Origin of the sequence: Micromonospora sp. DT44 (assembly GCF_049841635.1) — a bacterium.
Taxonomy (GTDB): Bacteria; Actinomycetota; Actinomycetes; order Mycobacteriales; family Micromonosporaceae; genus Micromonospora.
In genome coordinates, this window is record NZ_JBNCKS010000055.1 from 1 (window position 1) to 43,744 (window position 43,744).

Consider the following 43,744-nt stretch of genomic DNA (forward strand, 5'->3'; position numbering starts at 1 on the left):
CACCACAACCCATCCCACGCCGCTTCGCGACGCGGGATGCTGCCGCGTGTCTACGCACGGTTCGATTTTCGAGTTAGTTAGGCGGTGGCGGGGGCGGGTTGGGCTTCTGGCGCTGCAGTGGTCTGGGGTGCCGGGAGGGCCGGGTGGCGTTCGCGGGTGGACCACTGGACGGACAGGGCGGCCAGGAGCACCAGGCACGAGCCGAGCATGTGCGCGCCGACCAGGACCGCCGGCACGTGGGTGAAGTACTGCACGAAGCCGATAAGTCCCTGACCCAGCTCCACCGCCACGAGGACGATGGCGGCCCGGGTGGCCCGCCGCGCGTCCACCGCGCGGAACGCGAAGATGAGCGCCACCGACAGGCCGATCAACAGGAAGACCCCGTCGGCGTGGACCTGGGAGATCGCCTCCGGGTCCAGGCCGTTGCGGGCCGCGCCGTGGTCGCCGGCGTGTGGGCCGCTGCCGGTGACCCAGGTGCCGATCACCAGTACCGCGACGGTGACGCCGGTGGTGATCCGGGCGAGCGCGCGCAGGGGAGTGGGCACCGCGGCGACCGTCGGGCCGTCCGGGTCGCCGATCCGCTGCCAGAGGGCGTACGCGGCGGCGATCACCGCCATCGAGGCGAGGAAGTGCAGTCCGACCACCCAGGGGTTGAGGTTGGTGAGCACCGTGATGCCACCGATCACCGCCTGGGCGGGGATGCCCAGGAACACGGCGACGGCCAGCGCGAGGAGGCCGGGCCGGCGGGGTCGGTGGGTCAGCACGGCCAGCACGGTGGCCAGCGCGATGAGGCCCACCACGAAGGCCAGCATCCGGTTGCCGAACTCGATCACCCCGTACACGCCCATCTCGGGGGTGGTGACGTACGAGTCGTCGGTGCACCGGGGCCAGGTGGGGCAGCCGAGGCCGGACGCGGTCAACCGGACCGCCCCGCCGGTGACGACGACGCCCACGTTCGCGATGATCGAGGCGAGCGCGAGGCGGCGCAGCAGGACGCCGGATACCGGACGGACGATTCGGTTCACGGCGCAAATCCTACGCACCGTAGTGATCGAGGTCCGTCCGACTCCGCCGGCTCGGTGGTTCGGATCACCGGGGCCCGGGTTTGCCACCCTCCGGGCAATTACGTAACGTTGGCGTTGTGAAAAACGCGGCGGCGCTCTCCGGGCACCAGCCGGCGGCTGTCCCGGCCGTCGGCGCGTCCGCGTCCGCCCTCGTCGGGGCCTCGTCGTCCGTGCTGGGCGGCTCCCCGACGGAGACCTCCACCCGGGACCGCGTCACCCAGTTGCTGCTGGAGCGGGGCGCCACCACCGCCGCACAGCTCGGTCTGGCGCTCGGTCTGAGCCCTGCCGCGATCCGCCGGCACCTGGACGCGATGCTGGCCGACGGTGACGTCGTCGCCCGCGAGCAGGCGGTGCAGGGCAGCCGGGGTCGGGGACGTCCGGCCAAGGTGTTCGTGCTGACCGAGGCGGCCCGGGTTCGCTGTGGCACACACCACTACGACAACATGGCCACCGCCGCGCTGCGCTGGATCGCCCACAACGGTGGCCCGGACGCGGTCGACGCGTTCGCCGCCGAGCAGGTGTCGGCGCTGGAGTCGCGCTGCCGCGCCGCCATGGAGGACGCCGGCGACGACCCTCTCGCGCGGGCCGAGGCGCTCGCCGGAGCGCTGACCGCCGAGGGTTACGCTGCCAACGCGACCACGATCGCCTCCGGTGGCCAGCTCTGTCAGCACCACTGCCCGGTGGCGCACGTGGCCGCCGAGTTTCCTCAGCTGTGCGAGGCCGAGACCGCGGTGATCTCCCGTCTGGTCGGCACCCACGTGCAGCGCCTGGCCACCATCGCGCACGGCGACGGGGTGTGCACCACGCACATCCCGACCCAGCCGGGCCGTGCTTCATCCGGTAATCCCGTCACCACTGTGAGGACAGATAGATGACCGAGCAGATCGTCCAGCCCCTGACCCAGGAAGAGCAGCTCGCCGCCCTGGGTCGCTACGAGTACGGCTGGTCCGACCCGGACGCCGCCGGGGCAACTGCCCAGCGCGGCATCAACGAGGCGGTGGTGCGGGACATCTCGGCCAAGAAGAACGAGCCGGCCTGGATGCTCGACCTGCGCCTGAAGGGCCTGCGGCTGTTCGGCCGCAAGCCGATGCCCGCCTGGGGCGCGGACCTCACCGGCATCGACTTCGACAACATCAAGTACTTCGTGCGGTCCACCGAGAAGCAGGCCACCAGCTGGGAGGACCTGCCCGAGGACATCAAGAACACGTACGACCGGCTGGGCATCCCGGAGGCGGAGAAGCAGCGGCTGGTCGCGGGTGTCGCGGCGCAGTACGAGTCGGAGGTCGTCTACCACAAGATCCGTGAGGACCTTGAGGAGCAGGGCGTGCTCTTCCTGGACACCGACACCGCGCTGCGGGAGCACGAGGACGTCTTCAAGGAGTACTTCGGCACGGTGATCCCGGTCGGCGACAACAAGTTCGCCGCGCTGAACACCTCCGTGTGGTCCGGTGGCTCGTTCATCTACGTGCCGAAGGGCGTGCACGTGGAGATCCCGCTGCAGGCCTACTTCCGGATCAACACGGAGAACATGGGCCAGTTCGAGCGGACGCTGATCATCGTCGACGAGGGCGCGTACGTGCACTACGTCGAGGGCTGCACCGCGCCGCTCTACTCCTCCGACTCGCTGCACAGCGCCGTCGTGGAGATCATCGTGAAGAAGAACGCGCGCTGCCGCTACACGACCATCCAGAACTGGTCGAACAACGTCTACAACCTGGTGACCAAGCGCGCCGTCTGCCACGAGGGCGCGACCATGGAGTGGGTCGACGGCAACATCGGCTCCAAGGTGACCATGAAGTACCCGGCGGTCTACATGACCGGCGAGCACGCCAAGGGCGAGGTGCTCTCGGTGGCGATGGCCGGCGAGGGTCAGCACCAGGACGCCGGCGCCAAGATGGTGCACGCGGCTCCGCACACGAGCAGCACCATCGTGTCGAAGTCGATCGCCCGTGGTGGCGGCCGGACCTCGTACCGGGGTCTGGTGCAGGTGCTGGAGGGCTCGCACCACAGCCGCAGCACGGTCAAGTGCGACGCGCTGCTGGTCGACACCATCTCCCGCTCCGACACGTACCCGTACGTCGACATCCGTGAGGACGACGTGTCGATGGGGCACGAGGCGACCGTCTCCAAGATCAGCGACGACCAGCTCTTCTACCTGATGAGCCGGGGTCTGAGCGAGGACGAGGCGATGGCCATGATCGTCCGCGGCTTCATCGAGCCGATCGCCAAGGAGCTCCCGATGGAGTACGCCCTGGAGCTGAACCGGCTCATCGAACTCCAGATGGAGGGCGCGGTCGGCTGACGCCGCCTCCGCCCGGCCACGGCCGGACCCGGACCCGGTACGCCGGGTCCGGTCCAGCCCGCTTCGACCCTCCGATCCATGACAGACCAAGGAAGACATGACTACCCAGGCTTCCGCGCCGCCGCCCAGCACCAAGTCGCAGGCGCTGCGCTCGTACGACGTCGCCGACTTCCCGGCCCTCACCGGCCTGGAGGAGGACTGGCGCTTCACCCCGCTCAAGCGCCTCCGCGGCCTCTCCGGCGACGTGCCGGCCGAGGCCGGCACGGTTCGGCACGAGTACGGCGACCTGCCCGAGGGCGTGGCCATCAGCCGGATCGGCCGCGACGACGAGCGGGTCGGCAGCGTGCTCACCCCGGTGGACCGGGTCAGCGCGCTGGCGTACGGCGCTGCCGCCGATGCCCTGTTGGTGCGGGTGGCCCCGGACGTGGTGCTCGGCCAGTCGGTGGGCCTGCGGGTGGTCGGCACGGGCGCGGCGCAGCCGGCGTTCGGGCACACGTTCGTCGAGATCGGCCGCTTCGCCGAGGCGACCCTGGTGCTGGAGCACGTCGGATCGGCCACCCTGGCCGACAACATCGAGGTCGTCGTGGCCGACGGCGCGAAGCTGACCCTGGTCACCGTCGCCGACTGGGCCGACGACGCGGTCCAGGCCCAGCACCTGAAGGCCAAGCTGGGCCGGGATGCCAAGGTCATCCACATCCAGGTGTCCCTGGGTGGCGACCTGGTCCGGCAGTTCACCTCGGTGGAGTACACCGGCCGGGGCGGCGAGGCCGAGCTGTACGGCGTCTACTTCGCCGATGGCGGCCAGCACCTGGAGCACCGGCAGCTGGTCGACCACAGCGTTCCGGACTGCCGCAGCTACGTCGGCTACCGGGGTGCCCTGCAGGGCGAGGACGCGCACACCGTCTGGGTCGGCGACGTGCTGATCCAGGCCGAGGCGACCGGCACCGACACGTACGAGATCAACCGGAACCTGCTGCTCACCGACGGCGCGCGGGCGGACTCCGTACCCAATCTGGAGATCGAGACCGGCGAGATCGCCGGCGCCGGCCACGCCAGCGCGACCGGCCGCTTCGACGACGAGCAGTTGTTCTACCTGATGGCCCGGGGCATCCCGGAGAGCGAGGCCCGCCGCCTGGTGGTCCGCGGCTTCTTCGCCGAGCTGATCAACAAGATCCCGGTGGAGTCGCTGCGCGAGCGCCTCGGCGACGCGATCGAGGCCCGGCTCACCAAGGCCGGCGCCTGATGATCCGCATCTGCTCCACCGAGGACGTGCCGAAGGGCACCGCGATCAGCGCGGACGTCGACGGCACCCCGATCGCGCTCGTGCACGGCGAGGACGGCGAGTTCTACGCCGCCTACGACGAGTGCTCGCACGCCGCGGTCGCCCTCTCCGAGGGTGAGGTGGACGGTTGCACGCTGGAGTGCTGGCTGCACGGCTCGCGCTTCGACCTGCGGACCGGGCAGCCCTCCGGTCTGCCGGCCACCGAACCCGTTCCCGTCTACCCCGTCGAAGTCCGCGACGGCGACATCTACCTCAGCCTGACGCCGAGTAATGGAGTGACCCGATAATGAGCACCCTGGAGATCCGCGACCTGAAGGTGTCGGTCAAGCTGCCCGAGGGTGAGCTCAAGCCGATCCTGGCCGGCGTCGACCTGACCGTGAAGTCCGGTGAGACCCACGCCATCATGGGCCCCAACGGCTCCGGCAAGTCCACCCTGGCGTACTCGATCGCCGGTCACCCCAAGTACGAGATCACCGGCGGCTCGGTGACCCTCGACGGCGAGGACGTCCTCGCCATGACGGTCGACGAGCGGGCCCGCGCCGGCCTCTTCCTGGCCATGCAGTACCCGGTCGAGGTGCCCGGCGTCTCGGTGGCGAACTTCCTGCGCACCGCGAAGACCGCCATCGACGGCGAGGCGCCGAAGCTGCGTACCTGGGGCGGCGAGCTGCGCGGCGCGATGGAGCGCCTCCAGATGGACCCGGCGTTCGCCCAGCGCAACGTCAACGAGGGCTTCTCCGGCGGTGAGAAGAAGCGGCACGAGATCGTCCAGCTGGAGCTGCTCAAGCCGAAGATCGCCATCCTCGACGAGACCGACTCTGGTCTCGACGTGGACGCGCTGCGCGTGGTCAGCGAGGGCGTCAACCGGGTCCGCGACAACGGCGACACCGGCGTGCTGCTGATCACCCACTACACGCGGATCCTGCGCTACATCAAGCCGGACTACGTGCACGTCTTCGTCGCCGGCCGGATCGTCGAGCAGGGCGGCCCGGAGCTGGCCGACAAGCTCGAAGCCGAAGGTTACGAGCGGTACGCCGCCGGGGCCGGCTCGGCCAAGGCCTGAGTGGGAGAGGCGCTGTCGAGATGACCAGCATCGCGATCCCCGAGGGGATGCCGCAGTACGACGACGTGCCGCGTTTCGACGTGGCCCGGGTGCGCGCCGACTTCCCGATCCTCGATCGGGAGATCAACGGACACCCGCTGGTCTACCTCGACAGCGCCAACACCTCGCACAAGCCCCGGCAGGTGCTCGACGTGCTCGACGAGCACTACGCGCGGCACAACGCCAACGTCTCGCGCTCGGTGCACACGCTGGGCACCGAGGCCACCGAGGCGTACGAGGGGGCGCGGGCCAAGCTCGCCGCGTTCATCAACGCGCCGAGCGTCGACGAGGTGGTCTTCACCAAGAACTCCACCGAGGCGATCAACATCGTGGCGTACGCCTTCTCCAACGCCTCGCTGCGTCCGGACGCCGACCCGCGGTTCCGGCTCGGCCCCGGCGACGAGGTGGTGATCTCCGAGATGGAGCACCACTCGAACATCGTCCCCTGGCAGCTGCTCTGCGAGCGCACCGGCGCGACCCTGCGCTGGTTCGGGGTCACCGAGCAGGGCCGGCTCGACGAGTCGGACCTGGAAGACCTGATCACCGAACGGACGAAGATCGTCTCGCTGGTGCACATGTCGAACATCCTGGGCACCGTCAACGCCACCTCCCGCATCACCGCGCGGGTGCGCGAGGTGGGCGCGCTGCTGCTGCTGGACTGCTCGCAGTCCGTGCCGCACCTGCCCATCGACGTGGTCGACCTGGATGCCGACTTCATCGTGTTCACGGGGCACAAGATGCTCGGCCCGACCGGCATCGGGGCGCTCTGGGGGCGCGGTGAGCTACTGGCGGCCATGCCGCCGGTGATGGGCGGCGGCTCGATGATCGAGACGGTGACCATGGCCCGGTCGACGTTCGCCGCGCCGCCGGCGCGCTTCGAGGCGGGCACCCCGCCGATCGCCGAGGCGGTCGCGCTCGGCGCGGCGGTCGACTATCTCACCGGCATCGGCATGCCCGCCATCCAGTGGCACGAGAAGGAGCTGACGGCGTACGCGCTGGACGCCCTCGGCTCGGTGCCCGACCTGCGGATCTTCGGTCCGACCGTACCGATCGGCCGGGGCGGCACCATCTCGTTCGCTCTCGGTGACGTGCACCCGCACGACGTGGGTCAGGTGCTCGACTCGCTCGGCGTGCAGGTGCGGGTGGGCCACCACTGCGCGAAGCCGGTGTGCAGCCGGTTCGGCGTTCCGGCGATGACCCGGGCGTCGTTCTACCTCTACACCACCACCGGGGAGATCGACGCCCTGGTGGGCGGTCTGGAGCAGGTACGGAAGGTGTTCGACTGATGGTGCAGCTCGACCAGCTCTACCAGGAGATCATCCTGGATCACTACAAGCACCCGCACGGGCGGGGCCTGCGTGACGCCGACGACCCGGGCGACCAGGTCGCCGAGGCGCACCACGTCAACCCGACCTGCGGCGACGAGGTCACCGTCCGGGTGGCCACCGACGGCAGCGTTCTGCACGACATCTCGTACGACGGCATGGGCTGTTCGATCAGCCGGGCCTCGGCGAGCGTCCTGCACGAACTGCTGCGCGGTCGGGGCGCCGGGGAAGCATTCGAGGTGCATGAGGCGTTCGTCGAGTTGATGTCCGGACGTGGCCAGGTCACGCCGGACGAGGACGTACTCGGTGACGGGGTCGCTTTCGCGGGCGTAGCCCGCTATCCCGCCCGGGTCAAGTGCGCGCTGCTGCCGTGGATGGCGTTCAAGGACGCCGCGGCACGCGCCGGTGTGGGCGTGAGCCCGGAGGTGAAGGCATGAGCAGCGAGGATACGGCTACTGCGGCAACGCCGGAGGCCAGCGACACCGTCGCGGCGCAGACCGGCGCGGTGAGTGACGACGCCGCCGCCCCGGCGGGCGGCGTCAGCAAGGCCATGATCGCCGACATCGAGGAGGCGATGAAGGACGTCGTCGACCCGGAGTTGGGCATCAATGTGGTCGACCTGGGCCTGGTGTACGGGGTGCACGTCGACGACGAGAACGTCGCGACCCTGGACATGACGCTTACCTCGGCGGCGTGCCCGCTGACCGACGTGATCGAGGACCAGGCCCGGCAGGCCCTGACCACCGGCCCCGGTGGCGGCCTGGTCAACGACATCCGGATCAACTGGGTGTGGCTCCCGCCGTGGGGCCCGGACAAGATCACCGACGAGGGTCGGGACCAGCTCCGTTCCCTCGGCTTCAACGTCTGACCCGAACTCCCGATCTTCTTCGTTCGAGCGCGGTGCCCCTCCGGGGCGCCGCGCTCGACGTGTTCAGAGGTGAAATCTCTTGTGGAACGGATCGTTCCGCTCTGCTAAGCTGAGTTTAGAACGGAGCGGAACGTTCCGTTTCGCGGGAACAGTCGGCGGATCAGCGGAGAGGGTCGGGACAATGAACGAGACGGCAGCGGGACAGTGGCGGATCGTGCTCGACGAGGCGCACCGGGCGCTGCGGACGGCCGCCGAGGGGATCCCGGCCGGGGCCTGGGACCGGTCCACCCCCTGCGAGCGGTGGACGGTCACCCAGGTGCTCCAGCACGCGACCGGTGACCAGCTCGCCTACGTCGCGGCGATCACCGGCGGATCGGGGCCGCAGGAGGACCCGTTCGCGCCCTCCGGGCGGATCGACGGGGACAAGCTGACCGGTCTGTACGCCGCCCTCGACGCGTCCGCCCTCGCCTGGGTGAGCGTGGCCGACGAGGATCCGCAGGTGCCGACGCCGCTGCCGCACGGCGCGCTGCCGGCCCACACGGCTGCCGTCGCCGCCGCCCTCGACGCGGCGGTGCACGCCTGGGACATCGCGGTGGCCACCGGTCAGCCGTCTCCGCTCCACGACGATTTGGCCCGCGCCCTGTTCGAGGTCGCGCGGCAGATCGTCGAGCCGCTACGGTCCTACGGCGCGTACGCGGCGGCGCTCGACCCGGGCGCGGAAGCCGACGATGTGAGCGCGCTGCTCTCCTACCTCGGCCGCGACCCCCGGTGGGCGGAGTCGCGGGCACTGACCGGTCCCGATCCGCCAAGATCGTGCTCGATCATTGTTGTAGTAACCTCGGTGCCTCGCCGAGGCCACTACAACATGGTTCGAGCACGATCGTCGACTGGCGCCCGAGGCTCGCCCGCCGGGTGGGATTGATCGGCCGCCCGATCGCGGCAAGATCTGCGCAACTTCACCGATGTTGCTGTTTCCCGCGTGGCGGATGCAGCAGCATCAGTGAAGTTGTGAGGATCTTGGGCGCGGGGCGCGGGGCGCGGGGCGCGGGGCGCGGGGCGCGGGGCGGCCCACGACGCCGATCTTGCGCTTTCTGTGCCGGCTTAATTCGCGAAGGTGAACATTTCGGCGTCGGTAAATGCAAGATCGGCGCGCGGATGCGACGGCGCTGCGGGGAAATCCGTTGCGGGGGACGATTGCCGGCGCGCAGGATGCCGATGTGATCGAGACGTACGCGATGCGGGTTCTGGTCCCTGCGACGACTGCCGGTCGTCGACAGCGGCCGGTACCGGGGCGGGCATCGATCCTGCGTCGACGGCCATGAGCGGGGCGTTCCTCGCCGGTCTGGTGGCCGGCTACGGCGTCGCGATCCCGGTCGGGGCGATCGCGATCCTCATCCTGGGGCTCAGTGCCCGTACCTCGTTCCGGGTCGGCGCGGCGGCAGCCCTCGCGGTGGCGACGGCCGACGGGCTTTACGCGGCGGTGGCCGCGCTGGGCGGCGCCGGTCTGGCCGGGGTCATCGCGCCGGCCGCCGGTCCGCTGCGGGTGGTCGCCGCCGTGGTCCTGTTGGGGCTGGCCGGGCACGGGCTCTGGCGGACCTGGGCTGCCCACCGTTCCCGTCGGACGCCGGCGGCGCGGGGCGGTCGGGGCATGGATACTCCGGGCCGTGCCTACGCGGCGCTGCTCGGATTGACCCTGCTGAACCCGACGACGGTGCTCTACTTCGTCGCGCTGGTCCTCGGTCGTCCGGACACGGCCGACGCGGGACCGTTGCCGGCGGCCCTGTTCGTGGCCGGAGTTTTCCTGGCGTCGGCGAGCTGGCAGCTGCTCATCGCCGGTGGCGGCACGGTGGTCGGCCGCGCGCAGACCGGCCCGCGCGGCCGGCTGGTCACGGGCGTGCTCTCCAGCGTCCTCATCGCCGCGCTGGCGGTGGCCGCGCTGCTGTCGGGCTGACGGTTCGGGCGCGCCGACGGTGGCCGCGCTGCTGTCGGGCTGACGGTTCGGGCGCGCCGACGGTGGCCGCGCTGCTGCCGGGCTGACGGTCCGGGCGCGCCGGCGGTTGCCGCGCTGCTGTCGGGCTGACGGTCCGGGTGCGCCGACGGTGGCGTACGGTCTGGCGGTGACCAGTCGACCCGCCGCCGGGGGAGGCCGGTGGGTCGAGGTCGACCCGGCCCGCGTCGGCCGCTGGGTCGAGGGCTTCGCCGACCGGCACGGCCCGCCCACCACCACCGCACGGGAGTACGGGCTGCTGCTGACCGCCCCCGACGGCGCCACCGCCGAGTTGCACAGGCCACCCGGGTCGCCCGCCAGCGACGACGTGGCCGCCTTTGTGGCCGCCGCCGGCACGCCGTACCGGATCGGTCTCTTGTTGGCCCGCAAGGGTGCGGTGGCGATCGGCAAGGCGCGGGGCGCCGAGCTGGTGGTCTCCAAGGTGGACACCCGGTATGTGCAGGGGCGCACCGCGGCCGGTGGGTGGTCGCAGCACCGGTTCGCCCGGCGGCGTGACAACCAGGCCAAGGCGGCGCTGGGCGACGCGGCGGACCTGGCCGTACGGCTGCTGCTGCCGGAGGCGGCGAAGCTGGCGGCCCTCGTCTGCGGCGGTGACCGGCGGGCCGTGGACACGGTGCTCGCGGACCGGCGGCTGGCCCCGCTCGTGCCGCTGCGGGCCGAACGGCTGCTCGACGTGCCGGAGCCTCGACACGCGGTCCTGCTCGCGGCGGTGAGCGCGGCCCGGGCGGTACGGATCCGGTTGCGCGACCCCGCCCCGGCCCCGGACTGACCGCGGCGGCGCTGCTCCCGGCTGGCCGCCCGGTCGAGCCGGAGCAGAGACGACCGCCACCCGAACGGGGGTTCGGGGCGTGGCGCGGCGCGCATGGTCGGAGGATGGGCGCGTGGAGTTCCTGGTGGACATGGTGACGACGGTGCCCGACGGCACGTCGGAGGACGGCGTTGCCGAGATGCGTACGCGTGAGGCGGCGCGTTCGGCCGAGTTGGCGGCGCGGGGCAGTCTGCTGCGCCTGTGGCGGCCGCCGCTGGCGCCGGGGGAGTGGCGTACGTGGGGGCTCTTCGAGGCTGCCGACGCGGACGAGTTGGAGGCGGTCCTCGCGTCGATGCCGCTGCGCGCCTGGCGGCGGGAGACCGTCACGCCGTTGACGCCGCACCCCAACGACCCCGGTCAGCCGGGGCGGTGACCGTGGCCGGCGGTGAGGTGGAGATCCTGCGCGCGGTCCTGGACCGGTGGAGGTCGGCGGTCGACGCCCACGAGCCGGAGCGCGTCGCGTCGGTCTTCACGGATGACGCGATCTTTCAGGGCCTGCGCCCGTACGCCGTCGGCCGGGACGGCGTCGCCGCGTACTACGCGGCACAGCCGCTCGGCCTGACCGCCGCGTACGAGATCCTTCAGGCCCGGCGGTTCGCCGCCGACGTGGTCCTCGGCTATCTGGAGGTCGAGTTCGGCTTCGCCGACCGGCCGGCGCTGACCGTGCACCTGGGCGTGGTGGTGCGGCGGGTCGGTGACGCCTGGCTGATCGGGCACTACCAGGTGTCGAAGCTCGACTGAGCGCCGAAACGACGATCGTGGCAGGCCCGCCGAGCGGACCTGCCACGAAGGGAGCTGTCAGAGCTGGTCGGTGCCGAAGGTGTCGCAGGTCTTCGGGTCGCCCTGGTCGTAGCCCTGGCTGAACCAGCGCTTGCGCTGCTCGGACGTGCCGTGGGTGAACTGGTCGGGGTTGACCCGTCCGCCGGAGCGCTCCTGGATGCTGTCGTCACCGATCGCCTCGGCGGTGTCGACGGCCTGGCTGATGTCGGCCTCGGTGATCGACTTGAACAGTGGCTCCTGGCCGCTCTTGTCCTTGCTCTCGGTGGCGTGCTTGGCCCAGGCGCCGGCGTAGCAGTCGGCCTGCAACTCCAACCGCACGGAGGCGGACTTGGGCCCGCTCTGGTCGCCCTGGCCGGCCTTGGCGTTGGTGCCGAGCAGGTCCTGGATGTGGTGGCCGTACTCGTGGGCGAGCACGTACGGCTGGGCGAACTCGCCCTTGGCCCCGAACCGGGTGGCCAGCTCGTCGTAGAAGCCCAGGTCGATGTACACCTTCTGGTCGGCGGGGCAGTAGAACGGGCCGACGCCCGAGTCGGCCTGCCCGCAGCCGGTGTTCACGGCCTGCTGGAAGAAGTTCGTGGTGGTGGGCTCGTAGTTGCCCTTGCCCAGCTCCGGGTACGCCTTCTTCCAGTACGCCTGGATGCTGTTGACGAAGAGCAGGTTGCGGCAGCGCGCGTCCTGGAGACGGTCGGGGTTGGCGGTGGAGCACACCTGGTCGAGGTCGTCGCCCCCGGCCTGGCCGCCCTCGTCGCCGTTGTTCATCGCGTTCAGGCCGAAGCCGCCGCCGAGCAGGGCGACGATGACGGCGACCACGATGCCGATGATGCCGCCCTTGCCGCCGCCTCCCGGGATGGGGATGCCCATGCCTCCGCCGCCTCCGCCGCCGCTGCCGCGGCCCAGGTCGTTGGCCTGGGAGGTGTCGAGCTCGGCCCGCTCGTTGAGTTCCATGCTGACCCCGATCGCCTAATACCGGTGAATGTCGTTTGTGTGTCGTTTAGTCGTTTCGGTGCCGGACGGGGTCCGGACAGGCGTTCCGGTACCCGATGATCTTGATTGGTAATCCGAGCGGATCGTACGTGAGCGCCCGGTACACTTGTCGCCGTGCCGCGCTGCGAAGGCTGAACCGCCCCGCGCCGACGGGCCCACTGCCCGCCGGCGCTTTCGCGTGCCCTGAGTCAGCCTTCCAGACCCCGAGAGCGAGTCCTACCAGATGATCACTGCCACCGGCCTGGAGCTGCGTGCCGGCTCCCGGATCCTGCTGTCCGACACCACCCTGCGCGTGCAGCCCGGTGATCGGATCGGCCTGGTCGGCCGCAACGGCGCCGGCAAGACCACCACCCTCAAGGTGCTCGCCGGCGAGGGCCAGCCGTACGGCGGCCAGATCGACCAGCGCAGCGCCATCGGCTACCTCCCGCAGGATCCCCGCACCGGAGACCTGGAGGTCACCGGCCGCGACCGGGTGCTCTCCGCCCGCGGTCTCGATGTGCTGATGGCCCAGATGAAGGAGGTCGAGGAGCGCCTCGCCGAGGACGCCAACGACAAGTTGGTCCGCCGCTACGGCGTGCTGGAGGACCAGTTCGCCGCCCTGGGTGGGTACGCCGCCGAGGCCGAGGCCGCCCGGATCTGCGCCAACCTCGGGCTGCCGGACCGGGCGCTCGCCCAGACCATCGGCACCCTCTCCGGCGGTCAGCGCCGGCGCATCGAGCTGGCCCGCATCCTGTTCCGGGACGCCGGTGAGAACGGCGGCGGCATCCTGCTGCTCGACGAGCCGACCAACCACCTCGACGCCGACTCGATCACCTGGCTGCGCGGCTTTCTCGCCAACCACAAGGGCGGGCTCATCGTGATCTCCCACGATGGCGCGCTGCTGGAGTCGGTGGTCAACAAGGTCTGGTTCCTCGACGCCACCCGCTCGGTGATCGACGTCTACAACCTGGGCTGGAAGGCGTACCTGGAGGCCCGCGAGACCGACGAGCGACGCCGCCGCCGCGAGCGGGCCAACGCCGAGAAGAAGGCCGGCGCGCTGATGGCGCAGGCCGACAAGATGCGGGCCAAGGCCACCAAGACGGTCGCCGCGCAGAACATGGCCCGCCGCGCCGAGAAGCTGATCTCCGGCCTGGAGGACGTACGCGTCGCCGACCGGGTGGCGAAGGTCCGCTTCCCCAGCCCCGCACCGTGCGGCAAGACGCCGCTGACGGCGACCGGCCTGTCCAAGTCGTACGGCTCGTTGGAGATCTTCACCGACGTCAACGTGGCGGTGGACCGGGGTTCCCGGGTGGCCATCCTCGGGCTCAACGGCGCGGGGAAGACGACGCTGCTGCGGATGCTCGGCGGGCTGCTCAGCCCGGACACCGGCGAGGTGCACGCGGGGCACGGCCTGCGGTTGGGCTACTACGCGCAGGAGCACGAGACGCTGGACGTGGAGCGGACGGTGCTGGAGAACATGCGCGCCGCCGCGATCGAGCAGTCCGACACGGACCTGCGCAAGATCCTCGGTGCGTTCCTGTTCTCCGGCGACGACGTGAACAAGCCGGCCGGGGTGCTCTCCGGTGGCGAGAAGACTCGGCTGGCCCTCTCCACGCTGGTCTGCTCGGGCGCCAACGTGCTGCTGCTCGACGAGCCGACCAACAACCTCGACCCGGTCAGCCGCGAGCAGGTGCTCGACGCGATCGCCAACTACCCGGGCGCGATCGTGCTGGTCACGCACGACCCGGGCGCGGTGCTCGCGCTCAAGCCGGACCGCGCGATCCTGCTGCCCGACGGCGACGAGGACGCCTGGAGCGACGACCTCCTCGAACTGGTCGAGCTGGCCTGACCGCTGCGCCGGGCGGTCGGGAGGCCGGGCCGCTGGGTCTCAGCCCAGCAGGTCGACCAGTCGGCTCAGCACGCCGGAGCTGACCAGGATCACCACGCCGATGCCGACGAAGATCGCCGGTACCAGCCAGTGCCCGGCACGCTCCACCAGGGCGACCACCCGCCGGTGGCCGCCCAGCCAGGCCGCGGCGGCGCACCACAGACCGATCAGCACCACGAAGATCAGCAGGAACACCGCGCTGTCGCCGGGGCCGAGGGCCCGGAACACGGGTACGTAGACGGCCACGTTGTCGGCTCCGTTGGCGATCGTCACCCCGGCCACGCCGAGCGTGCCGGTGACCACGGTGGCGGCCTCGTCGTCGTCCCGGTGCCACAGCGCGCGGACGCCCAGCGCGATCGGCAGCAGGCCGAGCAGCCCGGTCCACGGGTCCGGCACGACCAGCAACCCGGCGGCGACCACCGCGCTGGCCAGCGCGAGCGCACCGATGCCGAGGTACTGGCCGGCGACGATCTGGGCGGTGCGCGGGCGGCCGGTGGTACGGGCCGCGACGAAGAACAGCGTGAGGATGACGATGTCGTCGATGTCGGTGGCGGCGAATACGACGGCCGCGCCGGCCGCGGTGCCGAACAGGTCGATCACGTCCGGGAGCGTACGGGTGGAGGTGTCACCCGCGCCGGAGTGGCCCACTCGGGACGTTTCGCGAGGATCACTCTATCGGGAACCTGACATTGCATAGCGTGTCGGTTGGCGAAGAGTTGATATCTGGCGCATGATCGTTCGAGGCGGTCTAATAGGTGGGACCGCATCCGAACCGCACAGTCTGGGACGTGAGGACACAGTATGGCAGCCACTGGCACAGCCACCAGCACTGAGAAGGGTCGCCGGATCGTCGGAGCCGAGCGTCAGACGCTCGCCAAGGACCTGGTAAAGCGGTACACCTCGGGGGAGAGCATCCGCGCGCTGGCGGCCTCGACCGGCCGTTCCTACGGGTTCATCCACCGAGTGCTCACCGAGTCCGGGGTTCAGCTGCGTCAGCGCGGCGGTGCCCGGCGCCGCAAGAAGGCGTGACCCGCCCCTTAGCGTCGTTGACCAACGCCGCTCCCCGGGCAGTCCGGTGACCACCGAGGCGACCGGGGTTCGGCTGACCTGCGACGGGCCGGTCGCCACGGTGACGTTGTGCCGGCCCGACGTGCTCAATGCCCAGACGCCGGCCATGTGGCGCGCGATGAGCGAATTCTCGCGCGACCTGCCCGGTGACGTACGGGTGGTGGTCGTCCGGGGCGAGGGGCGTGCGTTCTCCGCCGGCCTCGACCTCGCGGTTGCCGGTGCGTCCGGCCCGGGGTCGTTCGCCGAGCTGGCCACGCTGCCCGAGGACGAGTGCGCCGACCGGATCGCCGAGTTCCAGGGCGGCTTCAGCTGGCTGCACCGGCCGGACGTCATCTCCGTGGCGGCGGTGCAGGGGCATGCGATCGGTGCCGGCTTCCAGCTTGCCCTCGCCTGCGACCTGCGGGTCCTCGCCGCCGACGCGAGGTTCTCGATGGCCGAGGTGACGCTCGGGTTGGTGCCCGACCTGGCCGGCACGAAGCGTCTCGTGGAGCTCGTGGGCTACTCCCGGGCGCTGGAGATCTGCGCCACGGGCCGCCGGCTGGACGCCGCCGAGGCCGACCGGATCGGGCTGGCTACTCTCGTCGTACCCCCGGGGGAGCTGGACGACGCGGTCCGTGACCTCACGGCGGGTCTGTTGGCCGGCCCGCGCGACGCGGTGGTGGAGATCAAGGCGCTGATCGCCGGCGCGGCCGGGCGGTCGCACGCCGACCAGCAGCGGGCCGAGCGTGAGGCGCAGACCCGCCGCCTGCGCGATCTCGCCGGCCGGGGCGAATAGTAAGGACCGCGCGGGAAGATCCGGGTTACGACCGAGGTTGTCACACCTGTCGGGAGAATTGACCCGACGGCGCGGTCCGCCCGACGACCCGGAGGTGAGTGGTGTCCAATCCGATGTCCGGCGGTGGCATGGCCGGGTGGAGCATGCTCCGGTCGATGCGCAACCGCGACGAGGTCTCCACCCACCGGCTCAAGAGCGGGGTGGCCCGCCGCATCGTCGCCTTCGCCCAGCCCTACCGGCGCGACATCGTCGTCTTCCTGGCCACCGTGGTGCTCGCCGCCATCATCGGCGTCGCCACGCCGGTGCTCGCCGGTGACGTCATCAACGCGATCAACCGGGGCGGCACCGAGGCCGGTCGGCTCGTCATCCGGTTGGCCCTGTTCATCGCCGGCCTGGCCGTCGCCGACGCGTTGCTGTCTCTGGCCCAGCGGTGGTATTCCGCCCGCATCGGCGAGGGCATCATCCTCAACCTGCGCACCCGCGTCTACGACCACGTGCAGCGGATGCCGTTGCAGTTCTTCACCCGCACCCAGACCGGCGCCCTCGTCAGCCGGCTCAACAACGACGTGCTCGGCGCGCAGCGCGCGTTCACCTCCACCCTGTCCGGCGTGGTCAGCAACGTCATCCAACTGGTGCTGACGGCCGCCGTGATGTTCACCCTGTCCTGGCAGATCACCGTGCTCTCCCTGGTGCTGCTGCCGATCTTCATCATCCCGGCGCGGCGCGTGGGCCGGCGGCTGGCCGACATCACGCGCGAGGCGTACAACCTCGACGCCAAGATGAACGCGACGATGACCGAGCGGTTCGGGGTGGCCGGCGCGCTACTCGTGAAGCTCTTCGGCCAACCCGACCTCGAGGCCCGCCGGTTCGCCGGCCGCGCCGAGCGGGTCCGCGACATCGGGATCCAGTCCGCCATGTACTCGCGGACGTTCTTCGTGGCGATGCTGCTGGTCGCCTCGCTGGCGCAGGCGCTCACCTACGGTCTCGGCGGCTGGCTCGCCGTCACCGGCGGCGTCAGCGCGGGCACCGTCGTGACCCTCGCGCTGCTGCTCACCCGCCTGTACGGGCCGCTCACCGCGCTCTCCAACGTCCGCGTGGACGTGATGAGCGCGCTGGTCTCCTTCGACCGGGTCTTCGAGGTGCTCGACCTCAAGCCCGGCATCGTGGAGAAGCCCGACGCCGTCCCGGTGCCGCGCGGCGCCGGCCGGGTCGACTTCCGCGACGTGCGCTTCCGCTATCCCAGCGCGGCCGAGATCTCCCTCGCCTCGCTGGAGGAGGTCACCACCCTCGACCGGACGATCAACGAGCCGGTGCTCAAGGGCGTCTCGTTCAGCGTCGAGCCGGGCCAGATGGTCGCCCTGGTCGGCCCGTCCGGCGCCGGCAAGTCGACGCTGTCCATGCTCATCTCCCGGATCTACGACGTCACCGACGGCCAGGTCCTGGTCGGCGGGGTGGACGTGCGCGACGCGACGCTCGCCTCCCTGCGCGACGAGATCGGCGTGGTCACCCAGGACTCGCACCTGTTCCACGAGACCATCGCCGAGAACCTGCGCTACGCCAAGCCCGACGCCACCGACGACGAGATCTGGGCCGCGCTCGCCGGCGCACAGGTGGCCGACCTGGTCCGGTCACTGCCCGACGGGCTGGACACGACGGTGGGGGAGCGCGGCTACCGTTTCTCCGGCGGCGAGAAGCAGCGCATCGCCATCGCCCGACTTCTGCTCAAGGCCCCGTCGATCGTCATCCTCGACGAGGCGACCGCACACCTCGACTCGGAGAGCGAGGCCGCGGTGCAGCGTGCCCTGTCGGTGGCGCTGGCCGGACGTACCGCCCTGGTGATCGCCCACCGGCTCTCCACCGTCCGTGACGCCGACCAGATCCTCGTGCTCGACGGCGGTCGGATCGTCGAGCGGGGTCGGCACGACGAGCTGGTCGCCGTCGGCGGGCTCTACGCCGAGCTGTACCGCACCCAGTTCGCGGTCGCCGACTCGCCCCGCCCCTTCGTGGACGCGACCGGCCCCGAGCCGGTGGTCATGCCCCTGGGCACGTACGTCGCCGACGAGGCGATGCCGCCCGCCGCCGCCAACTGACCCCTTCGTTCACACCGAAGAGGTCGCTGGTTCGATACCAGCATCGCCCACTCTCAGTTGTTGCAGGCCCAAAGCCCGTTACCGAAGCCATTGGTAACGGGCTTTGCGGCGGGGGCGTCGTCGATGTGGACTATCGCTAACCCCAATCCTCCGGGGCCTCGACGAGTTTGCATCGGAGCGCGTCGCGGATGAGGGACGCATCCTCGCCGAACGGACTGCTGAGATCCCAGTATTCGTGGCTGAGCGCGTCGTCTGGTTCGAGGCGGCCGATCAGGTCGGCGATGTCGTGGAGTTCGAAATAGGTTGCGGCTGCGATAAACGCGGCGATCTGCTCCGCGGTGCAGTTGTCCAGCGGCCAAGCGGCGCCGTTGGCCATCGCGCCGTTGTGGAACCACATCAGGTAGGACAGATGGACCAGGCCAACCGGGCCCTCCGGCAACGTCCACGGTTCCATGTCCAGGGCACGGTTGACGATCGTCTCGACGCGGTCGCGGTCGAGGTATTCGCCTGTGCCCCAGCGCCGGTTCAGGGAGTGCACCCAGGGGTAGTCCGCGGCGGGCGCGCGCAGGATCTCCAGGCCACGGGCGCGGGGCAGGACGTTCGTTCCGGACTCGACCAAGTGAAGATGCCGGCCGCCGGCGCGCCGTTCGGCCTGGCAGTGGTCGGGGTGGCTGACCCACACCATTACGCCGTTGTGCTCGAAGACTGGCTTCGTTTCGGGGTCGACCGCGAAGTAGGTGAGCGTGAGATCGGCAGGATCGATGACGCGCTGCCGCTCGCGAGCCTTGTACAACCGCAGTCTGATCACACCTCTAGTCTGCAGGTCCTCTTCGGAGAGGCGATCCTGGGAGGCGCTGCGGTCGGGTCAGCAGCCCGCAGGGTGACAGCCCGTCGATCGAATGCACTCTCATGCCGCTGCCGGCGTGTCTGTGGTCGTCTAGCAGGTCGAGTGGAACAGCTCTGCGACGGCGCTGCCACCGGTGGCGAGGTTGTTGTAAATCTGAACTGCCTCGGTGGTCTCGGCCACGTGGACAGTCACCCCGCACTCCTCCAGCAGCCTGAGGGTGCGCGGGTCGACCTGCAGCTGCAGTTGCATGCTACGCGACAGAACGACGGTCTTGGCACCATGAGACAGAAGTTCTTGGACATCGTCGGGCTGGACGCCAGGGCTGTGGCGGGTGCTGGTTTCGGACCAGTCCCACGGGCGACCACCGCCGGGGTAGAGCTTGAAGTCCTTGCCAACGCCAAGGTCCTGGACGTCCATCCGACCCCACGAGATCGACAGGACGAGCGGCGAACGAGTTGCTTCGCTGGACACGGCGTCTCCTCGTTGAAGGGCCGCGGCGGCTGCGGCACGGACGGAGCTTAACGCCGCCAACCGCCTAACAACCCCGCCAGCGCTCGGCCGATCATCAGACTGCACGACCTTATGGAACTGGCAAAAAGACACGGGTCCGCTTACACCACCTGTAAAGGGCCTCCACTGTGGAATGGCGGGATATGGAATTAGCTTGATCTTCGCCACGCTCCTTGACTGCCGAATTTCAGCCTTGGCAAGCAATTTGCCGGACGGATGGGCTGATCGAGAATGCAATGGGGCGAGCAGGTTCGTCAGCACAGCCGGGTGCCGAGCGTTGATCGACTCGGATTTCAGGAAATGGTGTTGTCCCGGTCGCGTCGACGGCGCGACTTCCATGAAGCCGAGTCGATCAGGGCGACCCGGTCAACCCGCGCGGCGGTCGGGTAGGCCGGTGGCCGTCCGTAGTTCGGCGAACGCCGCGCCCAGCGTGACCGGGGTGAAGTGCGCGTTCAGGCCGCTTGGGTTCGGTAGCACCCAGAGCCGGGAGCCGGCCAGCGACTCGGGCTGCGGGCCGAACGTGGCCTTCGGCCGTTGGAAACCTATCCGGTACGCGGTCACCCCCACCACGGCCACCCACTGTGGTCGGTAGCGGGCCACCTTGTCGGTCAGGATCGCCGCGCCGTCCAGCAGTTCCTGAGGGCTCAGCTCGTCGGCACGGGCGCTGGCCCGGGCGGCCATGTTGGTGATGCCGAGCCCGAGGGCCGGCAGATCGTCCTGCTCGCTCGGGTGCAGCAGGCGGGGAGTGAACCCGCCCAGGTGCAGCGCCGGCCAGAACCGGTTACCGGGCCGGGCGAAGTGCCAGCCGGTGGCCGCCGACCAGAGGCCGGGGTTGATGCCGACGAAGAGCACCGCCAGCTCCGGCGCGAGCACGTCGGGAATCGTCCGGTCCGCGGCCGCCGCCAGCTCCGCCCGGGTGGGCCGGGGATGCGTGACACCCGGGCCGGAACGGCCGAGCGCCGACGGCACATCGCCACCGCGGCCGCCCGTTGTCACAGGCCCCGCAGCGCGCCGCCGTCGACCGGCACGGTGAGGCCGGTCAGGTAACTCGCGGCGGGGGAGAGCACGAAGGCGGCCACCCGACCGAACTCGGCCGGGTCGCCGAGGCGTCGCAACGGGATGAGGGCCTCCGCCTCCGCGCGGGCGCGCTCCGGGTCGCCGGTCGCGGCGAACAACTCCCGGTTGCGGTCGGTCATGATCCGGCCGGGCAGCAGGCCGACGACGCGTACGCCGCGCGGGCCGTAGTCGTCGGCGATGTCCTTCGCGACGCCGACGAGGCCGGGCCGCAGGCCGTTGGAGATGCCGAGGCCGGGCACCGGGCCACGGGCCGACGTGGACAGCACCAGCCCGATCGCGCCCCCGTCGGGCAGCGCCCCGGCGACGGTGCGCGCGGTGCGGACGGTGCCCAGGAAGACGGTCTCGAAGGAGTTCCGCCACTGCTCGTCGGTGATCGACGCGGCCTTGCCGGCGGGCGGGCCGCCGACCGAGATCAGCGCGCCGTCGAGCCGGCCGAAGTGGGTGCGGGCCGCCGCGACGAGCCGCTCCGGGGTCTGCGGGTCGGTCAGGTCCGCGGCGACGCCGACCGCCTTGCCCGGACCGCCCAGCTGCTCGGCGGCGGCGGCCACCGCGTCCGCGTCCCGAGCCGAGAGCACCACCCGGGCACCGTCGGCGACCAGGCACTGCGCCGTCGCGTAACCCAGGCCGCGGGAGGCGCCGGTCAGCACGTACACGCGGTCGGTCAGTCCGAGATCCATAACGCCGATCCTGCCCCATCCGGCGCGGCCCCGCCAACGTTGGCGGCGGGGCGCAGCAGCCGTACCCGACCGGCGACCTGCACCGCGACGGCGCCGCCGGCGCGGGTCACGGCGGGCAGTCGGCGCGGACGTGGCGCGCTGCGCCCGTCGTAGCGCAGGGTCGCCTCCCGGACCGCCAGCTCCTCCGCGCCCGACGGCGGCAGCACGGCCCGCCCGCGCAGGGTCCGGGCCAGATCCCAGCCGTCCCGCAGCGAGCCCGCCGTGGGGCGGCCGGCGGCCCAGTCGGCGAAGGTCGCGGGCCACGCGACGCCGAGGCCGGCGGCGAGCCCCGGCCAGTGCCGGGCCACCTCGCCGGCGCGCTTGTTGAGCAGCGCCGCCCGAGCGGCGGCCAGTGGCCGCACCGCGAATCCGGCCGGCGACGGACCTCCGGCGACCAGCGCCGCGACCAGTTCCGCCTGCCGAGCGGCCAGGTCGGGGCGGGGCTGGGCCGGCTCGTGCGCGCCCTCGGAGTCGCCCGTGGCAGCGCCGGTCATGTCACGGCCGGGAAGCCGGACGCCGCGGCCAGGGCGTCCAGTTCGGCGCGCAGTTCGGCGGCCGGTGGGTACCCGCCGTCGCGCTCCAGCAGCAGCGCCGGCGGCCGTCGCCGGGCACAGAGCGCGCCGACCAGTTCCAGCACCTCCGGCGGCATGGGATGGGTGTGGGTGTCGTGATAGAAGCCGCCGTGTTCGGCCCCGCCGGCCACGTGCACGTAGCCGACCCGGTCCAGTGGCAGCCGGTCGAGCAGCGCGAGCGGGTCGGTGCCCCGGTTGCGGGCGTTGGCGTGCACGTTGGCGACGTCCAGCAGCAGCAGCGCGCCGGTCCGGTCCAGGATCTCGGTGAGGAAGTCCGCCTCGTCCAGCTCGTCGTCGGGCCAGTCGAAGAGGGCGGCGATCGGTTCCAGCGCGATCGGCACCGGCAGCTCGGCCTGCGCGCGGGCCACGTTCGCGCAGACCGCGTCGACCGCCTCCCGGCTGCGGGGGAGCGGCAGCAGGTGCCCGGCCTCCAGCCCGCCGGCCCGCACGAACGCGATGTGCTCGCTGACCAGCGGGGCGTCCACCCGCTGCGCGACGGCGGCCAGGTGGGCGACGCGGGCCGGGTCGACCGGTTCGGCGCCGCCGAGGGAGAGCCGCACCCCATGGGGTACGACTGTCACACCGCTCTCGCGCAGCCGCGTCAGCCCGACCGGGAGTGGCCCGGTCGACGACACCGACTCGGCCACCACCTCGACGAAGCGCAACCCGGGCAGCTCGGCCACGAAACCGGCGATCTCGGGACGCCAGCCGATGCCGACGCCGTACGGGCCGGTCATCCGCCGCACCCGCCGCCGCCGCACCCGCCGCCTCCACCTCAGGAGCTGCCACCGCCGCAGGAGCTGCCGGTCGTACCCGACGACCCGGTGCCGGCGCCCGACGACCAGCCGCTGCTGGCGATCGCCTGGCGCTGGATCTCGGCCTGCGCGGCGAAGCCCGGGTCGATGGCCCACAGCGACGCCGTGCCGTACAGGGCCACACCCATCGCCGCGCCGGCCGCGCCGTAGGTGGCGTACGCGGGGGACGAGTCGGGAGCGAGATGGTGGTGTCGGGTCCGCAGGTCGCGCAGCGCGTTGCGGCCGGCCCGCGTGGCCTGGGGAACCCGCCAGAGCAGCAGCACCGCCACCGCCACGCCGACGAGGGTGAGCAGCAGGAAACCCACCGGCCGCCCGTTGGCCAGGCCGGCGAACAGCCGTACGACGCCGAACACCAGCAGGGCGGCGAGGAGGATCCGCCACTGTCGTGCGGAGGCCTGCTGCGCCTGGCTCACGCGCAGTCCACGCCCTTCGAGGCTGGCGCCGAGCTGGTCGAGCACGGCGGCCACCCGCTGGTCCTGCCCGAGGTCCCGGGCCCGGACGCCCTGGTGGGCGGCCCCGTGGATCGCCTGCTCCAGCTGGGTGAGCCTGCTCGGGGTCGGACCGGTGGTCAGCAGGCGGCGATCCGGACCGACGTCGATCGCGCCCCTGCGCCGCAGACCGCCGAGGGCGGCGTGCACCGCGAGGGCCGGTCCGCCGTTGAGGTAGGCGACCTCCGGCGGACCGAGCGACTTGGCGACGACGGGTTCCGCGCCGGTGCCGAGACGTACCCGGTGCAGGACCGCGATGGTGACCAGTACGACGGCCGCCACCAGGTAGAGCCGGAGGAAGGTCGGACCGGGGACACCCCAGGTGTCTCCCGAGGCGGCGTGGACGATCATCGGATGCTCCTGTCGCCGGAAGGGTCGGCGGCCCCATTGTGGAGCACCGTCGCCATGCGGACGGCCCGGGGCACCCGCGCCGTCGGCGGCGGCGGAAACACCGCTCAGCGGCGGCGGACGGCCTCCTCGACCAGGTCCAGCACCGGGCCCAGGTCACCGGCCGGCCGGCCCATGGCCAGGTGCAGCACCAGGCCGTCGTAGGCCAGCTCCAGGAACTGGGCCAGCACGTCGATCGGTACGTCCTCGCGCAGCACCCCGGCGTCGCGCTGGCGGGCCAGCCGGTCCCGGGTCGCCTCGGCGATCGCGGCGGACCGCTCCGCCCAGCGCCTGGCGAACGCCGGATCGGTGCGCAGCCGGCGGGACACCTCCAGTTGACTGCCCAGCCAGCCGGTGGTGTCCGGTGAGACGGCGCGGGCCAGCAGGTCGCGCATCACCTGCACCAGACCGTTACGGGCGACCGTTTCGACCATGGCGGCGGCATCGTCCTCCGCGACGGCGAGGAAGAGGGAGTCCTTGTCGCGGAAGTGGTGGAAGATGGCGCCCCGGGACAGGCCGGTGGCCTCCTCGAGGCGGCGGACGGTGGCCCCCTCGTAGCCGAGTCGGGCGAAACACGCCCGGGCCGCGGCAAGGATCTCCTGCCGGCGCGCGTCGAGCTGGTCCTGACTTACTCTGGGCACACCTCGATCGTCGCAGGTCACCTCGGGCGGTGCAAACCGTACGTACGGCTTGGTAACGCGACGTTTACGATCCGCCGGTGACCCGCTCGTACCCCGCGCCGTCCGGCCCGCTGACCGTCGCCACCATCCAGGCCACCCCGGCTCCCGGTGACGTCGCCGGCAACGCGGCGGCCGCCGCCGAGCTGGTCCGGCTCGCCGCCGGGCAGGGCGCCCGGGTGGTCGTCCTCCCCGAGCTGTACCTGTGCGCGTACCACCCGCCGACCCTCGCCGCCGATCCGGTCGGCACCCACGTGGCGGCCGACCCGGCCGGGCTGGTCGCCGACGGTCGGCTCGACCCGCTGCGCGCCGCGGCACGGACCGCCGGGGTCACCGTGGTGGTCGGCGCCGCGGTCCGGCACCCGGACGACCGGCGGACCATCGCCGCCCTCGTGGTCGACCGCGCTGGCGCCGTCCGGGTCGGGTACGACAAGCAGCAGCTCTGGGGCGACGAGCGCGACCTGTTCAGCCCTGGCGGGCGGGGCGCCACGCTGCTCGTCGACGACTGGCGGCTCGGGCTGGGCATCTGCTACGACGGCTGCTTCCCGGAGCACGGTCGGGCCGCCGCGCTCGACGGCGCGCACGCCTACCTGTGTCCCAGCGGCTACCTGGCCGGCTCGGAGCACCGCCGGGACCTGTACTACGCGGCGCGGGCACTGGACAACACGATGTTCGTGGTCTTCGCCAACGCCGTCGGCGGCAGTGACCCGTGGCGGTTCAACGGCGGCGCGGCGATCTACGACCCGCAGGGACGTGCGCTCGCCCGGGGTGCCGACGAGGGCACGGAGACGCTCGTGGCGGCCCTCGATCCGGCCGTGCTCACGGACACCCGGGCAGCCCATTCGATGCTCGCCGATCTGCTGCCGGGCCAGGGCGGCGCGCGGATGTCGCTGACCGGTTAAGCCCGTCGTGAAGTCGAAACACGCGGGTCTGTTGGCGGACACGTCGGTCCCGTAGGGTGCCCGAGTGCCACTGCTCCTGCTGGACCTGGACAACACCCTGCTGGACCGGGCCGGGCCCTTCCGCCGCTGGGGTGAGCGCTTCCTGGACCGCATCGGCGCGCCCCCCACCGACATCGACTGGCTGGTCTCGCTCGACGCGGACGGGTTGACCGACCGCTGGGACCTGGCCGACGCGATCCGGGACCGCTACGAGCTGCGTATCCCCTCGATCGACCTGGTGGAGGAGCTGCACGACGGGGTGGTGGCGCAGACTCGGCTCGATCCGCTGACCGCCTGCGCGCTGCGCATCGCCGACGACGCGGGATGGGTGCCCGTGGTGGTGTGCAACGGCGCGGTACGCCTGGAGGACGCCAAGATCCGTCGTACCGGCCTCGACCGCTACGTCGCCGACTGGGTGATCTCCGAGGAGGCCGGGGTCAGCAAGCCCAACCCGCGGATCTTCGCGCTCGCCGCGCAGCGGGTCCGGATGCCGCTGCGCGGCGCCTGGGTGGTCGGCGACAGCCCGGAGGCGGACATCGGCGGCGCCGCCGCGGTGGGGCTGCCCAGCGTCTGGCTGCACCGGGGGCGGACCTGGTCGGACGTCCGGTTCGCGCCGAGCCGCACGGTGGACGGGCTGATCGCCGCCGTCGCCACGGTCCTCGCGAGCTGACGCTTCCGCCGCTGTCGAGCTGACGCTTCCGCCCCTGGCCGACGGGGAACGCCCACCGTAATTCGGTTGACCCGCCGTCCGAGCTGCGGCGAGGATGGCGGCGCATCGTGCACCGGGCGTACCGCCCGTTCGAGGAGAGGAGGTCGGCCGTGGCCGTCTTCGCAGGTCGCTTTCCGCTGCCTATCTCAGCCTCGATCAAGGGAACCTCACCACAGTGCGCGATCATGACCTTCCGGCGCTGGAGCGCCGGACCCGCGGCAAGCGCCGCTTCGACGACGACGACCCACAGTTCCTGAAGCGGGCCCGGCCCACCGAGCCGCCCGCCGATCCCGACACCGAGCCCGATCCCGACACCGGCGAACGCTGGTCGTCCTGGGACGACGCGGTGCACGGGCCACAGCCGTACCCGGACTGGTTGGTCACCGAACTGGCCGCCAAGGACACCGAGCTGGGTGTGCTGAAGACCGGCAAGGAGGCGGACGTCCACCTGGTCCGCCGGGCGGTGCCGGACACGGACCGGTCCTGCCTGCTGGCGGTGAAGCGGTACCGGGACCCCGAGCATCGGCTGTTCCACCGCGACGCCGGCTATCTGGAGGGCCGCCGCGTGCGGCGTTCCCGGGAGATGCGGGCGATGGTCGGCCGGACGGCCTTCGGCCGCCAGATGATCGCCGGGCAGTGGGCGGCGGCCGAGTTCGCCGCGCTGGCGCGGCTCTGGGAGATCGGCGCCGGCCACGACCGGATCACCGTGCCGTACCCCGTGCAGGTGCGGGGCACCGAGCTGATGTTGGAGTTCGTCGGCGACGCCGAGTCCGGCCTGGCGGCGCCCCGACTGGCCCAGCTACGGCCCGGCCCGGCCGAGCTGCGCGACCTGTGGGGCCAGCTGGTCGAGGCGCTGCGCGTGCTGGCCCGGGCGGGCTACGCGCACGGCGACCTGTCGCCGTACAACCTGCTCGTGCACTCCGGGCGGCTGGTCGTGATCGACCTGCCGCAGGTGGTCGACGTGGTGGCGAACCCGCAGGGGCCGGAGTTCCTGGCCCGCGACGTGCGGGTGGTCAGCGCCTGGTTCGTGGCCCGGGGGTTGAGCGCCGAACAGGCCGATCCCGGCGCGCTGACGGGGGAATTGCTGCGCGAGGCGGGCATCCGCTGACCGGAGCGGGTCGGGTGGCCGAGGTGGCCGCCCGACCCGCCCGTGTCGATCACTGCAGGTAGCGCTCGACCTCGGGCTTGGGGCGTTCGCCCTGCGAGTCGGGGTCGCCGTGGCTGGAGCGGGCGGCCCGGCGGCGGCGCAGCATGTCCCAGCACTGGTCGAGGGATTCCTCCAGGGCGCGCAGCCGCTCGCTGGGCTCGCCCTCGGTGCCGGACTCGTGGGCCTGGGCCTCCGCGCGCAGCCGGTGCTCCTCGTCGACCAGCTCGGAGATCCGGTTCAGGATGGTCTTGTCGTCCATGCCACAGAGCCTGGCACAGGGTGCCCGTCATCGCCCGGATTCGGGGGTACCGGTGCGTCCTTGCTCACTGCGCTGCCCGCCCTCTGGGATAGCCCGGGCGCGACCCGCCCCGGCGGGTCCGGTGGACGACCGACCACCGGCCCGTCGTCATCCGGGCCGGCCGACGGTGGCGGCGGATCGATGTACGGGTGCGACCTGCGCCGGTGCCGGAGCCTGACAATCCACTCAGGACCAAGCGGAGCCAAGACATCGATACTCGTCTAGGGCGACGATCGAATCTCACCGGTCACAGGTCTAGAGGTGTCCCGGAATAGGTGAGATGCTTCCGACGCCCAGAAGGTGAAAATTCCACAGTCCCGACCGGCCAAAGTGGACCGCCCAGGCCGCCGGGGCGACGAGGAGACAGCGCATGTCCCAGGTGTCCGATGCCGGCCCCGCTCCCGTCAGCACCGAACCCCGGATGATCCCACTCCGTCGTGCCCTGCCCGCGCTGGTCCGCGATCCGCTCGGCGCGCTCGTCGGCTTCGCGGACGCCGCCGGTGGCGAGGTCGTCCGGCTGAACCTCGGCTCGTTCCGTCCCTACCTCGTCAGCCACCCCGAGCACCTGCAACGAGTGCTGAGGGACAACGTTGCCAACTACACCCGCGACGGGGAGGGGCTGCTGTGGCGGCCGGTCCGCCGGATCGTCGGCGACGCCATCCTGGTCGCCGAGGGTGAGGTCTGGGAGTCCAGCCGCGGCGCGCTGCAACCCCTGTTCACCGCGAAGCGGGCCGAGACGCTCGTCGACCGGATGGCCGAGGCGATCAACGAGGCCGTCGACGAGTGGCTGGAGCCGGCCCGCGACGGCCGCCCGATCGACGGCGGCGCGGAACTGACCCGGATCGTGCTGCGGACCACCATGCGGGTGCTCTTCGCCGACCGCATCTCGGTGCCGGACGCGCTGCGGATCAGCGCCGCGCTGGACACGGTCACCACCGCGATGCTCCCGCGCCTGCTGGTGCCGTACGTGCCGTACGCGGTGCCGATGCCCGGCGACCGGCCCTTCCGTGAGGCGGTGCGGACCATCGACGAGGTGGTGCTGCCGATCATCCGGGAGGCCCGGGCCCGGCCCACCGACGGCGACGACATCATCTCCACCCTCTGCCGGCCGCGCGCCGACGGCAGCGAGCCCGACGAGTACGCGATCCGCGGCGACGTGGTCGCGATGTTCTCCACCGCCACCGAGACCACGATCGCGCTGCTCTCCTGGCTGTGGCCGGTGCTGGCGTCCCGGCCCGACGTGGCCGAGCTGATGACCGACGAGATCGAGCGGGTGGTGGGCTCCGAACGGGTCGGCCGCGAGCACCTGCCGCAGCTGCGCTACGGCCGCATGGTGCTCGACGAGATGCTGCGGCTCTACCCGGCCGGTTGGATGATCCCCCGTACCGCCGTCGCGGACGACGTGCTGGGCGGTGCGCGGATCAAGGCGGGCGGCACCGTGCTGGTCAGCCCGTACGTCACCCAGCGGATGTCGACCTTCTGGGACGATCCGACGCTGTTCGATCCGGAGCGCTTCGCGCCGGAGAAGCCCCGCCGGCGCTACCGCTACTCGTACTTCCCGTTCGGTGGTGGGCCGCACCAGTGCCTCGGGCAGTACCTGTTCCTACTGGAGGCGCAGCTCATCGTCAGCACCGTGCTGAGCCGCTACCGGTTCCGGTTGCGCGAGCCCGTCGGCCTGACCCCCCGACTCGGCGCCTCGCTGCAACCCAAGCAGCGGGCCGAGCTGATCGTCACCCCGGTCGAACGCCCGGTCGTCTCGTGACCGGCGCGCCGTGGCCGGTGCAGGCCGGGCCCGACGCCGTCGCCGAGCAGGGCCGGGTGTGCGCGCTCGCCGTACGAGGCGTACGCGACCTCCAGGGTGTCACCGCCGCCCACCCGGAACTCTTCGACGCCGCGCCGTTCGACGCCGCGCTGCTCAGCTCGGTGGCCACCGCGATCGCTTTCACCGCGCCGTGGCACACCGCCGCCGAACTGCGGATCACCACCCGTACCCTGCTCTGGGTCTTCGCCGCCGACTGGCAGGTCGACTACCTCGCCCGGTCGGCGGACGACGTCCGGGCGATCGTGACCGACTGCCTGGCGGTCGCCGACGGCGCCGCACCCCCGCCCGGCCGGCACCTCGCGCGGCTGTTGGCCGACCTGCGCGACGAGCTGGCCGCCGTGCCGGCGTTCCGCCGCCTGCGCCCGATCTGGCGCGAGGAGTTGGCCCGGATGCTCGCCGCCGTGTCGCGGGAGTGGGACTGGAAGAACCTGCCGACCGACCCGACCACCGGGCAGCGCCTGCCGGACCTGGACCGCTACCTGGACAACGCCGACAACCTCGCCTGCTCCTTCGTCAACGTCACCCACTGGATCGCCACCGGCGACGACAGGACCCTCGCCCAGTTGACCGACCTGCTCGACGCCGGCCGTGGCGTGCAGCGGGTACTGCGGCTGGTCAACGACCTCGCCACGCACGAGCGGGACGCCGAGTGGGGCGACCTGAACGCCCTGCTGCTGGTCGACGACCCGGCGCGGGTGCACGCCCGGCTCGCCGAGCTGACCAGCCGGTCCCGGGGCGACCTGACGGCCCTCGCCGAGCGCTGCCCCCGCCAGGCTGACTATCTGCACCGGCAGATCTCCTTCACGGGTGGCTTCTACCAGCTCTCGGACTTCTGGGGAGCACGCGATGAGTAAGGGCCTGGGGCACGTGCTGGTCCAACCCGCCACCGACGCCGCGCGCGAGCTGATCGCCGGCCTGGCGCTGCGACCGTGGGGACAGGTAGCCCCCTCGGTGTACGAGAGCGGCCGGCTGGTCTCCGACGCGCCCTGGCTGCCGGGGCACCACCAGCGGATCGGGTTCCTGCTGCGCGGGCAGCGCCCCGACGGAGCGTGGGGCCCGCCCGAGGGGTACGCCCTGGTGCCCACACTCAGCGCGGTCGACGCCCTGCTCGCGGCGCTGGCCGACGGAAAATCCGCCGGTCCGCACCTGCTCACCCCGGTGCGGCGCGGGCTGGACGCGCTCACCGGCCGCCTGCTCGCCACGCACGCGCGGGCACTGCCCGACACCCCGGCGCTGGACCTCATCGTCCCCGCCCTGGTCGCGTCGATCAACGGGCGGTTGACCCGGTTGGACCGGGCGGTCGCCGACCGGTTGCCCCGCCCGCCGCTCGCGCTGCCCGCCGGGCTCGGCCCCGACCGTCTGCGCGCGGTACGCGGCGCGGTCGCCGCCGGGGCGCCGCTGCCGGCGAAGCTGGCCCATTTCTACGAGGTGCTGGGCGCGACACCGGGCGACGCCGGGCCGACCCTCACCGCCGTCGGCGCGTCACCCGCCGCGACCGCTGCCTGGCTGAACGCCGCCGGCCCGGACGCCGGTCCCGCCGCGCACACGTTCCTGCGGACGCTGATCCGCGACGCCGACGGACCGGTGCCGTGCCCGACCCCGATCACCGTGTTCGAGCGGGCCTGGGTGCTCAGCGGGCTGCGCCGCGCCGGTGTCGCGGTCAACCCGCCGACGGCCGTGCTGCGCACCCTGGCCGCCGCCACCGCCGCCGAGGGCGTCGCCACCGGCGAGGGTCTGCCGACCGACGCCGACACCACCTCGGTCACGTTGGACGCGCTGGCCCGGCTCGGTCGCCCCGCCGACCCGGCGGGCCTGTGGGCGTACGAGACGGCGGACGGTTTCTGCACCTGGCCGGGGAGTGAGGACGGCTTCTCGGTCACCACCAACGCGCACGTGCTGGACGCGTTCGGCCAGTACGTGACCGGGCACCCCGGCGCGGACGCGCGGTACCACCGGACGGTCGACCGGCTCAGCGCCGTGCTGCCGGCACACCAGATCGCCGACGGCCGCTGGCAGGACCGGTGGCACGCCTCGCCGTACTACGCGACGGCCTGCTGCGTGCTGGCCCTGGCGGAGTTCGGTCGCGGCGGCGTGGCGGCCGAGGCGCTCGACCGGGCGGCCCGTTGGGTGCTGGACGGCCAGCGGGCCGACGGGTCGTGGGGGAGGTGGGACGGCACGGCCGAGGAGACCGCGTACGCCCTGCAGGTGCTGGTGGCCGTGCCGACCGGAGCGCCCCGGGTCGACGACGCGGTGGCGCGCGGCCACGCCTATCTCCACCAACGGTCCGACCGGTCGGACCCTCCACTGTGGTACGGAAAAGAGCTGTACTGTCCTACCGCGATCGTTCGCGCGGCTGTCCTGGCTGCCTGTCGCCTCGCCTCGGTCCATCTGGGCGGGGTCGACCGTTCGGTGGTGGATTGTGGTTACCAGGCAACAAAAACAGCGACTTGAGGGGTTGTGTGGACACTGCTAGCGTACGCAGAGCCTCAGCCCCGTACGCCCCGCCGTGGCGGGACGTTGTCCTCCATGATCACCCGTTGATGAGCTGAGTCAACGCCCTGCCTGGGACGGTTCAATGCGTTCTCGCGGTACGAGTATCCGCACCAAGGTTGTCGCCCTGCTGCTCTCCCTGGTCGCGCTCTGGATGTTCGCGGCGTGGGTCACCCTGCGGGACGGTTTCAACCTGCTCGGTGTCCAGCTGCTCAACAGCAAGGTCTACGCGCCCAGCGAACCCCTGCTGCAGGAGCTTCAGCTCGAGCGGCGGCTGACCCAGGCGTACCTCAGCAACCCCGACGCCGCGCAGCGCGCGGCCCTGGAGACCGAGCAGCGCAAGGCCACCCAACTGGCGGACGATTTCGCCGACTCGGTCCGCAACTGGCAGGTCAACGTGGCCGGCAGTTCGGCCCTCGACGTCCAGCTCGACGACACGATCGCGCAGATCAACGAGTTGAAGCAGACCCGGGCCGACGTGCTGGGCCGCAAGGTCGACCGGATCGCCGCCGCGGACGCCTACACGGACGCCATCGAATCGATCTTCCGAATCTACGACGTCACCGGCAGCCTCGACGACAAGGAGATTGCCGCCGACGCGGCCGCCCTGATCCAGCTCAACCGGATGAAGGAGCTGATCTCGCAGGAGGACGCGCTGCTCAGCGGCCTCTTCGGCACCGGTCGGATCAGCGGTCCGGAGTACGCCCGCTACGTCAGCCTGGTCGGCGCCGAGCGGTTCCTCGGCGAGGAGACCCAGGCCCGGCTCGCCGACGCCGATCAGCGCCGCTACCGACAGCTCGTCGAGGGTGAGGCCTTCAGCCGGCTGCGCGCCGTACAGGACAGCATCATCCGCGAGGGCCGGCCGGCGACCCAGTTGCCGGTCGGCTCCGAACAGTGGCGCGGCACCGTCGAGCCGGCGCTCGCCGAGGTGAACGACGCCGTCGTCGACGGCGGCGACGACATCGTCGGCCGGGCCACCGGCGTGGCCGTGATGGTCGTCGTCCGACTCGTGCTCGCCACCGGCCTGGGTCTGCTCGCCGTCATCGCCTCGGTCGTCGTCTCGATCACCACGGCCCGTACCCTCCTGCGCCAGCTCGACCGGCTGCGAGAGGCCGCCTGGCAGCTCGCCGACGAGCGGCTGCCCCGCGTGGTCGCTCGGCTCGGCCGTGGCGAGGAGGTCGACGTGGCCACCGAGGCGCCCCCGCTGGAGTTCGGCACCGACGAGATCGGCCAGGTCGGCAAGGCGTTCAACGCCGTCCAGGAGACCGCCCTGCGCACCGCCGTCGAGCAGGCCGACCTGCGCCGCAACGTCCGCGAGGTCTTCCTCAGCCTGGCCCGACGTACGCAGGCGCTGGTTCACCGCCAGCTCACCCTACTCGACGCCATGGAGCGGCGCGAGCACGACGCGGAGGAGCTGGAGGACCTGTTCCGGGTCGACCACCTGGCTACCCGGATGCGGCGTAACGCGGAGAACCTGATCGTGCTCTCCGGTTCCACCCCGGGTCGGGCCTGGCGGCGCAACGTCCCCATGGTGGACGTCGTGCGCGGCGCGGTGGCCGAGGTGGAGGACTACACCCGCGTCAACGTGCTGCCGCTGGGCGCCGTCTCGCTCGCCGGCCGGGCGGTCGGCGACATCATCCACCTGCTCGCCGAGCTGATCGAGAACGGCCTGTCGTTCTCGCCGCCGCACACGACCGTGGAGGTCCGCGGCCAGCTCGTGGCGAACGGGTTCGCCATCGAGATCGAGGACCGGGGCCTCGGCATGAGCGAGGAGGATCTGGCGGCGGCGAACCACCGCATCGTCGACCGGTCCGAGCTGAACCTGGCCAACGCCGCCCGCCTGGGTCTCTACGTGGTGAGCCGGCTGACCGAGCGGCACGGCGTGCGGGTCCGCCTCAAGGAATCGGCGTACGGCGGCACCACCGCCGTCGTCCTCATCCCGCTGGAGCTGATCACGGCGAACGGCACCGACCCGCAGGACTCCGGCGCGATCCCGGCCGGCCCGACGGCCATCGCGCTGCCGGCCGGCCCGACCGCCGCCGGCCCCGTCGAGGGCGGTCGTCCCGCCAGCCTCTCGACGGTCGCGGTCGCCACCGCGGCGACGGACACCAGCGCCCCAGGCGCGGCGCAGCCGGTCATCCCGGTCGCCCCGGCGCTGACGGAGAGCAGTACCACCACCGAGCAGACGGACGAGGGCGACAAGGACGTCGTACTCCCCACCCGCCAGCGGACCGCGGCGGCGGACCTGCCGACCCGGGCCCGGCGTGTCCTGGGCCAGCCGGCCCTGGAGGGCCCGACGGTGCCGACCGGCCTGCCCGCCGTGGAGCGGGCCGGCACCGGTGGCAGCGAGTCGAGCGCCGACGGCGGGCCGGTCCCGGCGCGGACCGAGACGGACCGCACCGGCTCCGGACTGCCGGTCCGCGTCCGCCAGGCGAACATCGTGCCCGAGCTGCGCGACGACCCGGCGGCAACCGAGTCCGACGAGGAGGACGTGGTACGGCCACCCGAGCAGGTACGCCGGATGATGAGCTCCTATCAGACCGGCACCCGGCGCGGTCGGACCGACGCGGCGCGGCTGCTCGGCGGCCCGTCGGGCGCGACGCCCGACCCGACCGACGAGGAACCGCAAGCCACCTGACCGAGCACCGGCGCTGCGGGTTCCCGCGTGGTGTGACGGTCAAGCCCAAGACGAATACGGCGCAACTGCCGGGCGAGAAGAGGACGACGAAGTGGCCCAGAAGACGGCTTCAAGTGCCGACCTGACGTGGTTGCTGGATGATCTGGTGGGCCGGGTGAAGCAGGCCGAGCATGCGGTCGCGCTCTCCACCGACGGGTTGTTGATGGCTTCCTCGCAGGGGCTGAACCGGGACGACGGCGAGCACCTCGCGGCGATGGCGGCCGGTATCCAGAGCCTGGCCCGGGGCGCCGGCAAGCGCTTCGGCGGCGGGCAGGTGCAGCAGACCATCATCGAGATGCAGTCCTCGTTCCTGTTCGTGACCGCCGCCGGCCGCAACGCCTGCCTGGCCGTCCTCGCCACCGAGGACGCCGACGTCGGTCTCATCGCGTACGAGATGGCGATGCTCGTCACCCGCGTCGGCAAGTACGTGGCCTCCCCGTCGCGGAGCGCCGAACAGTCGGCTGGCGAGAGGTAACGGCCATGACGGTGCAGGGAGAGTCCGCAGAGCATCAGTGGGTGGATGACCATGCGGGCCCGGTGGTGCGCCCGTACGCGGTGACACGTGGGCGGGCCCGCCCGATCACCGGCACGTTCGACCTGATCTCCCTGGTCACCGCGACCCGCGCCGACGTGTCGCCGGAGATCGGGATCGGTCCTGAGCACCTGGCGATCGTCGGCCTGTGCCAGCGAATACAGTCCGTCGCCGAGATCGCGGCCCACCTCGACCTGCCGGTGGGAACCATCCGGGTGCTCCTCGGCGACCTGGCGGCCCGCAACCTCGTGCAGGTACGCGAGCCGCACACCACGGCCGGCCTTCCCGACAACAGCATCTTCGAGGCGGTAATCAATGGACTACGGGCACTCTGACCGGCCGGCGGGAGCGACGCCACTGCCCACCGCGATCAAGATCCTGGTCGCCGGTGGTTTCGGCGTGGGCAAGACCACCATGGTCGGAGCCGTGAGCGAGACCCGGCCGTTGCGCACCGAGGAGGTGCTGACCGAGACCGGCGTCGGCATCGACGACCTGTCCGGGGTGGAGGGCAAGACCACCACCACGGTGGCGATGGACTTCGGCCGGATCACCATCAGCGACGACCTCGTGCTCTACCTGTTCGGCACGCCCGGTCAGGACCGGTTCTGGTTCGTCTGGGACGAGCTGGCGTTGGGCGCGATCGGCGCCGTCGTCCTGGCCGACACCCGTCGGCTGGCCGACTGCTTCCCGTCGATCGACTACTTCGAGGGCCGGGGCACCCCGTTCGTCGTGGCGGTCAACTGCTTCGAGGGCGCGCGTCAGTACCGGCTCGACGAGGTGCAGACCGCGCTGAACCTCGACCCGGGCGTACCGGTGCTGCTCTGCGACGCGCGTCAGCGGGAGTCCAGCAAGGAGGTGCTGGTGACCCTCATGGAACACGCCATGAAGACCCGTGAGGCCCGTCGCCGCGCCGCCAGCGGAGACTGATCGAGGTTTTCTCTGAGAGGCTGTCCGGATCGCTCCTGTCCGCTCGTCATGCTGGCGACAACCCGAGCGACAGGGAGCGACCGATGAAGTTCATGATGTTCGTCTGCAGCGACACCGCACCGGATACCGACCCGACCGAGCTGCCCGACATTCACAAGTGGGTGGCCGGCAACGACGCGCGGGGCCGCCGCCTGACCGGCAACGTGCTGGCGCCGACCAGCGCGGCCACCACGGTCCGTGTCCGTGACGGCGAGCTGCTGGTCTCCGAGGGGCCGTTCGCGGAGACCGCCGAGGTGATCGTGGGCTTCGACCTGCTCGACTGCGCCGACGTGGACGAAGCGATCGAGGTGGCCCGTACCCACCCGATGGCCCGGGAGGGGCGGCTGGAGCTGCGCCCGTTCGACGCCCTGTCCAGCTGAGCGGATGACCGGCACCGACACCACGACCGGTGCGCCCGACCGCGTCGGCTCGGCCGCGGCGGCGCGGGCCGTCGCGGCCGCCGGCGTGGACGCGTACCCCCGGATCGTCGCGACCCTGATCCGACTGACCGGGGACTGGGCGTTGGTCGAGGACTGCGCCCAGGAGTCCCTGGCCGTCGCGCTGGAGCGCTGGCGAGTCGACGGCGTGCCGGTCAATCCCGGTGGCTGGCTCATGACGGTGGCCCGCAACCGCGCGATCGACGTGCTGCGTCGGGCCACCGTGGAGCGCCGCAAGCTGCACGACCTGGCGCTGCTCGCGCCGACTGACGCGCGGCCCGAGCACGACGTCGACGACGACCGCTTGAGACTCGTCTTCACCTGCTGCCACCCGGCGCTCGCCCTCGACGCCCGGGTGGCGCTGACGCTGCGGACCGTCTGCGGGGTGCCGACCGCCGACATCGCCCGCCTCCTGCTGGTCAGCGAGTCGACGATGACCCGCCGGCTGACCCGTGCCCGGACCCGGATCGCGCAGGCCGGCATCCCGTACCGGGTGCCGAGCGGACCGGCGCTGGCCGAACGCCTGCCGGGCGTGCTCGCCGTGCTGTACCTGCTCTTCACCCGCGGCTACGTCCCCGACGGCGAACCGGCGTTCGCCGACGAGGCCGTGCGGCTGGCCCGGCTGCTGGACGCGTTGATGCCGGAGCAGTCCGAGGTCGCGGCGCTGCGGGCGCTGCTGCTGTTCCAGCACTCCCGCCGGGACGCCCGTCGGGACGCCGCCGGCAACCTGCTCACCCTTGGGCGGCAGGACCGCGCGCGGTGGGACCGCGCGGCCATCGCCGAGGGCCAGGCGGCTCTTGCCCGGGTACGCGCCGACGGGCCGTACGCGTGGCAGGCCCGGATCGCGGCCTGCCACGCCACCGCGCCGTCCGTCGACGCCACCGACTGGCCCACGATCGCGCGGGCCTACGACGCGCTGGCCGACATCCGGCCCTCACCGGTGATCGCGCTCAACCGTGCGGTCGCGCACGGCTACGCGTACGGGCCGGCCGCCGGGCTGGCCCTGCTCGACGAGGCGCGTGCCGAGGGTGGGCTGTCCGGCAACCCGCTCGCGGTGGCGGTGGAGGCCGACCTGGTGGCCCGGCAGGGCGAACGGAGCCGCGCGGCCACCCTGTTCCGGGAGGCGGCGGCTGGCGTCGACTCGGCCGCCGAGCGCAGCGCACTGCTCGACCGGGCGGACGAGCTGTCTCGCTAACGAACCGCCCGCACCCCCACCGCCCCGCCCCGCCGATGCCCCCACCGCCCCGCCCCGCCTCGCCCCGCCTCGTCGATCATGGAGTTGCGGTGGGTAACAAAGACCCCGCACAACCCCAAACCAGGCACCACAACCCCATGATCGCCGGGCCGGTACCGCCCCCGCTCCGCGATCTTGCACTTTCTGTCCCGGCAAAAGGGGTATCACCACTCATGTTGACAACAGAAAGTGCAAGATCGGCGCGATCTTCTCCCTCGGCGCACTCCAGGTCGCCGGGTCGAGGGCGAGCGCCGGGCCGGTCGGGTCCTTGGAGTCTCGTACGCCGATGAGGCCCGCGAGGTTGTCGGTCACCTCGACGCGCTACTCCGCTACGAAGGTTCCTGAGCCCGGCACGCCGACCACAAGTCCGCGAGACTTGAGCGCGTCCACGGCACGGGCGACCGTCCGTCGGGCTGACCCGTACTCCTGGGCCAGCGCGTCGTACGTAGGCAGGCGTGAGCCCGGTCGGAACTCCCCGGCGGCGATCCGTCGAGTCAGGTCGTCCTCGATCTCTCGGGCCGTGTACGGGATGGGCACGGACGTCATCGTCCTTCCTACCCATTCGAACCCTGCTTGCACCTATGGCACCGCTTGCCTTACTGGCACTACTGGCACTACTCTGGGGAAGTAAGGCGTGGCCCCTGGTGGACATCGGGTCGGCACGGGTCGCTGCCGGAGAAAGGGGCGTCCCGCCTCGTGACAAGGAGGCGGGCGTCCCGCCCGTCGTGTGGAGGTGGTGCCGGTGCTGCCCGAGGAGAAGCCGATGCAGGTGCCCGTCAACGTCGATGCGTGGCGATGGCCGATCCGGACCGAGCGGATCGAGTGTGGAGAGTGCGGCGATGCGCTGCCGGTTGAGCGTTTCACGGCGCTGTCCGAGCTGGCCCAGACCCTCAGCGAGCACGGGTCGCGCTGCCGTGTCTTCCTCTGAGGATGCGAGCGGCCGGCTGCCCTGGCCCCGTTCGGCGACAGCCGACCCGACCGGACCACGCCAGCGGTCGTACCGCGCGCCGGACATCGTACCCGAATCGCGCTGGCGCCCCCGGTGCGGGCCGCCGGCCGCGCACGCCGCCGATGGTCCTTCCTGGATATGCGACGCCTGCGGGCAGGACTGGCCCTGCCCGACGCTGCGCGCGACCCCGACGGACGCCGCCCGACGGGCGACCCTGATCCCCGAGTTCTCGCGGATCACCCGCCGGGCAGCCCGCGACCTGCGCGGCCGGCCGGGCGGCCCCGACCCGGTCGCCATCGTCCGCCGTTTTCTCTGGTTCCTGCCCCTCACCGACGAGGAGGCCCGGGCGGTCGCACTGCGGCTGCGCTGAGCGCTCACCCCATCGGACACGAGCCGGCGACCGATACGGTGGCCGCATGACATTGCCGTTCGAACTCGCTCTGCGTGGTTACGACATGCGTCAGGTCGAGAGTCTCTTTGCGAAGGTCGATGAGGCTCTGACTGCTGACAGCGCTCTCGCGCGGGCTGCCGCGCGCGACGCGCTTCGGGCGGCCAGCTTTCGACGGCGGCTACGTGGCTACGACATGTGGCAGGTGGATGCGGCGATAGACCAACGGCTTGCTGCCCTCGCGCTTCCGGACACGCACGACGGACCGGCGTCACCAACGGGCATCCCGCCCGTGCTCTGACGGCAAACCCTCCTCGGCCCTGACGGCGAAGGCCGCCCCCGCCGAAGCGGGAGCGGCCTTTGCCCAGCCCTACGTGATCAGTTGGCGATCATGCGGCGCAGCACGTACTGCAGGATGCCGCCGTGGCGGTAGTAGTCCGCCTCACCCGGGGTGTCGATCCGCACGACGGCCTCGAACTCCACGCCCGTGTCGGTCGTGACCGTCACCGTGCGCGGGGTCTCGCCGTCGTTCAGGGCCGTCACACCGGTGATGGTGAACATCTCGGTGCCGGTGAGGCCCAGCGACTCGGCGGTGACGTCCACCGGGAACTGCAGCGGCAGCACGCCCATGCCGATGAGGTTGGAGCGGTGGATCCGCTCGTACGACTCGGCGATGACCGCCCGGACGCCCAGCAGCATCGTGCCCTTGGCCGCCCAGTCCCGCGACGAGCCCGAGCCGTACTCCTTGCCGGCCAGGATGACCAGCGGGATGCCGGCCTCCTGGTAGGCCATCGAGGCGTCGTAGATCGAGGTCTGCTCGCCGGTGAGGTGGTTGACGGTGAAGCCGCCCTCCACCCCGGGCACCAGCTGGTTACGCAGCCGGATGTTGGCGAAGGTGCCCCGGATCATCACCTCGTGGTTGCCCCGGCGCGAGCCGTACGAGTTGAACTCGTGGCGCGGCACGCCGTGCTCGGCCAGGTAGCTGCCGGCGGGGGAGTCCGCCTTGATCGCGCCGGCCGGCGAGATGTGGTCGGTGGTCACCGAGTCACCCAGCTTGGCCAGCACCCGCGCGCCGGAGATGTCGACGACCGCGCTCGGCTCCTGCTGCATGCCCTCGAAGTACGGGGGCTTACGCACGTAGGTCGAGTCGCTGTCCCAGGCGAAGGTGTCGCCGGTCGGGGTGGGCAGCGACTGCCACCGCTCGTCACCGGCGAAGACGTCGGCGTACGCGGCGCTGAAGCCGGTCGCGCCGATCGCCTGGGCGATGACGTCCTGGATCTCGGCGCTGTTCGGCCAGATCTCCCGCAGGTAGACCGGGTTGCCCTCGGTGTCCTCACCGATCGGCTCGTTGGCCAGGTCGATGTCCATGGTGCCGGCGAGGGCGTACGCGACGACCAGCGGCGGGGACGCCAGGTAGTTCATCTTGACGTCCGGGTTGATCCGGCCCTCGAAGTTGCGGTTGCCCGACAGCACCGAGACGACCGACAGGTCGTGCTCGTTGACCGCGGCGGACACCTCCTCGGGCAGCGGGCCCGAGTTGCCGATGCAGGTCGTGCAGCCGTAGCCGACGAGGTTGAAGCCGAGCTTGTCCAGGTACGGCGTGAGACCGGCCCGCTCGTAGTAGTCCATGACGACCTTCGAGCCCGGGGCCAGGGTGGTCTTCACCCACGGCTTGCGGGTCAGGCCCTTCTCGACCGCGTTGCGGGCCAGCAGGGCCGCGCCGATCATCACCTGCGGGTTGGACGTGTTGGTGCAGGAGGTGATGGCGGCGATCACCACGGCGCCGTGGTCCAGCTCGTACTCGACGCCGTCGGTGCCGGTGACCCGGATCGGGTTGCTGGCCCGACCACCCGCGCCGGTGGCCGCGGTCTCCAGGTCGCGCGGCTCGTCGGCCGGGTCACTGAACTCGTTGGCCGGCGGGTCGCTGGCCGGGAACGACTCGGCGCTGGCCTCGTCGGCCGGGCCGTTCGCGCCGCGGGGCAGCTCCTCGCGGGCCACGCTCGGCTTGAGGTCACGCTCGCCGGTGGAGTCGTCGGCGACGTAGTCGGTCAGCGCCGAGCGGAACAGCGTCTTGGCGCTGCCCAGCGGCACCCGGTCCTGCGGGCGCTTCGGGCCGGCGAGCGACGGCTCGATGGTGCCCAGGTCCAGCTCGAGGCACTCCGAGTAGGAGGGCTCAGCCGCCGGGTCGTGCCAGAGGCCCTGCTCCTTGGCGTACGCCTCGACGAGCGCGACCTGCGCGGCGTCGCGGCCGGTCAGCTCCAGGTAGCGGATGGTCTCGGCGTCGATCGGGAAGATCGCCACGGTGGAGCCGTACTCCGGGGACATGTTGCCGATCGTGGCCCGGTTGGCCAGCGGCACGGCGCTCACGCCCGGGCCGTAGAACTCGACGAACTTGCCGACCACGCCGTGCTTACGCAGCATCTCGGTGATGGTCAGCACCAGGTCGGTGGCGGTGGTGCCGGCCGGCATCTCGCCGGAGAGCTTGAAGCCGACGACCCGGGGGATCAGCATGCTGACCGGCTGGCCGAGCATCGCGGCCTCGGCCTCGATGCCGCCGACGCCCCAGCCCAGCACGCCCAGGCCGTTGACCATCGTGGTGTGCGAGTCGGTGCCGACGACGGTGTCCGGGTACGCCTGCCCACCGCGTTCCATGATGGTACGGGCCAGGTACTCGATGTTGACCTGGTGCACGATCCCGGTGCCCGGCGGGACGACCTTGAACTCGTTGAACGCGGTCTGGCCCCAGCGCAGGAACTGGTAGCGCTCCTTGTTGCGCTCGTACTCCAGCTCGACGTTGCGGGCGAACGCGTCCTCGCGGCCGAACAGGTCGGCGATGACCGAGTGGTCGATGACCAGCTCGGCGGGGGCGAGGGGGTTCACCTTGGTGGCGTCGCCGCCCAGCTCGCGGACGGCCTCGCGCATGGTGGCCAGGTCGACCACGCAGGGCACGCCGGTGAAGTCCTGCATGAGCACCCGCGCCGGGGTGAACTGGATCTCCACGCTCGGGTCGGCGGTCGGGTCCCACCCGCCGAGCTGCTGGATGTGGTCGGCGGTGATGTTCGCGCCGTCCTCGGTCCGCAGCAGGTTCTCCAGCAGGATCTTCAGGCTGTACGGCAGCCGGTCGTGGCCGTCCACCTTGTCGATCTTGAAAATCTCGTAGCTCGCGTCTCCGACGCGTAGCTGGGTCTTCGCACCGAAGGTGTCGAGGCTCGCCACGTCGTACTCCTTCACACCAGCGACCGTGAGTAGTCCTGAGCAGTCTGTCGCACCGGCTGGGGCGCCGCCGAGGTTAGGTAACACTTACCGCCGATTCTGCTCTCAAACAAAACCGTACGTCCGTCTTGCTATTTGCGCAACCCGACCGGCCCGCACGCCACTTCTCACCCCTAGCCTCCTAGGACGCGTTACAGAATGTGCGGCAGTAGTCGAGGGACCGGTCCGCCGCGTCGACCACGGGTAGGGTTCGAGGCCCGGCCGGAGGAGGGTCACCCGTGTTCGACGTCCAGCACTGGCTCGTGTCGCTGCCGCCGATCGCGGTCTACCTGCTCGTCGCCGGGGTGATCGGCGTGGAGAGCATGGGCGTGCCCCTGCCCGGTGAGATCGTCCTGGTCAGCTCCGCACTGCTCGCGGCCACCGGAGTGGTGGAACCGGAGTGGGTGGCGACGGCCGCCGCGACCGGAGCGATCGTGGGTGACTCCATCGGGTACGCGGTGGGTCGTCGCGGTGGACGTCCGCTGCTCGCCCGGCTGGGCCGACGCTTCCCCCGTCATCTCGGCCCCGCCCAACTCGCCCGCGCCGAGCAGAGCTTCGCCCGGCACGGTGTGTGGGCGGTGTTCTTCGGCCGGTTCGTGGCGCTGCTGCGCATCCTGGCCGGCCCGCTCGCCGGGGCCCTGCACGTGCCGTACCGGCGGTTCCTGGTGGCCAACGCCGCCGGTGGGCTGGTCTGGGCGTTCGGCACCACGTACCTGCTGTTCAGCGTCGGTCGGGCGGCCGAGCACTGGCTCAAGGACATCTCCTGGGCCGGCCTTGTCCTCGCGGTGCTGGCCGGCCTGGGCAGCACGTGGTGGCTGCGCCGACGTGCCCACCGTCTGGAGGCCGCCGAGCCGGAGCCGTCAGGCGAGCCTGCGTCGGCCACCGATTCGGAGCAGCCGGTCGACCCGGCACTGGCGCAGTCCCGACACCGGTAGCGCACATGGCGCCGGCTCGCGCCGGCAGGAAGATCCCGGAACGGGGTACGACGAAAGGGCCGGACCCCCGTGGTGGGGTCCGGCCCTTGTCGTTGGTGGTCAGCTGGTGGCGTAGCCGCGGGTGGCGATCCAGTCGGCGAGGTGCTCGGCGGTGATGTCGTAGGCGGCGGTGTTCGCATCGGCGGAGTCGGCGATGCGCACGGTGTTGCCGTCATCGGAGTAGCCCACGACGCTGATGTAGTGCCCGCCCTCGAAGGAGTGGGTGTTGCCGTCGGTGTCGACGCTGGTGCCGGCGATGTTCGCGACCACGGCCCGACCGTCGTCGACGGTCTTGACGATGTCGGCGCGCAACTTGTCGGTCTGGGTGGCGTCGGCGTCGGGCTTGCTGATCTCCACGCTGTGGTAGGCGTCGGGCTTACCGGTCTCCTTGTTCAGCACCGGGGTGATGTCGTTGATGCTGTTGGTGCCGGCCTCGGTGGTGCCCATCTCCTTGGCCATCGCGTCCACGCTGATGTCCTTGCCCTGCACACTCAGGGCGTTACGGGTAGCGGCCGGGCC

48 protein-coding genes and 1 pseudogene are annotated in these 43,744 nt (G+C 71.7%); 33 read left to right on the plus strand and 16 right to left on the minus strand.

Annotated elements, in window-relative coordinates; genetic code table 11:
- Window positions 1–77 precede the first annotated feature (77 nt).
- Complete coding sequence (locus ACLQ25_RS26120; protein ID WP_425733439.1) at window positions 78–1,043, minus strand: COX15/CtaA family protein; 966 nt, start codon at window positions 1,041–1,043, stop codon at window positions 78–80.
- A 191-nt stretch (window positions 1,044–1,234) separates the two neighbouring features.
- Between ACLQ25_RS26120 and ACLQ25_RS26125 the strand changes: the two genes are divergently transcribed.
- The 13 genes from ACLQ25_RS26125 to ACLQ25_RS26185 all read left to right on the plus strand — a co-directional run bounded on the left by ACLQ25_RS26125 (window position 1,235) and on the right by ACLQ25_RS26185 (window position 11,497).
- The gene (locus ACLQ25_RS26125) at window positions 1,235–1,939 is read left to right on the plus strand and encodes a helix-turn-helix transcriptional regulator (protein ID WP_425733478.1); all 705 of its coding nucleotides are present in this window, start codon (window positions 1,235–1,237) and stop codon (window positions 1,937–1,939) included.
- Window positions 1,936–3,366 carry a Fe-S cluster assembly protein SufB gene (sufB, locus tag ACLQ25_RS26130; protein ID WP_425733440.1) on the plus strand — a complete coding sequence of 477 codons (1,431 nt, stop codon included), beginning with the start codon at window positions 1,936–1,938 and terminating at the stop codon, window positions 3,364–3,366. The genes ACLQ25_RS26125 and sufB overlap by 4 nt, the downstream gene beginning before the upstream one ends.
- A gap of 97 nt (window positions 3,367–3,463) precedes the next feature.
- Window positions 3,464–4,609, plus strand: coding sequence for a Fe-S cluster assembly protein SufD (sufD, locus tag ACLQ25_RS26135; RefSeq protein WP_425733441.1), 1,146 nt, complete (start codon window positions 3,464–3,466; stop codon window positions 4,607–4,609).
- Entirely contained in the window at window positions 4,609–4,935 is a 327-nt protein-coding gene (locus ACLQ25_RS26140; RefSeq protein ID WP_425733442.1) for a non-heme iron oxygenase ferredoxin subunit, read from the plus strand. The genes sufD and ACLQ25_RS26140 overlap by 1 nt, the downstream gene beginning before the upstream one ends.
- Window positions 4,935–5,708, plus strand: coding sequence for a Fe-S cluster assembly ATPase SufC (gene sufC / locus ACLQ25_RS26145; RefSeq protein WP_425733443.1), 774 nt, complete (start codon window positions 4,935–4,937; stop codon window positions 5,706–5,708). The genes ACLQ25_RS26140 and sufC overlap by 1 nt, the downstream gene beginning before the upstream one ends.
- 20 nt (window positions 5,709–5,728) lie before the next feature.
- Window positions 5,729–7,033: a cysteine desulfurase gene (locus tag ACLQ25_RS26150; RefSeq protein WP_425733444.1), complete on the plus strand. Its 1,305-nt coding sequence runs from the start codon at window positions 5,729–5,731 to the stop codon at window positions 7,031–7,033.
- A gap of 2 nt (window positions 7,034–7,035) precedes the next feature.
- Window positions 7,036–7,509, plus strand: a complete 474-nt coding sequence (sufU, locus tag ACLQ25_RS26155) for a Fe-S cluster assembly sulfur transfer protein SufU (protein ID WP_425733479.1) — start codon at window positions 7,036–7,038, stop codon at window positions 7,507–7,509.
- Window positions 7,506–7,940 carry a metal-sulfur cluster assembly factor gene (locus ACLQ25_RS26160; protein ID WP_425733445.1) on the plus strand — a complete coding sequence of 145 codons (435 nt, stop codon included), beginning with the start codon at window positions 7,506–7,508 and terminating at the stop codon, window positions 7,938–7,940. Before sufU ends, ACLQ25_RS26160 begins: the two co-directional genes overlap by 4 nt.
- Window positions 7,941–8,121: 181 nt before the next feature.
- The gene (locus ACLQ25_RS26165; protein WP_425733446.1) at window positions 8,122–8,862 is read left to right on the plus strand and encodes a TIGR03086 family metal-binding protein; all 741 of its coding nucleotides are present in this window, start codon (window positions 8,122–8,124) and stop codon (window positions 8,860–8,862) included.
- A 396-nt stretch (window positions 8,863–9,258) separates the two neighbouring features.
- Window positions 9,259–9,891 (plus strand): LysE family transporter, encoded by a 633-nt coding sequence (locus ACLQ25_RS26170; protein ID WP_425733447.1) that lies wholly within the window; start codon window positions 9,259–9,261, stop codon window positions 9,889–9,891.
- A 166-nt stretch (window positions 9,892–10,057) separates the two neighbouring features.
- Entirely contained in the window at window positions 10,058–10,717 is a 660-nt protein-coding gene (locus ACLQ25_RS26175; RefSeq protein WP_425733448.1) for an acVLRF1 family peptidyl-tRNA hydrolase, read from the plus strand.
- Between the two features lie 112 nt (window positions 10,718–10,829).
- Entirely contained in the window at window positions 10,830–11,129 is a 300-nt protein-coding gene (locus ACLQ25_RS26180; RefSeq protein WP_425733449.1) for a muconolactone Delta-isomerase family protein, read from the plus strand.
- A 2-nt stretch (window positions 11,130–11,131) separates the two neighbouring features.
- The gene (locus ACLQ25_RS26185) at window positions 11,132–11,497 is read left to right on the plus strand and encodes a nuclear transport factor 2 family protein (protein ID WP_425733450.1); all 366 of its coding nucleotides are present in this window, start codon (window positions 11,132–11,134) and stop codon (window positions 11,495–11,497) included.
- Window positions 11,498–11,554: 57 nt separating this feature from the next.
- On the opposite strand, the gene ypfJ is transcribed toward ACLQ25_RS26185, so the two are convergent.
- On the minus strand, window positions 11,555–12,481 hold the full coding sequence (ypfJ, locus tag ACLQ25_RS26190) for a KPN_02809 family neutral zinc metallopeptidase (protein ID WP_425733451.1): 927 nt from the start codon (window positions 12,479–12,481) through the stop codon (window positions 11,555–11,557).
- Between the two features lie 262 nt (window positions 12,482–12,743).
- On the opposite strand from ypfJ, the gene ACLQ25_RS26195 reads away from it, so the two are divergent.
- On the plus strand, window positions 12,744–14,348 hold the full coding sequence (locus ACLQ25_RS26195; protein WP_425733452.1) for an ABC-F family ATP-binding cassette domain-containing protein: 1,605 nt from the start codon (window positions 12,744–12,746) through the stop codon (window positions 14,346–14,348).
- A 39-nt stretch (window positions 14,349–14,387) separates the two neighbouring features.
- Here ACLQ25_RS26195 and ACLQ25_RS26200 read toward each other — a convergent pair whose 3' ends face one another.
- Window positions 14,388–14,987 carry a cadmium resistance transporter gene (locus ACLQ25_RS26200; RefSeq protein ID WP_425733453.1) on the minus strand — a complete coding sequence of 200 codons (600 nt, stop codon included), beginning with the start codon at window positions 14,985–14,987 and terminating at the stop codon, window positions 14,388–14,390.
- A gap of 201 nt (window positions 14,988–15,188) precedes the next feature.
- Here ACLQ25_RS26200 and ACLQ25_RS26205 point away from each other — a divergent pair, with 201 nt between their 5' ends.
- The 3 genes from ACLQ25_RS26205 to ACLQ25_RS26215 all read left to right on the plus strand — a co-directional run bounded on the left by ACLQ25_RS26205 (window position 15,189) and on the right by ACLQ25_RS26215 (window position 18,320).
- Window positions 15,189–15,416: a helix-turn-helix domain-containing protein gene (locus ACLQ25_RS26205; protein WP_007462679.1), complete on the plus strand. Its 228-nt coding sequence runs from the start codon at window positions 15,189–15,191 to the stop codon at window positions 15,414–15,416.
- 46 nt (window positions 15,417–15,462) lie between these two features.
- Window positions 15,463–16,230, plus strand: coding sequence for an enoyl-CoA hydratase/isomerase family protein (locus ACLQ25_RS26210; RefSeq protein ID WP_425733454.1), 768 nt, complete (start codon window positions 15,463–15,465; stop codon window positions 16,228–16,230).
- A 113-nt stretch (window positions 16,231–16,343) separates the two neighbouring features.
- Window positions 16,344–18,320 carry an ABC transporter ATP-binding protein gene (locus ACLQ25_RS26215; protein WP_425733480.1) on the plus strand — a complete coding sequence of 659 codons (1,977 nt, stop codon included), beginning with the start codon at window positions 16,344–16,346 and terminating at the stop codon, window positions 18,318–18,320.
- Between the two features lie 136 nt (window positions 18,321–18,456).
- Here ACLQ25_RS26215 and ACLQ25_RS26220 read toward each other — a convergent pair whose 3' ends face one another.
- From ACLQ25_RS26220 to ACLQ25_RS26255, 8 genes are all read right to left on the minus strand, one after another.
- Complete coding sequence (locus ACLQ25_RS26220) at window positions 18,457–19,128, minus strand: hypothetical protein (RefSeq protein ID WP_425733455.1); 672 nt, start codon at window positions 19,126–19,128, stop codon at window positions 18,457–18,459.
- Between the two features lie 129 nt (window positions 19,129–19,257).
- Window positions 19,258–19,638 (minus strand): Mth938-like domain-containing protein, encoded by a 381-nt coding sequence (locus tag ACLQ25_RS26225; RefSeq protein ID WP_425733456.1) that lies wholly within the window; start codon window positions 19,636–19,638, stop codon window positions 19,258–19,260.
- Window positions 19,639–20,043: 405 nt separating this feature from the next.
- The gene (mug, locus tag ACLQ25_RS26230) at window positions 20,044–20,646 is read right to left on the minus strand and encodes a G/U mismatch-specific DNA glycosylase (protein ID WP_425733457.1); all 603 of its coding nucleotides are present in this window, start codon (window positions 20,644–20,646) and stop codon (window positions 20,044–20,046) included.
- Window positions 20,647–20,669: 23 nt separating this feature from the next.
- Window positions 20,670–21,431 (minus strand): SDR family oxidoreductase, encoded by a 762-nt coding sequence (locus ACLQ25_RS26235; protein WP_425733458.1) that lies wholly within the window; start codon window positions 21,429–21,431, stop codon window positions 20,670–20,672.
- On the minus strand, window positions 21,416–21,964 hold the full coding sequence (locus ACLQ25_RS26240; RefSeq protein ID WP_425733459.1) for a hypothetical protein: 549 nt from the start codon (window positions 21,962–21,964) through the stop codon (window positions 21,416–21,418). The genes ACLQ25_RS26235 and ACLQ25_RS26240 overlap by 16 nt, the downstream gene beginning before the upstream one ends.
- Window positions 21,961–22,779, minus strand: a complete 819-nt coding sequence (locus tag ACLQ25_RS26245; RefSeq protein WP_425733460.1) for a DUF692 domain-containing protein — start codon at window positions 22,777–22,779, stop codon at window positions 21,961–21,963. Before ACLQ25_RS26245 ends, ACLQ25_RS26240 begins: the two co-directional genes overlap by 4 nt.
- A 38-nt stretch (window positions 22,780–22,817) precedes the next feature.
- Complete coding sequence (locus ACLQ25_RS26250; RefSeq protein WP_425733461.1) at window positions 22,818–23,696, minus strand: TIGR04222 domain-containing membrane protein; 879 nt, start codon at window positions 23,694–23,696, stop codon at window positions 22,818–22,820.
- A 104-nt stretch (window positions 23,697–23,800) separates the two neighbouring features.
- On the minus strand, window positions 23,801–24,373 hold the full coding sequence (locus tag ACLQ25_RS26255; protein ID WP_184176807.1) for a TetR/AcrR family transcriptional regulator: 573 nt from the start codon (window positions 24,371–24,373) through the stop codon (window positions 23,801–23,803).
- Between the two features lie 77 nt (window positions 24,374–24,450).
- Here ACLQ25_RS26255 and ACLQ25_RS26260 point away from each other — a divergent pair, with 77 nt between their 5' ends.
- The 3 genes from ACLQ25_RS26260 to ACLQ25_RS26270 all read left to right on the plus strand — a co-directional run bounded on the left by ACLQ25_RS26260 (window position 24,451) and on the right by ACLQ25_RS26270 (window position 27,167).
- On the plus strand, window positions 24,451–25,311 hold the full coding sequence (locus ACLQ25_RS26260) for a carbon-nitrogen hydrolase family protein (protein WP_425733462.1): 861 nt from the start codon (window positions 24,451–24,453) through the stop codon (window positions 25,309–25,311).
- 64 nt (window positions 25,312–25,375) lie between these two features.
- Window positions 25,376–26,020 carry an HAD family hydrolase gene (locus ACLQ25_RS26265; protein WP_425733463.1) on the plus strand — a complete coding sequence of 215 codons (645 nt, stop codon included), beginning with the start codon at window positions 25,376–25,378 and terminating at the stop codon, window positions 26,018–26,020.
- Between the two features lie 214 nt (window positions 26,021–26,234).
- Entirely contained in the window at window positions 26,235–27,167 is a 933-nt protein-coding gene (locus ACLQ25_RS26270) for an RIO1 family regulatory kinase/ATPase (RefSeq protein WP_425733464.1), read from the plus strand.
- A 49-nt stretch (window positions 27,168–27,216) separates the two neighbouring features.
- Here ACLQ25_RS26270 and ACLQ25_RS26275 read toward each other — a convergent pair whose 3' ends face one another.
- A complete protein-coding gene (locus ACLQ25_RS26275; protein ID WP_425733465.1) occupies window positions 27,217–27,465 on the minus strand; it encodes a DUF2630 family protein in 249 nt (82 codons plus the stop codon).
- A 463-nt stretch (window positions 27,466–27,928) separates the two neighbouring features.
- On the opposite strand from ACLQ25_RS26275, the gene ACLQ25_RS26280 reads away from it, so the two are divergent.
- The 9 genes from ACLQ25_RS26280 to ACLQ25_RS26320 all read left to right on the plus strand — a co-directional run bounded on the left by ACLQ25_RS26280 (window position 27,929) and on the right by ACLQ25_RS26320 (window position 37,623).
- Window positions 27,929–29,266, plus strand: coding sequence for a cytochrome P450 (locus ACLQ25_RS26280; RefSeq protein ID WP_425733481.1), 1,338 nt, complete (start codon window positions 27,929–27,931; stop codon window positions 29,264–29,266).
- Window positions 29,263–30,180, plus strand: a complete 918-nt coding sequence (locus ACLQ25_RS26285) for a terpene synthase family protein (protein WP_425733466.1) — start codon at window positions 29,263–29,265, stop codon at window positions 30,178–30,180. The genes ACLQ25_RS26280 and ACLQ25_RS26285 overlap by 4 nt, the downstream gene beginning before the upstream one ends.
- Entirely contained in the window at window positions 30,173–31,777 is a 1,605-nt protein-coding gene (locus ACLQ25_RS26290; RefSeq protein ID WP_425733467.1) for a prenyltransferase, read from the plus strand. The genes ACLQ25_RS26285 and ACLQ25_RS26290 overlap by 8 nt, the downstream gene beginning before the upstream one ends.
- Window positions 31,778–31,901: 124 nt before the next feature.
- Window positions 31,902–34,454 (plus strand): nitrate- and nitrite sensing domain-containing protein, encoded by a 2,553-nt coding sequence (locus ACLQ25_RS26295; RefSeq protein WP_425733468.1) that lies wholly within the window; start codon window positions 31,902–31,904, stop codon window positions 34,452–34,454.
- Between the two features lie 91 nt (window positions 34,455–34,545).
- A complete protein-coding gene (locus ACLQ25_RS26300; protein ID WP_357134351.1) occupies window positions 34,546–34,968 on the plus strand; it encodes a roadblock/LC7 domain-containing protein in 423 nt (140 codons plus the stop codon).
- A gap of 5 nt (window positions 34,969–34,973) precedes the next feature.
- Entirely contained in the window at window positions 34,974–35,360 is a 387-nt protein-coding gene (locus tag ACLQ25_RS26305; protein WP_425733469.1) for a DUF742 domain-containing protein, read from the plus strand.
- Window positions 35,341–35,952, plus strand: coding sequence for a GTP-binding protein (locus ACLQ25_RS26310; protein ID WP_355053540.1), 612 nt, complete (start codon window positions 35,341–35,343; stop codon window positions 35,950–35,952). The genes ACLQ25_RS26305 and ACLQ25_RS26310 overlap by 20 nt, the downstream gene beginning before the upstream one ends.
- A gap of 83 nt (window positions 35,953–36,035) precedes the next feature.
- Window positions 36,036–36,371, plus strand: coding sequence for a YciI family protein (locus ACLQ25_RS26315; RefSeq protein ID WP_425733470.1), 336 nt, complete (start codon window positions 36,036–36,038; stop codon window positions 36,369–36,371).
- Between the two features lie 4 nt (window positions 36,372–36,375).
- Window positions 36,376–37,623 (plus strand): RNA polymerase sigma factor, encoded by a 1,248-nt coding sequence (locus tag ACLQ25_RS26320; protein WP_425733471.1) that lies wholly within the window; start codon window positions 36,376–36,378, stop codon window positions 37,621–37,623.
- A 210-nt stretch (window positions 37,624–37,833) separates the two neighbouring features.
- Here ACLQ25_RS26320 and ACLQ25_RS26325 read toward each other — a convergent pair.
- Both ACLQ25_RS26325 and ACLQ25_RS26330 read right to left on the minus strand, forming a co-directional pair.
- Window positions 37,834–37,980: pseudogene (locus ACLQ25_RS26325) on the minus strand (DUF397 domain-containing protein); the annotation flags it as partial.
- A gap of 3 nt (window positions 37,981–37,983) precedes the next feature.
- Window positions 37,984–38,208 (minus strand): winged helix-turn-helix domain-containing protein, encoded by a 225-nt coding sequence (locus tag ACLQ25_RS26330; protein ID WP_421472149.1) that lies wholly within the window; start codon window positions 38,206–38,208, stop codon window positions 37,984–37,986.
- 196 nt (window positions 38,209–38,404) lie between these two features.
- Between ACLQ25_RS26330 and ACLQ25_RS26335 the strand changes: the two genes are divergently transcribed.
- From ACLQ25_RS26335 to ACLQ25_RS26345, 3 genes are read left to right on the plus strand one after another with little or no spacing between them, the layout of a single operon-like run.
- The gene (locus tag ACLQ25_RS26335; protein WP_425733472.1) at window positions 38,405–38,590 is read left to right on the plus strand and encodes a hypothetical protein; all 186 of its coding nucleotides are present in this window, start codon (window positions 38,405–38,407) and stop codon (window positions 38,588–38,590) included.
- Window positions 38,577–38,981: a hypothetical protein gene (locus tag ACLQ25_RS26340; RefSeq protein ID WP_425733473.1), complete on the plus strand. Its 405-nt coding sequence runs from the start codon at window positions 38,577–38,579 to the stop codon at window positions 38,979–38,981. Before ACLQ25_RS26335 ends, ACLQ25_RS26340 begins: the two co-directional genes overlap by 14 nt.
- Window positions 38,982–39,027: 46 nt before the next feature.
- Window positions 39,028–39,300, plus strand: coding sequence for a DivIVA domain-containing protein (locus tag ACLQ25_RS26345; protein ID WP_425733474.1), 273 nt, complete (start codon window positions 39,028–39,030; stop codon window positions 39,298–39,300).
- Between the two features lie 77 nt (window positions 39,301–39,377).
- Here the strand turns inward: ACLQ25_RS26345 and ACLQ25_RS26350 are convergent, their stop codons facing one another.
- Window positions 39,378–42,230 (minus strand): aconitate hydratase, encoded by a 2,853-nt coding sequence (locus ACLQ25_RS26350; protein ID WP_425733475.1) that lies wholly within the window; start codon window positions 42,228–42,230, stop codon window positions 39,378–39,380.
- 260 nt (window positions 42,231–42,490) lie between these two features.
- On the opposite strand from ACLQ25_RS26350, the gene ACLQ25_RS26355 reads away from it, so the two are divergent.
- Window positions 42,491–43,186 (plus strand): DedA family protein, encoded by a 696-nt coding sequence (locus ACLQ25_RS26355; RefSeq protein WP_425733476.1) that lies wholly within the window; start codon window positions 42,491–42,493, stop codon window positions 43,184–43,186.
- Between the two features lie 99 nt (window positions 43,187–43,285).
- Here ACLQ25_RS26355 and ACLQ25_RS26360 read toward each other — a convergent pair.
- Window positions 43,286–43,744: C39 family peptidase (locus tag ACLQ25_RS26360; RefSeq protein ID WP_425733477.1), on the minus strand; the 459-nt coding region annotated here is incomplete at its 5' end.

Bases quoted from the DNA above. Each gene is read 5' to 3' on its own strand.
- ACLQ25_RS26195 (WP_425733452.1), top strand. From the start codon at position 12,744: ATGATCACTGCCACCGGCCTGGAGCTGCGTGCCGGCTCCCGGATCCTG.
- ACLQ25_RS26205 (WP_007462679.1), top strand. From the start codon at position 15,189: ATGGCAGCCACTGGCACAGCCACCAGCACTGAGAAGGGTCGCCGGATC.
- ACLQ25_RS26295 (WP_425733468.1), top strand. From the start codon at position 31,902: ATGCGTTCTCGCGGTACGAGTATCCGCACCAAGGTTGTCGCCCTGCTG.
- ACLQ25_RS26305 (WP_425733469.1), top strand. From the start codon at position 34,974: ATGACGGTGCAGGGAGAGTCCGCAGAGCATCAGTGGGTGGATGACCAT.
- ACLQ25_RS26235 (WP_425733458.1), bottom strand. From the start codon at position 21,431: ATGGATCTCGGACTGACCGACCGCGTGTACGTGCTGACCGGCGCCTCC.
- ACLQ25_RS26165 (WP_425733446.1), top strand. From the start codon at position 8,122: ATGAACGAGACGGCAGCGGGACAGTGGCGGATCGTGCTCGACGAGGCG.
- ACLQ25_RS26310 (WP_355053540.1), top strand. From the start codon at position 35,341: ATGGACTACGGGCACTCTGACCGGCCGGCGGGAGCGACGCCACTGCCC.
- sufD (WP_425733441.1), top strand. From the start codon at position 3,464: ATGACTACCCAGGCTTCCGCGCCGCCGCCCAGCACCAAGTCGCAGGCG.
- ACLQ25_RS26290 (WP_425733467.1), top strand. From the start codon at position 30,173: ATGAGTAAGGGCCTGGGGCACGTGCTGGTCCAACCCGCCACCGACGCC.
- ypfJ (WP_425733451.1), bottom strand. From the start codon at position 12,481: ATGGAACTCAACGAGCGGGCCGAGCTCGACACCTCCCAGGCCAACGAC.
- ACLQ25_RS26150 (WP_425733444.1), top strand. From the start codon at position 5,729: ATGACCAGCATCGCGATCCCCGAGGGGATGCCGCAGTACGACGACGTG.
- ACLQ25_RS26140 (WP_425733442.1), top strand. From the start codon at position 4,609: ATGATCCGCATCTGCTCCACCGAGGACGTGCCGAAGGGCACCGCGATC.
- sufC (WP_425733443.1), top strand. From the start codon at position 4,935: ATGAGCACCCTGGAGATCCGCGACCTGAAGGTGTCGGTCAAGCTGCCC.
- ACLQ25_RS26320 (WP_425733471.1), top strand. From the start codon at position 36,376: ATGACCGGCACCGACACCACGACCGGTGCGCCCGACCGCGTCGGCTCG.
- ACLQ25_RS26245 (WP_425733460.1), bottom strand. From the start codon at position 22,779: ATGACCGGCCCGTACGGCGTCGGCATCGGCTGGCGTCCCGAGATCGCC.
- ACLQ25_RS26345 (WP_425733474.1), top strand. From the start codon at position 39,028: ATGACATTGCCGTTCGAACTCGCTCTGCGTGGTTACGACATGCGTCAG.
- ACLQ25_RS26170 (WP_425733447.1), top strand. From the start codon at position 9,259: ATGAGCGGGGCGTTCCTCGCCGGTCTGGTGGCCGGCTACGGCGTCGCG.
- ACLQ25_RS26330 (WP_421472149.1), bottom strand. From the start codon at position 38,208: ATGACGTCCGTGCCCATCCCGTACACGGCCCGAGAGATCGAGGACGAC.
- sufB (WP_425733440.1), top strand. From the start codon at position 1,936: ATGACCGAGCAGATCGTCCAGCCCCTGACCCAGGAAGAGCAGCTCGCC.
- ACLQ25_RS26275 (WP_425733465.1), bottom strand. From the start codon at position 27,465: ATGGACGACAAGACCATCCTGAACCGGATCTCCGAGCTGGTCGACGAG.
- ACLQ25_RS26240 (WP_425733459.1), bottom strand. From the start codon at position 21,964: ATGACCGGCGCTGCCACGGGCGACTCCGAGGGCGCGCACGAGCCGGCC.
- ACLQ25_RS26315 (WP_425733470.1), top strand. From the start codon at position 36,036: ATGAAGTTCATGATGTTCGTCTGCAGCGACACCGCACCGGATACCGAC.
- ACLQ25_RS26215 (WP_425733480.1), top strand. From the start codon at position 16,344: ATGTCCGGCGGTGGCATGGCCGGGTGGAGCATGCTCCGGTCGATGCGC.
- ACLQ25_RS26250 (WP_425733461.1), bottom strand. From the start codon at position 23,696: ATGATCGTCCACGCCGCCTCGGGAGACACCTGGGGTGTCCCCGGTCCG.
- ACLQ25_RS26160 (WP_425733445.1), top strand. From the start codon at position 7,506: ATGAGCAGCGAGGATACGGCTACTGCGGCAACGCCGGAGGCCAGCGAC.